The organism is Photobacterium atrarenae, assembly GCF_024380015.1.
GTDB classification, from domain to species: domain Bacteria; phylum Pseudomonadota; class Gammaproteobacteria; order Enterobacterales; family Vibrionaceae; genus Photobacterium; species Photobacterium atrarenae.
Map to the genome: position 1 here is coordinate 1,170,244 of NZ_CP101508.1, position 57,671 is coordinate 1,227,914.

A 57,671-nucleotide genomic window follows, 5' to 3' on the forward strand; every position below is an offset into this window, starting at 1 on the left:
AGGAATAACGTCCCGGTGTTGAGCTGCCGGTGACTCAGATTTTTTAGAGCGCTGATGATTAAAAGAACCATACAACGAGCGGCGATTGCGGTGTCGGTCCTGGCCCTGACGGCCTGTGCCAACTTATCGCCTCAGAATTTATTCAGCCACTATAGTGCGGCCAATACCGAGGCCCGGGATGCCTTAGCGCGGGGGCAGTACCAAAGCGCCCTGGAGAGCCTGCCGGATGCCCCGGCCGGTGTACTGCTTGATGGGATGGAGCGGGGCCGGATCGAGTATCTGGCCGGGCAGTACTCGAAAAGCTATGCCGCGCTGAACCGGGCGGATGAAGCGGTAAAGGACCAGCAACGTGCGGCGCGGATCCAGGTCTCTGAGGGGCTGAACCAGGCTGGCTCGCTGCTAACCAATGATAACCTGATTACATATCAGCCGGCAGACTATGAGCTTGGCTTTTTGCATCTGTACCTGGCCCTGAATTATATCCAGCAGCGCGATCTGTCGGGGGCTCTGGTCGAAGTCAGGCGGGCTAATCAGGTTCAGGAGGCGGCGCGTAAGCAACGTGAAGCAAGCCTGAATCAGGCGGCGCAGGAAGTCGATCGCCAGGGGCTCGGTCGTAATCTGGGCGCGGTGCTGGCCCGTTACCCGGGTGCCGGCGATCAGCTGTCTGCCGTGCAGAACGGATATTTATTTTATCTGTCAGGGGTCTTGTATGAAGCGGACGGCGATCTCAACAGTGCCTATATCGATTACAAAAGAGCACTGGCCGTGGCGCCGGGAAATATGTATGTTGCCAACACGGTGCTCCGGTTGGCGACCCGCTTGCAGATGAAGGCTGATTTGGCGCCGCTTAAAGCCAGATACGGTCGCTATACGCCACCGGCACCGGGCACCGGTCGGGTGGTGATTCTCGATGAACAAGGGGTCGTGCAGGCGCGGGAAGGCTGGCACTTGCCCTTGTGGCTGGCTGACCGTCACGGTAACAGCGTGATTTATAACCTGGCGCTGCCGTATTACCCCCAAGCGCCGGGGCCGGCATTGGGGCCCCTGTTGCTCAATCAGCAGCCGGTGATTGGCAGTGAGCTGGCAGATGTCAATGCGATGGCGCACCAGAGCCTGAATGAACATCTGCCGGTGCTGGTGGCCCGCCAGGCGCTGCGGGTAGTGGCCAAAAATGAGTTCAGAAAAGCGGCAGCCAGCAACGGCAATGATGTCGGTAATTTGCTGGCCAATATTTTTAATACCTTGACCGAGCAGCCGGATACCCGGAGCTGGCAGTCGTTGCCTGCGGCAGTGGATTTATATCTCACTGACTTGCCGGCAGGCATGCATCAGTTGAACCGCAACGGCGAGTCGCTCGAGGTGAAGGTCGTTCCCGGCCGAACCACCCTGGTTTGGGTGTCCCGACAGGGGCCGCATACCCGGTGGTGGTCGGTATTGCTTGGAGAGAATTAACCATGAAATATCTGTCTGTGTTGTTGTTCGCCTTGGCGCTGGCCGGCTGCACGTCGGCGACGTCGGGGATCAGTATCGAAAGCAGCAATCAAAATGTGGTGATTGGCAATGTGTCGCTGGCGCGACTGGTCGATATCGAGAAAGCCATGACCGGGGATGCCAACGGGCTGATGAAGGCAGCCGTGCCGATCACCAGTAAGGCCCATTCCGATCTCAAGTTGCAATACCGTTTTTACTGGTACGACGCGCAGGGGCTGGAGGTGAGCGGCAGTGACAGCCCGTGGCGTCAGTTTGTCCTGCACGGCCAGGACACGGTGACTTTGCAGGGGATTGCCCGCAGACCGGAAGCGAAACAGTACCGCATTTATATCCGCGAAGCGGACGATTAATTTCGCCAGGAATGATGTCTGGCATGCATGACAGCATAAAGAAGAAGGTAAACAGAGCATGAAAAAAAGCGTGATTGCATTACTGGGGGTTGCGGCCCTGATGGGCGGCTGTGCGCAGAAAGTCAGTTACGGTGATGCCCAGGAGGCAGAAACCACCACGATCGAATTCGGCTCGACTGATTTGCAGAAAATCGCCGAAGAGATGACCGACAGCATGCTGGGCTCCGGTTCGGTTGCCTACATCACCGGGAACGGCAAGCGGCCAATCATCATGGTCGACAGTATCAAGAACAAGACCAGCGAGCACATTGATACTGAGTCGATCACCGATTCGGTCAGCACCCGCCTGCTGAACTCCGGCAAGTTCCGCTTTGTCGATATGGCGCGGGTCGAGGATGTTCGCAAACAGCTGAACTTCCAGAACAACGATGAGCTGGTTAACCAGAGCACGGCGATCCAGTTTGGCAAGATGGTCGGTGCCGAGTACATGCTGTATGGCAACCTGGCCAGTATTATGAAACAGGCCGGCAGCGATAAAGACGTCTATTACAAAATGACTATGCGCCTGATGGACTTGGAAACCGGCCTGATCGAGTGGGCGGATGAAACCGAAATTCGCAAACAGGAAGCCAAGCGTCTGCTGGGCTGGTAATGCCTGCTCGGGACTCAATGGCAGTGGGCACTGAGGATAAGATGAGCTTTGACCCTGAAGTGCTGGGCGCTGCACTGCCGGATTATACATTGTTGTCAGCCCGGCCGCTGAGCGGCGGGCTGAGTAACCGTTGCTGGCAGCTGACGATGCGCCATCGCTGCACCGGGATGTCAATTGAAGCCGTCTGGCGGCCGGAGAGTGCTGCGAGCCGGGCTTTCGGTTTATCCCGCGAGCATGAGCACCGTATTTTATCGCAGCTGGCGCCGAGCGGTTTGGCCCCGGCTAGCTTAAGGTGCTTCTCGCCAGCTTCGGCGCAACAAGCTCCGGAGAGGAAAGCGTTCCAGCAATCATTACGTCAAAATGCGCCGCTATCTGGTTTGCTGGTGGCCTGGGTACCCGGACGGGAGGCAGATGCTACATTCTCCGATACGGCCCTGATGCAACTCCTGGCCCGTATTCACCACCAGCCTGCGCCGCAATGGCGGTTGGATGTTCGGGCCAAAGCCGAGCATTACTGGCAGTATATCCACCCGCAGGATAAATCCCCGGCGCTGCAACAACTGTATCACCGGTTTCAGGCGACGGCTCCACAGGCCTGGTTTTCCGACACCTGTTGCCATCATGATTTAGGGCGTTACAACATTATACTCCGGCCTGATGGCGGCGAAACCGTGATCGACTGGGAGTACGCCAGTGCCGGGGATCCGTCGCTGGATCTGGCCCTGACCCTCAACGCCAATGGTATCGATGATACGCGGCAGCGTGCCGGGGCGATCCGTGGCTACTGTCGTGCCCGAGGAGAGCAAAATGTCGCGCGCTGGCAGCAGGCTGTTTCCGCCTGGCAGCCCTGGTGTGACTACCTGGCAATGCTGTGGTTTTACGTCGGTGCCAATCTGTGGCAAACCCCATCGTACCGTACGACTGCAGAGCCGTTGCTGGCGAAGCTGAGCACGAAAAAACAGCCAGATCCCCAAAACTGATTGAACGAAGCACTCCATTAAGTCGTATAGTGTTTATGGCAGTCTCTGACGATGGAGGATCAATGTCCAGACACCTGGCTCGTTACGGCGTGGTTGTGATCGCGCTGGTTGTGCTGTGTAGCTGCGCGGTCCGCCTTGGCTACAACACCCTGAATTTCTGGATCCCTTATTACCTGTCCGATTATGTCACCTTGACCAGCAGCCAGAAGCAGGTGTTCGGCACGGCGCTTGATCAGGCCCTGGCGAATCACCGTCGCCAGGAGCTGCCGAAGATCCACCGCCAGCTCATGGCCTTGCAAACCTCCCTGATAGAGCCGTTGAGCTATGGTGGGGTGCGTTACTACCATGATGTCTTTACCAGATTGGGGCAGGATTCAGCAGCGATGCTGGCCGGGCCGCTGGCTGCGGTGGTGAAAACTTTCTCATCGCAGCAAGCCGGGGAAATGAGCCGTAAGTTTGAAGCCCGGCTGAATGAAATCCTGACCGAGCGCGATCCCCTGAGTGCGGCAGAAAAACAGCGAAAACGGGCTGCACGGCTGGCGGATCGCGCTGAAGACTGGATCGGTCGGTTGTCACCGGAACAACGTAAGTTGTTGGAGGAGCTGGCTGGTTATCAGGTAGAAATGGAGCCGGTGTTTGTCAGTGTCTGGCAGGACTTCCTCCGCAACTGGTCACAACTGCTGGCGACACGCGCGCAGCCGAACTTGGAAGGCAGGATGCGAGCGTTGCTGCAAGATCTGGTCGCCTTTCGTTATCCGGCAAAACAGGCCGAGCTGGATTTCTACCTCAACCGCCGTTTCGAGCTGCTCAGTCGCTTACACCACACGATGACCGAGCGACAACAGCGGCACCTGGATGAAAAGTTAACTAGTCTTCGCAAGGATGTGGCGGTTTTGATCAATGAATCATAAAAACTGACCGTTATTGTTAACAATTCCCACGTTTTCCCCCCACAAAACATGCTAGATTGATGTGCGTGTAGAGAAGAGGGAATACAAGCGAGGGTGGTATGATTATTTATTTGCACGGCTTTGATGCAAGCAGCCCGGGCAATCACGAGAAGGTTTTGCAGCTGCAGTTTATTGATCCGGATGTTCGCTTTGTCAATTACAGCACGCTGCATCCAAAACATGATATGCAGCATTTGCTGCGTGAAGTTCACAAGTTGAAAGAGGAGTCCAGCGACCCTGAACCGCTGATCTGCGGGGTGGGGTTGGGTGGCTATTGGTCAGAGCGGATTGGTTTCCTGTGCGGGGTGAAGCAGGTGATTTTTAACCCGAACCTGAACCCGGCACAGACCATGGAGGGAAAAATTGACCGACCCGAAGAATATGCCGACATTGCGACAAAATGTGTTACAGATTTTCGGAAAAAAAATGCCGGGAACTGCCTCTGTATCCTTTCAACCAATGATGAAGTATTAGATAATCACGCAACAGAACAGCTGCTGGGCGCATATTACGATATCATTTGGGACGAAACGCAATCCCATAAATTTAAAAAGATTTCCCAGCATTTACAAACAATAAAAACGTTTAAGTCAGCACCACAATAACGAAGAAGAAGGTGACCTCCTACCCCAGGGCCTGTTGATGTTTCCTCCATGTAATGTCTTTTCGAAACATCAACACGGCTAACAGACGGTGTCAGCCTGTCTGCACCAATACCAAATTGAACAGTGAACTTTGATGGGCCCGATAATCAGAGCACTGCTCAGTTTGGTATTTCACTATCAGCCAGCGCGCGCTCAGCGCAGGCGGTTGAATGGGTGAGTAAAATTCATACAAAATAAGAGGAAGTTATTGTGACTCGAATTATCGTCGTCGGTGGCGGTGCGGGTGGCCTTGAGCTGGCCACTAAGCTTGGCCGAACCTTGGGACGCAAGCGCCGCGCACAGATCACCCTGGTCGATCGAAAAGCCAGCCATCTATGGAAACCCCTGTTACACGAAGTGGCGACCGGCTCAATGGATGCCGGGGTCGATGCATTGAGCTACCGCGCCCATGCTAAGAATCATTCATTCGACTTCCAGATGGGTGCCCTGCAGTCAATCGACCGGGAGCGCAAGGCCATTCAACTGGCCGCGCTCTATGATGAGCATAACGAGTTATTGTTGCCGGAACGTGAATTGGAATACGATGTGCTGGTGCTGGCAATTGGCTCGACGTCGAATGATTTCCGTACCCCGGGGGTGCGCGAGCATTGCATTTTCCTCGACAGTCCGGAGCAGGCACACCGCTTCCGTACTGAGATGAATAACCAGTTCCTCAAGCTGCACGCCAACAAAGAGCAGAAGAGCGTTGATATTGCGATTGTCGGTGCCGGGGCGACCGGGGTTGAGCTGTCGGCCGAGCTGCACAATGCGGTGAAAGAGCTGCGTAACTACGGTTTTGGTGATCTCGACAGTTCGCGACTGAACGTGAATCTGGTGGAAGCCGGTGAACGTATTCTGCCGGCGCTGCCGCCGCGGATTTCCTCCGCCGCACATAGTGAATTGACCAAGCTGGGAGTGAATGTTCGCACCGCGACCATGGTGACTAAAGCCGATGAAAGCGGCCTGACCACCAAAGATGGTGAGCATATCCCTGCCCAGATCATGGTTTGGGCTGCCGGGATCAAGGCGCCGGACTTTATGAAGGACATCGCAGGTCTGGAAACGAACCGCATCAACCAGCTGATGGTGAAGCCGACACTGCAAACCACCCGCGATGACGATATTTATGTCATTGGTGATCTGGCCTGTTGTACCCAGGAAGACGGCAGCATCGTTCCGCCGCGTGCGCAGGCCGCGCACCAGATGGCCAGCCGTTGTTTCTCAAATATTGTTGCCAAGCTGACCGATCGCCAGCAAAAACCGTTCGTCTATAGCGATCATGGCTCCCTGGTGTCGCTGAGCCGTTTCTCGACGGTGGGTAGCCTGATGGGTAACCTGACCAAAGGCTCGATGATGGTGGAAGGTCGGATTGCTCGGGTGGTGTATATTTCCCTCTACCGGATGCACCAGATTGCGCTGCATGGCTTGGTCAAAACCGGCCTGATGATGCTGGTCGGCCGGATCAATCGGGTGCTGCGTCCGAACCTGAAGCTGCACTAAGTTCAGCCTGTGGTGACTGTCCCTGAGTGGATTCAGGTCTCCTCAAACCACTGAACAGAAAAACAACAGCGCCGCTTTGATAAGAAGCGGCGTTGTTGGTTGAGCCGTCGGCATGGTACCGGAAAAATGGTGCGCTTGCGGTTTTAGTTGATCTTGATCAGCTCAACATCAAAGATCAGCACCGAGCCTGGCGGGATTTTTCCGACGCCGCGGTTGCCGTAGGCCAGCTCAGCCGGAATAAAGAAGCGGGTCTTTTCGCCTTCCACCATCAGCTGCAATCCTTCCGTCCAGCCTTTGATCACTTGCCCTAAGCCAAATTGAATGGTTTTGCCGCGCTCGACCGAGCTGTCAAAGACGGTGCCGTCAATCAGCGTACCGTGATAGTGAACGGTCACTTTATCCGAAGCTTTGGGGTGAACGGTGCCGGTTCCTGCTTGCAACACTAAATACTGTAGTCCGGACGCAGTGGTTTTCACACCGTCTTGTTGCTGGTTTTCGGCCAGGAATGTTTTGCTCGCTTCAATCTGCTCTGCAGCAGCCTGTTTATTGCTGTTTGAGCGCTGAATAAAGAAAATGACGAGTGCGACGATGGCAATGGTGATCAGAATTTTTAGCACGAATAATACCTGTTCGTTGACTGGATAGGGGTCATAGTACCCCAGGCCCGGAGCGCATTCCAATGGCTAAGCGTTTGAAATTGTTTCTGGAGCGATCACGATCGCTTAAGGTGAATATCGTCGGGGATGAGGGAAAATACGATGCCGTCGCAGGGCGTGCCGCTATCATAAATCCGGTTTCTGGCGGTGCATTCAAATCGGGCTTTGCAGGCCAGCGCGGTATGCTGGCTGGCAAGGTTATCGGTATGGGTGACGATTTCCAGCCGGGTCAGGCCCAGAGTATTAAATGCAAAGCGGGTGATGGCCTGGCAGGCTTCGGTCGCGTAACCCTGCTGCTGGGCTGAGGTACGGATCCAGTAGCCCAGCTCGGCTGCATTGAGCACCGGTGAAAGGTGATTGAGCGAAACACTGCCGACGAGTTGGTTGTCCCGACGTTCAAACAGCGCCAGCTCGTAACAAATGTCGTTCTGCCAGTTTTGCCGGCTGGCGTTAATCCAGGCACTGGCGTCGTGCTGATCGTAGGTTTCGTGACACCAGCCGACCCAGGGACTGAGCGCTGCCACTGAGCTTTGGACTGCATCGACCAGGGCAAAGAGATCGACGGATTTATAAGGGCGGCAGCATAAGCGGGCCGTGGAGAGTTCGAAGTCCAGTTTCATTGAGCAGGTATCGGGTCCGGGCGGCGGTATGGAATTTCAAGCATAGGCAGAAATTGCTGTGACAGCAATGTGATAGGCAGTTAGGGGAGCAAGAGAATGCCGCCCAAAGAAAAGGCTGCCGGGTGGCAGCCTTCAAATTGCTCGGTGCGGTGGGGTTATTCGACCCGGCGGATCTGAACCACCATGCCCATCAGCGGGTGATCAAAGTAGTGGGTTTCACCACTACGCATTTTGCGCTGCTGTTCAAAGCGGTAGCTTTTCAGGAACTCTTCGACTTCTACTTTTTTCTCGACCTTTTGTAAATGGCCGACCTGGACATTGCTCTCTTCATTGAGCAATTCGTTTTCCAAATCCAGCGGCTCGGTACCGACAATGATCTCGCGGCGGCTCGGCTCACGCAGATCAAGGTTGGCTTCGGTAAACAGGTAATGTTGCACATAGACCCGGATTTGACCTTCCAGCTCATAGAGCGGCGCTGCCGGCTCTGCTGCAAATGGGGTTTCCGTCGCGCTACTTGCCTGCTCCGCGGTGGCCGGGATACCGGATACCGGCTTGTTAGTCACCGGCGCTTGGGCATCGGTAGCCTGACGGTTTGCGAGCGCGGCTTTAGAGCTGCCATCCGGCAGGTACTGATCGGAGAAATCGCGACCGGCCGTCAGATAGAATTTTGGCGCAGCGGCTTTGCTCAGATCCCCCTGGCGCCAGCCGAAGTGGGCCAGTGGACTAAACCCTGCATGGCTCTTCAGCTTATTGTATTGCGCAGTCAGTTGATACTGGCCGGCAGGCATCACGCTGATCTCCCTGGCTGCCAGTCGCTCGCTGTCATCAAAGGAAATGGTGCCTTTGAGGTTCAGCGGCGGCGGCTGATCCGGCCAGGCTTCACCGGCCTGGGCCGGTTCAATATTGCGCTTGAACAGAATCACTTCAATGTCAAATTGTCGTGCTGCCAGGCTGGGCCAACTGACCGCGAGCAGCAGCAAATAAATCAGATTTTTCAAGATTATACCCCGTACAATAGTGCTTCTATTATAGCGTGTTCTCAGCCAGCTTTGTTAAAAGGCCGTCAACATATTGGATGCGTTTGTCGTTGCCGCTCATCGGCGCCATCATCTTCAGCTTGGTTGGACCTTCCATCCGGTAATGCTGCGGTTGCGATTGTAGCAGACCGACCAGGAAACCCGGATCAATCGATGCATTTTGGGCAAACTCGATATAGCCGCCTTTGTCGCCGGCTTCAATCCGGCGTACCCCGATGTCCGCCGCTTTGAGTTTAAGCTTGTTGAGAGTGAGCAGGTTGCTGGCCGCATCCGGCAACAGGCCGAAGCGGTCGATCAGCTCAACTTTCAACTCGCCTAGCGCGGTATCATTGTCGGCGCTGGCAATCCGCTTGTAGAGCGACAGTCGGGTGTTGATGTCTGGAATGTAATCATCCGGCAGCAGCGCCGGCAAACGCAGCTCCACTTCGGTTTGCTCACGCAGCAGATCATCGAGCGATGGCTCTTTGCCGGCTTTGAGGGCATCGACCGCCTGCTCCAGCATTTCCATGAACAGGGTAAAGCCGACCGACTGGATCTGGCCGCTCTGCTCATCGCCCAACAATTCACCGGCACCGCGAATTTCCAGATCATGGGTCGCCAGGGTAAAGCCGGCCCCAAGATCCTCGAGCGAAGCGATGGCTTCCAGACGCTTGACGGCATCTTTGGTCATCCGCTTCGGATGCGGCGTCAGCATATAGGCGTAAGCCTGGTGGTGCGACCGGCCGACCCGGCCACGTAACTGGTGTAGCTGGGCCAGGCCGAGGTGATCGGCCCGGTTGATGATGATGGTATTGGCCGTCGGCACATCAATCCCGGTTTCAATAATGGTGGTGCAGACCAGCAGGTTGAAGCGCTGATGGTAGAAGTCACTCATGATCTTCTCCAGTTCGCGCTCGCGCATCTGGCCGTGGGCAAAGGTGATCCGCGCTTCGGGGATCAGCTTGGCCAAGTCCTCGGCTGTTTTCTCAATTGAGTCGACGTCATTATGGAGGAAGTAGACCTGGCCGCCGCGCATAATTTCCCGCAGGGCCGCTTCGCGCACCAGCATGTCTTCGTGCTCGCGGACAAAGGTCTTGATTGCCAGGCGGCGCGACGGTGGCGTCGCGATAATCGACAGATCCCGCATCCCGCTCATGGCCATATTCAGGGTCCGCGGGATCGGTGTCGCGGTGAGGGTCAGGATATCGACATCCGCCCGCAGCGATTTTATCTTCTCTTTCTGGCGTACCCCGAAGCGGTGCTCTTCGTCGACAATCAGCAGACCGAGATCCTGGTATTTTACCGAGGCGTTCAGCAGCTTGTGGGTGCCGATCAGAATGTCGATCTTGCCTTCGGCGACATCGGCCAGAATCTGCTTCTGCTCCTTGGCGGTTTTAAAGCGCGACAGCACCTCGACCCGTACCGGGGTGTTGGCAAAACGGTCGCGGAAGTTCTCGAAATGTTGCTGGGCCAGCAGGGTGGTCGGCACCAGCACGGTGACCTGCTTATTGTTGTCGACCGCGACAAATGCCGCCCGCATCGCCACTTCGGTTTTGCCGAAGCCGACATCGCCACACACCAGGCGGTCCATGGCTTTGGCCTGGCACATGTCCGACAGCACAGCGTTGATCGCCAGCGCCTGATCATGGGTTTCTTCGAACGGGAAGCCGGTGCAGAAGTCGGCGTAAGCTTCGCGATCCAGGCTGAACTTAAAGCCCGGTTTCATTTCGCGCTTGGCATAGACGTCGAGCAGTTCTGCCGCAACGTCGCGCACTTTTTCCGCGGCTCTCTTGCGTGCTTTGGCCCAGGTTTCGCCGCCCAGTTTGTGGATCGGCGCCGTCTCTTCAGCACCACCGGAATAGCGGCTGATCAGATGAAGCGAAGCCACAGGAACATACAGTTTGGCGCCTCCCTGGTATTCCAAGGTCACGTATTCTGTTTTCAGGCCGCCGGCTTCCAGGGTTTGCAGGCCCTGGTAGCGGCCGATACCGTGATCCAGGTGAACGACCGGCTGGCCGATTTGCAGCTCGGCAAGGTTGCGGATAATGGTATCGGTATTGACGCTCTTTTTATCTTCCTGACGGCGGCGCTGGACCACACGCTCACCCAGCAGATCGCTTTCACAGATCAGCACCATGGTTGGCTCTTCAAGCATGAAGCCTTGCTCGGCGGCGCCGATCACCAGCGTGAACTTGTCCGGTGCTGCCATGGCGTCATACAGCGAGCGGCATACCAGCGGCCGCAGCTTGATCCGAGCCAGCAAATCGAGCAGGGCTTCACGACGGCCTTCGGAGGCGACCGAGAACACAATTTTGCCGCTGAACTGCTCGGCAAAGCGGCGGAGTTCTGCCAGCGGCTCTTTCAGCTGGTGGTTGATGGTCAGTGCAGGCACCGGCGCGATGGCCGGATTACAGCGCCCGGCTTTCTCCGGCTCCGGCTCACGACGCAGCCGCACTTGCGGCAGTTGCTTGAAGCCGGCGAACATCTCTTCTTTGCTCAGCCATAGCTCGGCGGGGCTGAGCAGCGGGCGCAGTGGGTCGACCCGGCGCTGATCATAACGGTACGCCGCATCGCCGAGGAACTGGTCGATGGCCGGTTCCAGCTCGCCAACCGTCAGCAGCAGGCTGGTACCGGGCAGGTAGTCAAACAGGGTTTCGGTCCGCTCGAAAAACAGTGGCTGCCAGTACTCAATCCCGGCCGGCCAGGTCCGCTTACTAACCTGCTGGTAAATGGATTCCGGCTCGCGGCGGGCTTCGAAGCGCTCACGCCAGCGCATGCGGAAGTTCTCCACCGCCATTTCGTCGGTCGGGAACTCGTGGGCCGGCAGCAGGTGGATCTGCTCGATCTCACCGGTTGAGCGCTGGGTTTCCGGCTCAAACTGGCGAATGGAGTCAACTTCATCATCAAAAAAATCGATCCGGTACGGCTGGTTGCTGCCCATCGGGAACAGATCCAGCAGCGAGCCCCGGCTGGCATACTCGCCGTGTTCCATCACCTGGTCAACATGGCGATAGCCGGCGGCTTCGAGTTGCATCCGCAGTTTTTCCAGCGACAGGCGATCGCCGTTGCTGACCATCAGGGCATGCTGGTGAATGAACTCACGCGGCGTCAGGCGCTGGAGCAGGGTGCTGATCGGGACCAGGATAATCCCGTCGGCTTGCGTCGGCAGCCGGTACAATCGGGCCAGGCGATCAGAAATAATGTCCTGGTGCGGCGAGAAGTTGTCGTAGGGCAGGGTTTCCCAGTCCGGAAAAACGCTGACTTCCTGCGTGGTAAACTGGCTGACTTCCGGCTGAAGGCGCAAGGCGGTTTGGGTATCCGGGACAACGGTCAGCACCGGGCCTGAATGGGCCTCGGCCAGTTCGGCTATCGACAAGGCCAGCGCGGCACCGGAAACATTGCCGACGAATCGGTTATCCCCCGGCTTGCCGGGCAGAGGGAGCGAAAGGAGTAAATCTGGTTTCATGAGCTTATTGATTATCGGTTCGCTGTTGCGCCCGCTGGCGCAGGATTTTTTGCTGAACATACAGGGCTGCGCGGATCAGCAGGTCCTGATCGTCTTCTTGCAAACGAATATATTTCAGGGTGATTTCAAACACATTGTCTTTTTCCCGGCTATCCATCACCTCGGCGTAGCAGTAGACGGCCGCCGACGGCTTGTCTAAAAATAGCCTGACCCGGGCATAGTTGCCGACCGTGAACGGCTGGGTTGCGTCAAAAGTGAGCCGGCTGGCGCCGAATGTTGTGGTGGTATAACGAAAGGCCGGATCGTCCTGCTGTGACAGGATGTAGGAGAGCAACAGGTTGATTTTGCTGTTCTGGGCCTGAAGGTAGTCCAGCAGCAGTTTGTTATCGCTCTGGGCCAGTTTGCCCATTGAGTGCTCAATGCCTTCTTCGAGCCCGGAGCACTCGCTGGCGACACGAAACAGGGGCGGAATTTCCTGGAGGAATGCTGACGCGTCGGGCAGGTGCTCGCCATCGGCAAGCGGCTCGACATTGATGGTCAGCCCGGCATGGACTGAAAAATACTCGTCCTGGTTCATGTCATACTCACGTCATAATCTGGATTGTTCGATTATCACTTACCCACCGTCATCGAGCAAGCGCAGGGCGGTACAGTGCTTATTTTAGCTGCTGTTTTTCCATCAGTTTTACCCCTCTGATGGTAATCCCGTTCGGCAACGGGTATTCTTGCTGGCAGTTTATCACAGGATGGTCTCGACTCGGTTTATGTTTCATCCAGTCTCATTTTTTATTGGCTTGCGGTACCTGCGCGGGCGATCCGGGGATCGCTTCAGCCGCTTTGTCTCTTATATGTCTACGGCAGGGATCACCATTGGGGTATTGGCCCTGGTGACTGTGCTGTCGGTCATGAACGGCTTCGAGCAGCAGCTGAAGTCGCGGATTCTCGGGGTGATGCCGCAAGCTGTGGTTTCCCAGCCCGACGGGCGGATGATCCGCGAGGCAACGCCGCCGCCATCGTTGACCGGCCTGCCGCATGTCTCGATGGTCACCCCGCTGACCCGCAGTGAAACTGTGATCCAGAGTGCAACATCCCTCTCGGCCGGGATGCTGCTGGGTGTCGATCCCAATCTGTTTGAGCCGCTGGGCTATCATATCGTCCAGGGCAAGTTGTCGAACCTGACACCGGGCAGCTACCGGGTGATCATGGGCCAGTCGCTGGCCGGAGAGCTGGGAGTGAAGGTGGGGGATAAAGTCCGCCTGATGGTCACTAGCGCCAGCCAGTATACGCCGATCGGCCGGATCCCGAGCCAGCGTAATTTTGTCGTTGAAGGCGTTTTTAATGCCAGCTCAGATGTCGACAAACAGCTGCTGCTGACCAACATCACTGACGCTGGCCGCTTGCTGCGCTACAAGCCCAATGAAATGACCGGCTGGCGGTTGTTCGTTGATGATCCCTTTATTGTCAGTGAGCTGGCACAGCAACCGCTGGCCAATGACTGGGTATGGTCCGACTGGCGCCAGCAACTGGGCCAGCTGTTCCAGGCGGTGAAGATGGAAAAGAACATGATGGGCCTGATGCTGGGGCTGATCATCGGGGTGGCGGCGTTTAACATCATCTCCGCCCTGATCATGGTGGTAATGGAGAAGCAGGCGGAGGTGGCGATCCTTAAAACCCAGGGGATGACCAGCCGCCAGATTTTGCTGGTGTTTATCGTTCAGGGCGCTAGCAGCGGGGTCATTGGCGCTGTTGCCGGCGGGGTGTTGGGCACCTTGCTGGCACTGAATCTGAATACGGTGTTGTCGGTCCTCGGGGTTCAGCTGCTGATGGTCGGCGGCTCCCTGCCGGTGGTCGTCAAACCGGTACAAATTGTGATTGTTGTTGTTGGCGCCATTGTTCTGAGTCTGCTGGCAACTGTGTTCCCTTCTTATCGTGCAGCATCTGTACGTCCTGCTGAGGCATTACGTTATGAGTAATTCACTATTGGTTTGTCACGCCCTGCGTAAGGTTTATCGCGAGGCCCAGCTCGAGACGGAAGTGCTGAAGGAAGTCGGCTTTTCGATTAATGCCGGTGAACTGGTGGGGATTGTCGGGGCGTCCGGCTCCGGGAAAAGTACTCTGCTGCATCTGCTGGGGGCGTTGGATGAGCCGACCAGCGGCGATGTGTTTTTTAAAGGCCAGAAGCTCAATGCGATGAATGCCGGCAAGCAGGCCAAAATTCGCAATCAGGAGCTGGGGTTTGTGTATCAGTTCCACCATTTGCTGGCAGATTTCAGTGCGGTGGAAAATGTCGCGATGCCGCTGCTGATTGGCGGGCTGGCGGCAGAGAAAGCCCGCTCGAAAGCAGAGAGTATGCTTGAACAGGTCGGGTTGAAACACCGGCTGGAGCACCGCCCGGCTGAACTCAGCGGCGGGGAGCGCCAGCGGGTGGCGATTGCCCGGGCGCTGGTCAATGATCCGGCGATTGTGCTGGCCGATGAGCCGACGGGAAACCTGGATCATAAAACGGCACTCGAGATTTACGATTTGATGCGTAAGCTGAATCAGGAGTCCGGTACCGCATTTCTGGTGGTGACTCATGATAATGAGCTGGCCGGCAAGCTGGATCGCTGTATGAGCATGCAAGATGGCGTGCTGAGCCAAGTTGAGGTGGCCTGATGTTCCGACCGCTTTCTCTGTTTATTGGCAGCCGCTTTAGCCGGGCCAAACAGCGCAACCGGATGGTGTCGTTTATTTCAGTCTCGTCCATGTTGGGAATCGCGGTCGGCGTTGCCGTGATCATTATCGGCTTGTCCGCCATGAATGGCTTTGAGCGAGAGCTGCAAAATCGCGTGCTGTCGGTGATCCCGCACGGGGAGTTGGAGGCGGTGAAGCCGCCGTTTACTGAGTGGCAGCCTATCTTAGACACGGTTCAGTCGCATCCGCGGGTGACAGCCGCCGCACCTTATATCCGTTTCACCGCCTTGCTTGAAAAAGGCACCAACCTGAAAGCGGTGGAAGTACGTGGGGTTAATCCGGCGCAGGAGCGCAAGGTGAGTGCCTTGCCCGGTTATGTGCGCGACGGGGCCTGGGATAAACTGGCCGCCGGAGAGAAGCAGGTGATTCTGGGCCAGGGGATCGCTGATAAGCTGGGGATTGGTGAAGGGGATTGGATCACGGCGATGATCCCGAATTCGGATCCGTCAAAGCAGCTGAAATCACCCCACCGGATCCGGCTCCAGGTGACCGGGCTGCTGGCGTTGGGGGGACAACTTGATCATAACCTGGCGCTGATCCCGCTGGCGGATGCTCAGCAGTATTTGTCGATGGGGCAGGGGATCTCCGGAATTTCGCTTAATGTCGATCAGGTGCTTGACGCCCAGGAGATTGTCCGGGAGGTGGGCTTTACCCTGCCGGTGTATGTCTACCTGAAGAGCTGGAATCAGAAATATGGCTATCTGTACCGGGATATCCAAATGGTCCGGACCATTATGTACCTGGTGATGGTGCTGGTGATTGGTGTCGCCTGCTTCAATATTGTTTCGACCCTGATGATGGCGGTGAAAGATCGTGCCGCGGATATTGCGATTTTAAGAACTATGGGGGCCGGTGACGGGTTGGTGAAGGCGATCTTTATCTGGCACGGCTTGCTCTCCGGGGTGATCGGTAGCTTGCTGGGCTCGTTGTTCGGTGCGGGGGTGGCTGTCAACCTGACCCCCATGCTGAAAGGGCTCGAGCATCTGCTGGGGCATCAGTTCTTGTCCGGGGATATCTATTTTGTCGATTTCCTGCCGACTGAGCTGGCGATGCAGGATGTGGTGATAGTGGCCGTTACAGCGATTGTCCTGAGCTTGCTGGCGACCTGGTATCCGGCCAGACGTGCCAGCCGCTTGCATCCGGCCCAGGTGCTGAGTGCGAAATAGATTTGAGGCGGTATCGCATCGCTGCAGGTGACGCAGCGATGCGAGGTAATTCACGCCCCACCGTGTATCGCGTGCGATGGAGTACCCGGTAAAACGGGATGACTCTCAGTTCAGGGGGCAGAAGCTGAATAACGACTTGTCTGAGATTTCAATCGCGGCAATAAAAAACCTCGCAATGGCGAGGTTTTTTATGTCCGGATAACAAGCTAGCGGAACCGGCGGCGATTCCAGCTGCGCACGACGGAGTAGCGCCATAAACCACGGATGGCAAAGTAGCCAACCAGGGCGCAGGCCACGCCGCTCACCGTACACCCGAGCAGAAACGGAGGCCCGATTTGACTCATTTGGTGCAGCAGAAACTCCCAGGAAAGTTCGAAATGAAAAGGTTGGTGGGGAGCATTCATCAGCCAGGCACCGAGTTTATAGGCACCATAAAACAGCACCGGCATGGTCACCGGGTTACTGACCCAAACCAGGCAGACCGACAGAGGCAGATTGACACTAAACAGAATGGCCAGCCCGGCGGCCATGATCATCTGGCTGGGCAGCGGGACAAATGCCATGAACAGGCCGACAGCAAATGCCCCCGACGCAGAACGCCGGTTGAGGCACCACAGGTTTGGGTTATACAGCACATGACCGAAAATCTTCAGCGCCTTCTGGCGCTTAATCACGTCATGGCTGGGCAAGAAACGTCTTATAACTTGTCTTGGCATTTTACTTCAGTTGTGATTGTGGCAATCCGGTAATGAACCAAGCCTTAGCCGGTATTGCAGCAGGGATACTATCGCTTCATCTTTGGCCACAGCTTCCAGGGTATCTCTGGTTTGTTACAGCCTTAATGATAGGTGGTTTTATTTCATCTTTTGGGCGGTTCAAATGGATAAGCTGGGTGGTTGTCGGTGCGCTGGTCGCGAAAACAGGCGCCACGGCTTATCTTGAAGCTGTCGAGATGATCCCCCTTGAGCGTCAGAATATTACCATAGTTGGCGAAGTTAGCAGTCTTTTAAATCAAAATATCCCCGCTCGGGACGTTGATTTTAAGGTCGGTTCACTTAATCACCAGCCATTGCCGCGCGGGCGCACACTCAAAGTCCGCCTTGACTGGCCGCAAGAAGAAAAGCTGAAACGGGGACAGCGATGGCAGTTGGAGGTGCGACTCAAGCGCCCTTATGGCCGGGTGAACCGGGCTGGTTTCGATGCCGAACGCTACTTTCTCGCCCATGGATACCACGGAAGGGGCAAAGTGCTCCAGGCCCGGCAGTTACCGCCGGCAGCCTTGCCGGATCTGCGCCAGCAACTGTTTGACCAAGTAGTCAGGCTGACCCAGCCCCTGTCACGCCAGCCGTACTTGCTGGCTTTGGGCTTCGGGTTTCGTGACGGGCTGGAACATCACGACTGGCTGGTCCTGCGTGACAGCGGTCTGGCGCATCTGATGGCGATATCCGGGCTGCATATCGGCCTGGCGGTTGGATGTGGCTGGTGGCTGGGACGGATGATTCGGGGGCTGAGCCCGGAACATCCCCGCTTGCTCTGGCTGCCGGTGTGGCTGGCCGGGGTGTTTGCCTGTTGCTATGCCTGGCTGGCCGGATTTAGCCTGCCGACCCAGCGGGCGCTGTTGATGAGTGCGCTGGTGTTGGTTTTGATCCGCCTGCGGATCCAGTGGCCGGGGTGGCAGGTGATGCTGGTGGCCTTGGTGTTGTGCCTGTTGGTTAATCCTTTAGGCACTTATGGTGCCGGGTTCTGGCTTTCTTTTGCTGCCGTGCTGATCCTTTATATCGCCAATCTCAGCGGTTTGCAGCCCCGTGTTGTAGATAGTCCGACCTTGCCGCAAACCCTGCTCGGCCGGCTGAAAGCCCTGGCCCTGATGCAGTTGGCCCTGATGCTGTTGATGCTGCCGGTGCAATGGCAGTGGTTCGGCGGGATCTCGCTCGTCGCGCCGGTGGTGAATTTGCTCGCTGTACCCTGGGTCAGCCTGGTGACCGTGCCTTTGGTTCTGGCCGCGCTGGCAACGGTATGGCTGCCGACGATTTCCGGCGGGCTGTGGTGGCTGGCCGATTGTTCCCTGATCCCGGTACTGGCATTGGCAAACCAGGCGGAGGGTGCCTGGTGGGATATCCCGGCCCGGGGCATGGTGTACCTGCTGGGGGGGATCCTCGCGCTGGTGGTGATGTGGTTCCTGCCGGTGCGCCGCTATAAAGCCTGGTTTTTGGTGATGGGCATGGTGCTGGGTAGCTGGTACGGCTGGCCGGGCAGGGATGACAGTCTGCGACCGTCGGCGTCAACGGCGGGCTGGCAGTTGGATATGCTGGATGTTGGTCATGGGTTGGCAGTACTGATCCGCCGCCATGGCCGGGCCGTCCTCTATGATACCGGGAATGCCTGGGAGCAGGGCAGTATCGCCAACATGGTGATCGAGCCGGTTCTGCGGCGTGACGGGATCACCCGGCTTGACGGGTTGATCCTCAGCCATGCCGACAGTGATCACGCCGGTGGGCTCAACGATGTGCTGGCGCGGCTCCGCCCGCAGTGGCGGCGCAGCAGTGATCACCGGGCGGGCTTTGCGCCGTGCGTGCGGGGCGAGACATGGCTGTGGCAGCAGCTGAACTTCCGGGTGCTTTGGCCACCGAAGCGAGTTACGAGGGCGGCCAACCCCCATTCGTGTGTGATTGAAATTCAGGACTCGGCACGCGCTTCCGGACGGCCAGTGTCCGTATTGCTGACCGGCGATATTGACGCCATCTCCGAACTCTTGCTGGCCCGGCTCGAGCCAGGACTCAATCCCGATATCCTGCTGGTGCCGCATCACGGCAGCAAGACTTCTTCAACGGCGACCTGGCTGGCGACGATGAAACCGGATTTTGCCCTGGTCTCCACTGCGCGCTACAGCCCCTGGCGGCTCCCGGCGCCGGAAGTGCAACAGCGCTACCTCAATAAGGGAGCGCAGTGGCTCAATACCGCAGAGCACGGGCAGGTGACGGTATACATTGATCAGGGGAAGGTCACCCTTGCTCGCTATCGTCAGGATGTCCGCGGGGGTTGGTTTCGGGAAGTCTCCAGGTAGCATTAGCGTGCTAACGCGGGATTGATAGTCGCAACAGGTGCTTAAAAACTAAGCGGCGCTGTTCAAGGGCATCGGAACTTATTTGGTGCATCGCCGCGAAGCGAGTAGAATGTGGCGAATTGACTTTAATACAAACCGGTTTTCATGACACAACCAACAGATCAATCCACTTGGGATACGTTTAAACGGCTTTGGCCATCGATTAGCTTATACAAGTCCGGGCTTGCCGTGGCCGTTGTGGCCCTGATCATCAGTGCCGCCAGTGATGCCCTGATGCTCTCGATGATTAAGCCGCTGATGGATGAAAGTTTTGGTGGTTTAGATGCCATCGAATCCAATTTCCTGGCCATGATGCCTTTCTATCTGCTGGGACTGATGATCCTGCGCGGGCTCAGTGGCTTTGTTTCGACTTACTGCCTGTCCTGGGTGTCGGGAAATGTGGTGATGACCCTGCGTCGCCAGATGTTCAACCACTTTATGAAAATGCCGGTTGGTTTTTTTGACAAAGAGTCGTCGGGCAAGCTGCTGTCGCGGATCACTTATGATTCTGAGCAGGTGGCGTCGGCCACCAGTGGCGCGCTGGTCAGCCTGGTGCGGGAAGGGGCGATGATCGTTGCCCTGATGGGGCTGATGTTCTGGAACAGCTGGCAGCTGTCGGCGATTTTGTTGGTCATTGCCCCGGTTGTGGCGGTCAGTATCCGGGTGGTGTCGAAACGCTTTCGCAAGATTTCCAAAAACATGCAGGATGCAATGGGCTCGGTGACCTCGTCGGCGGAGCAGATGCTCAAAGGCCACAAAGTGGTCCTGAGCTACGGCGGCCAGCAGGTCGAAAAAGAGCGGTTTGAGAAAGTGAGTAACGGGATGCGCCAGCAGACCATGAAGCTGGTTTCGGCCCAGGCGATTGCCAACCCGGTGATCCAGGTGATTGCCTCCATGGCTCTGGTGGTGGTGCTGGTACTGGCCAACACGGAGTCGCTGCGCGCTGAGTTGACCCCGGGCACCTTTGCCCTGGTGTTTGGCTCCATGTTCGGCCTGATGCGCCCGCTCAAAGCCCTGACCAATGTCACCTCCCAGTTCCAGCGCGGCATGGCGGCTTGCCAGACTTTGTTTGGCCTGATGGAGCTGGAGACGGAAAAAGATCACGGGACCTACGCTCCGGCGCGGGTCAAAGGCGATATTGAGGTTAAAGATGTCACTTTCACCTATCCGACCAAAGATACCCCGGCGCTGCGCCATGTCAGTTTTTCGCTGCCAGCTGGTCAGACCCTGGCGCTGGTTGGGCGTTCGGGCTCGGGCAAGAGTACCATTGCCAACCTGCTGACTCGCTTCTATGACATCGATTCTGGGCAAATCACTATTGATGGTCGCGAATTGCAGGACTATAAGCTGTCCAACCTGCGCGAGCAGGTTGCCGTGGTGTCACAGAATGTTCACCTGTTTAACGACACCATCGCCAATAACATTGCCTATGCCAGTGGTGATCAATACAGCCGCGAAGAAATTGAGAAAGCGGCTGAGCTCGCTTACGCGATGGACTTTATTCAGGGTATGGCGCATGGCCTGGATACAGTGATCGGTGAAAACGGGGTGAGCCTGTCCGGCGGCCAGCGGCAGCGGATCGCGATTGCCCGTGCCCTGCTGCGCAATGCCCCGGTTCTGATCCTGGATGAGGCGACTTCGGCGCTGGATACCGAGTCTGAGCGCGCCATTCAGGCGGCGTTGGATGAGCTGCAAAAAGATCGCACGGTGCTGGTGATTGCCCATCGCCTGTCAACAATTGAAAACGCGGATCAGATCCTGGTGGTCGATGAAGGCGAAATCATCGAGCGCGGCGTGCATGCCGAGCTGCTGGCCAAAGACGGTGCCTACGCTCAGTTGCACCGGATCCAGTTTGGTGAATAATGGCGAATTGGGTTGAAAAAATCTGGTTTGAGCAGCACCCGGTCGGTGTTGCGCTCAAACCTTTGCTATGGCCGCTGAGCCGCTTGTTCGGCTGGATCAGCGTGCGCCGTCGCCGCCAGTATCAAATTGGTCAAAAAGCGGTGTATCGCGCGCCGGTGCCGGTGGTGGTGGTCGGCAATATCACCGCCGGCGGCAATGGCAAGACCCCTGTGGTGGTGTGGCTGGTAGAGCAGCTCAAGGCCAGAGGGCTCAAGCCCGGCGTGGTCTCGCGCGGCTATGGTGCCAAGGCGCCGTATTATCCGTATCCGGTCACTGCCGAGACGCCGACGGCAGAAGCCGGCGATGAGCCGGTGCTGATCCACCGTCGTACCGGGGTGCCGGTGGCGGTGTCGCCCAAGCGGGCAGATGCGGTCAAGTTGCTGCTGGCGCAGGATGTGGATGTCATTATTACCGATGATGGCTTGCAGCATTATGCTCTGGCGCGGGATATTGAAATTGTGGTGATTGACGGCCAGCGCCGGTTCGGCAATCGCCAGCTGATCCCGATGGGGCCGCTGCGTGAGCCCTGTGAACGGTTGGCTGAAGTGGACTTTCTGATTTGCAACGGCGGTCAGGCGCAGTCTGGAGAAGTGCAGATGATCCTGCAGCCGGGCGAGCTGATCAACCTGAAAACCGGTGAGCGTTGCCCGGTATCCGCCCTGCAAGATGTGGTTGCCATGGCCGGGATCGGACATCCGCCGCGATTTTTTCATACACTGAAGATGCTGGGAGTCACGCCGGTGGTGAGTCAGCCATTTGCTGATCATCAGGCTTTCTCCGAGCAAGAATTAACACAGCTGTCCCAGCGGGGACAGCATCTTATCATGACAGAGAAAGATGCGGTGAAATGCCACACCTTCGCTCAGTCAAACTGGTGGTACCTGCCGGTGGATGCCGAACTCCCGGCATCCGAGGTAGATGCCATCATGACCCGGATTATTGAGGTAAAGGAAGAATATGGATCATCGTCTGCTTGAAATCGTCGCCTGCCCGGTCTGTAAAGGTAAGCTGAACTACGATAAAGACAAGAATGAACTGGTATGCAAGTTTGATCGTCTGGCCTATCCGATCAACGACGGGATCCCGGTGTTGCTTGAACCTGAAGCGCGTACTTTAAGCTCTGATGAGGTGAAGTAATGGCGTTCACGGTGATTATCCCGGCACGTTACCAGTCCTCCCGCCTGCCGGGCAAGCCGCTGGCGGATATCGGCGGCAAGCCGATGATCCAGTGGGTTTATGAGCAGGCGAGCAAAGCCGGTGCCGAGCAGGTGATCGTCGCCACCGATGATCAGCGCATTGTCGATGTCGTCAAAGGCTTCGGCGGTGAGGTTTGCTTGACCCGTGCCGATCACGAATCCGGCACCGAGCGTCTGGCCGAGGTGGTCGAGCAATACCAACTGGCTGATGATCAGATTGTGGTGAATGTTCAGGGCGATGAGCCGCTGATCCCGGAATCCATTATCCGCCAGGTGGCAGATAATCTGGCCCGTAGCGATGCGCCGATGGCGACGCTGGCGGTGGAAATTGATCAGGCCGATGAAGTGTTCAATCCCAATGCGGTGAAAGTGGTCACCAACCAGGACGGCTACGCGATGTATTTCAGCCGGGCCTCGATCCCCTGGGACCGTGATAACTTTGCCAAGCGCCCGCAGGAGATCCATCATAACCTGATGCGCCATATCGGGATCTATGCCTATCGCGCCGGGTTTATCAATACTTACATCAACTGGGAGCCGAGCGCGCTGGAGAAAATCGAAGCGCTGGAGCAGCTGCGGGTGCTGTGGTACGGCGAGAAAATCCATGTTGAAGTCGCGATTGATGCGCCGCCTGCGGGCGTTGATACGCCGGAAGATCTGGAAAAGGTCCGTCAGCTGATTGGCTGATGCTCGTGCGTGGGACATTACATGAAGAAGGGCTGCTTGGGATAAGCAGCCCTTTTTATATTGATGGATTTGAGTGAGGCCTGAAGTATTGCCGCATTAATACGACGAGTAATAAAAAGGCCACCCGGAGGTGGCCTTGGTTATCTGTACTTGTGTGATGCGATGATTAGGCATTCACCGGCTTGCTGTCGGCTTCTTGATCGGCTTCGAACACCGCGTGGTCAGCCTGACCCAGCAAACGGGATGTGATGGTCCCGGCAGTCATGGAGCCGCTGACGTTGACCGCGGTACGACCCATGTCGATCAGCGGCTCAATCGAGATCAGCAGGCCCGCCAGGGCAACCGGCATATCCAGTGCTGATAAGACAATCAGAGCGGCAAAGGTCGCGCCACCGCCAACCCCGGCAATCCCGAAGGAGCTGATGGTGATGATCGCGATCAGGGTCAGCATGAAGCCCGGATCCAGCGGGTTAATCCCGATGGTTGGGGCAATCATCACTGCCAGCATCGCTGGGTACAGGCCGGCACAGCCGTTCTGGCCCATGGTGGCACCGAACGAAGCCGAGAAGTTCGACACGCCTTCACCGTTGCCTAGTTTCTTCACCTGCGTATCGATGTTAAATGGCAGCGTTCCGGCACTGGAGCGTGAGGTAAACGCGAAGGTCAGGACTGGCAGGATCTTCTTCAGAAAGCGGATTGGGTTGACGCCAACCAGCGACACCAGCACCAGGTGCATCACCAGGATCAGGCCGAGACCGACGTATGAAGCCACGACAAAGTTCGCCAGGCTCAGAATATCGTCGTAGTTCGAACCGGCAACCACTTTGGTCATCAGCGCCAGCACACCATATGGCGTCAGGCTCAGCACCATGCGAACCAGGGTACGAACAATTTCCTGTGCCACTTGCATGAATTTCTCAAAGCTGGCGCCCAGCTCAGGCTGGGTGCGGATCACGGTCAGGCCGGCCACACCGATAAAGGCTGAGAAAATCACCACTGCAATGGTCGAGGTCGGGCGGCTGCCGGCCAGGTCGGCAAACGGGTTGCCCGGGAAGAATGAAATCACCATGTCGGCGAAAGACAGCGCTTCCACAGTACCCAAACGGTTTTCCAGCACTTCACCCCGGGCGATTTCACGTGCGCCTTGCACTATGCCTTCAGCAGACAGGCCGAACAGGTTGCTGATCAGGATCCCGATCAGGGCTGAAGCCGCCGTGGTTGCCAGCAGAATACCGATGCTCAGGCCGGAGATTTTACCCAGCGAGCCGGAATCTTTGACTTTAATGATGGCACCGATAATTGAGACCATGATCAGCGGCATGATGATCATTTTCAGCAGGCTGACGTAGCCGGCACCAACGATGTTGATGTACTCGAGGGTATTGGCAATCACGTCGCTACCGCCACCATAGAGCAGTTGCAGGGCGGCACCAAACAGTACCCCCAGTCCCAGGCTGGTAAAGACGCGTTTGGAAAGCGTCTGCTCACTGCGTTGTTGTTTCACCAGGAACGCAACCAGCAGCGCAAAAATTGCGATATTCAGTATCAGAAATGGCATGGTGTTGAGCCTTAAAAGGTTATAATCGCCTGAAAAGTCCCTGTGCAGGCTGATGTATAAGAATGAATGACGCGCAATCTTATGATCCACATCCTGAAAGCGAAATGGTTTTTAATATCTTTTTATATGAAAAAATCGAACAATTTAAAACATTCTGGAATATGGCGTTGTCTTTGCGCAACCTGCCGATCATTTGTCCTGAAATGGTATCGCAGGGCAGGGGATTCCCCGGCCGGTGAGAAAGCCGGGGAAGCTGGGGATGGTGATCAGGCCGGTTGGCCAGATTGCTTTGTGTCTGGATTCGCTTCTGCTGGTTGCTCGGGCGCTGCAGGTTGGTCCAGGCGTTCTGGCGGTGGTGCGGCCAGTTGATCCCGCAGGGTTTGCCACCATTGCCCCATGGTTTCGTGCCAGTAGCGCTCAGTTTGCTCCAGGTATTTGGCTTGCGGCTGGTACCGCTCCCAGGGCTGCTTTATTTTATTGCTGGCCAGGAAGTTGGTCGGCGCCGGCGTGGGCTTCAGGCCTGCCTGGTTAAACTCGTACAGCGCGCGGGTCATATGGCTGGCCGAGGTGACCAAGACTAACTTTCGATCGCCGACCACAGAAGCGGCCTGAAAGGCTTCTTCCCAGGTATCGCGTGCGGTTTCAAGCAGTAGAATGTCATTTTTCTTGGTCCCGAGTGCCAGGGCAACTTTGGCCATCATCCGGGCCTGGCTGACATCGGAGCCGCCGCCGTAACCGGAGAGGATGAGTTTGGACTCGGGGTAAAGCCGGTGGATCCGCAGTCCTTCCGCCAGCCGCATCAGGGAAGTTCTGGAAAGCTCGGATGTGATTGGCATGGCGTGGTCAATCACATGGCCGCTGCCCAGCACCATAACGTAGTCAACGGTTTCTGCCGAGGGGATAAAAGGTTCGTTCTCACGCTCCAACGGACGCAGCAGACTGGTCGCGATCGGTTGGAAGGAGACCAGGAAAATGCCGAGGAAAGCAAAGGCGATACACGCCGACGCCAGTCCCTTGCGGCGAGTAAACCAGAGCAGCATGAGACCGAAACACCCGAGCAGCAGTAGGGCGGGCAACGGCATCAGGAGCGCAGAAAATATTTTTTTTAGTTCAAACATGAAATGTCGTCCGAAAATTCAGCAGTTGAGCTCGAAAAATCATCACAAGCCTTTATTCCTTGCTGGCTTGTGCCAAAATGAGCTCTATTTTTCCAATCGCTATCATATCGTAAAGCTGACGTGATCAAAGATCGAAATTTTGACGACCTGGCGCAAAAATTTGCCAAAAGTATTTATGGCACGGCGAAAGGTGAAATCCGCCAGTCGGTAGTCTGGCAGGATCTTGAGCAGATCCTCACCGTTCTTGACACCGAACAACCGTTGCATATCCTCGATGCCGGCGGCGGGCTGGGTCAGTTGTCACAGAAGCTGGCGGCACAGGGGCACCAGGTCACGTTATGTGATCTTTCTGGTGAAATGCTCAAGCTAGCCGAGCGGGACATTGCCAACAACGGCCTGCTTGCGCAATATCGCCTGGTCCACAGTCCGGTGCAAGCGATTGGCGAGCATCTGGACTGCCCGGCCGACCTGATTCTGTTCCATGCAGTGATGGAATGGTTGGCCGATCCCAAAGCGGCGCTGGACTACTTAATGCAGCAAGTGCGCCCCGGCGGCGTGGTCTCCGTAATGTTCTACAACTATAACGGCCTGCTGTTCAAGAACCTGATCTGTGGCAACCTGACCCACATCGAGCAGGGGATGCCGCATCGCAAGCGGTTTAAGCTTCAGCCCCAGCAGGCGTTGGCGCCGGAAGAGGTATATCAGTGGCTGACGGATGCCGGGTGGACCATTTTGGGGAAAACCGGTGTACGCACCTTCCATGACTATATGCAGACCCATATGGTGGGTGATTACAGCCTGGAACAAGTTATCGAGATGGAGCAGAAGCTCTGTCGACAGGAGCCTTATTTGTCTTTGGGCCGGTACATTCATGTATACGCGCAAAAGCCGTTGACAGACGGTACATCCCCGGAGCAAGAGGCGTATCAAAGTAACAGCAATAAGGACAACGGATGAGTGATGTATCCCAGACCGTTCCGGAGTTGGTCAGTTGGGTTCGGCAGCATGAGTTTGCCCTGAACCTGCCAACCGAGCGGCTGGCGTTCTTGTTGGCGATTGCTGTCTTGAGCGGCGATCGCTTTGATGAAGAATTAGGGGAAGGGGAGCTGATCGATGCGTTTCGCATTGTCAGCGAGATGTTCGAGCAATCCCAGGAGACCCTGGCCTTTCGTGCCAACAACGCCATCAATGAATTGGTTCGGCAACGGTTGATCACCCGGTTTACCAGTGAACTGACCGAGGGCGCCAGTATTTACCGCCTCAGCCCGTTGGCGCTGGGGATCACGGACTATTATGCTCGCCATCGTGAATATTCATCCCTCAAGCTGTCGATCCAGCTGGCGATGGTGGCCGATGAGATCACCAAAGCGGTCGATGCCGCCGAAGAAGGCGGTGACGAGAAGCACTGGCGCCAGGAAGTTTACGCGGTGCTGAAGTATTCGGTAGCGGAAATCTTCGATCGGATCGATCTCAACCAGCGCACCATGGACGAGCAGCAGCAGCAGGTCAAAGAAGATATCGCAGCGCTGCTGAATCAGGACTGGCGGGCGGCGATCACCAACTGTGAAAGCCTGCTCAATGAAACCTCCAGCACCCTGCGTGAGCTGCAAGATACCCTGCAGGCCGCCGGTGATCAGCTGCAAACCCAGCTGCTGACGATTCAGGAAGCGATCCAGGGCAACCCGGATCTGGATTTCGTTGATGGGATGATCTACATCCTCCAGGCCAAGCTGGACCGGATTATCAACTGGGGCCAGCAGGCAATTGATCTGTGGATCGGCTATGACCGCCACGTCCACAAGTTCATCCGGACGGCCATTGATATGGACAAGAACCGTGCCTTCAGCCAGCGCCTGCGCCAATCGGTGAAAGATTACTTCGACGCGCCGTGGATGCTGACCTATGCCGATGCTGATCGCCTGCTGGATATGCGGGACGAAGCCCTGGTGCTGCGGGACGACGAAGTCACCGGTATCGTGCCGGAAGAGATGGAATTTGAAGCACTGGATCGGGTCAGCGATCAGCTGGCCGAGCAGGTTGCAGCCATGTTGCAGGCCCATAAAAAAACCGGGGCTGCCATTAACCTCAGTATGCTCCTGAAAGATTATTTGGCTCAGCATCCCCAGGCACAGCATTTTGATATGGCACGCCTGGTGATCGATCAGGCGGTCCGGCTCGGTTACTCCGAGTCCGACTTCAACGCCATCCAGCCGGACTGGGAAGCCATCAACGACTACGGAGCCAAGGTACAAGCGAATGTCATCGATAAATATTGAAGAATTTATGCCTGAAAAGCTGGCCAAGGCAATTGCAAACCCGCTTTTCCCGGCACTGGATAACGATCTGCGCTCAGGTCGCCACATCGGCAGCGAAGATTTAGATAAGCACGCCCTGCTGATTGAATTCGAGCAGGCGCTGGCCCTGTTTTATAAGCGTTATAACGCCGAACTGGTGCGCGCACCAGAAGGCTTTTTCTATCTGCGCCCGCGTTCGACCTCGCTGATCAGCCGCTCGGTCTTGTCCGAGATCGACATGCTGGTGGGCAAGGTACTGTGTTTCCTTTACCTGAGCCCGGAGCGTCTGGCCCAGGAAGGGATCTTCAGCAACCAGGAGCTGTTTGACGAGCTGATGTCTCTGGCCGATGAGCAGAAGCTGATGAAGTTGGTCACCCACCGGGCCAGCGGTTCGGATCTGGACCGGGAAAAACTGTTCGACAAAGTGAAAACCTCGCTGCGACGCCTGCGCCGGATCGGGATGGTGATCCCGGTCGGTGAAAACGGCAAATTCCGGATCAGCGAAGCGGTGTTCCGTTTCGGTGCCGATGTACGCACCGGCGATGATGTCCGTGAAGCCCAGCTGCGCCTGATCCGTGATGGTGAAGCGGTGGTGGTGCATCAGCAGGAGCCGAGCCAGTCCAGTCTGCTGGATATGGCTGAAGATCAAGTGGTCGAAGAACAACTGGAGCTGGCCACCGAGCCAGCCGGACAGGAGGATGAAGCCTGATGGAACGCGGTAAGTATCAATCGCTGACAATGGTCAACTGGAACGGCTTTTTTGCCCGGACCTTTGACATTGATAACCTGGTCACCACGCTGTCGGGCGGCAACGGCGCCGGGAAATCAACCACCATGGCGGCCTTCATTACCTCGCTGATCCCGGATCAGAGCCTGCTGCATTTCCGCAATACCACGGAAGCGGGCAGCTCCAACGCCTCTCGCGATAAAGGTCTGCACGGTAAACTCAAGCCGGGTGCCTGTTACGCCGCGCTGGATGTGGTGAACTCGAAAAACCAGCGTATTATGTTTGCGGTCAAGCTGCAGCAGGTCGCGGGCCGGGACAAAAAAGTCGATATCAAGCCGTTTATCATCCAAGGCTTGCCGTCGCAGGTGAAACCGACGGAAGTCCTGGTGGAAACCCTGTCTGAAAATCAGGCCCGGGTGCGCCAGATCAACGAAGTCAAAGATGTCGTCACTGAGATGGAAGGGGTGCAGTTTAAAGCCTTTAATTCCGTCACCGATTATCATGCGCAGATGTTTGAATTCGGCGTGCTGCCGAAGAAGCTGCGTAACAGCAGCGATCGCTCCAAATTCTACCGCCTGATCGAAGCCTCGCTGTACGGTGGGATCTCGAGCGCCATTACCCGCTCGCTGCGAGACTACCTGCTGCCGCAAAACACCGGGGTGAAAAAGGCTTTCCAGGATATGGAAGCGGCGCTGCGCGAAAACCGCATGACGCTGGAAGCGATCAAGCTGACTCAGAACGATCGGGATCTGTTTAAACATCTGATCACCGAGGCAACGAACTATGTTGCCGCCGACTATATGCGCCACGCCAATGAGCGGCGCAAAAAGCTGGAAATGACCCTGAGCCTGCGCGGCGAGCTGACCGGCTCGCGCCAGCAGCTTGAGGATCAGCAGCGCGCACTGACAAACATGACCGGTGAGCTTGATGAGCTGACCGAGCTGGAAGGGGCGCTGGAGCAGGATCATCAGGCGGCGTCGGATCACCTGCAACTGGTGCAGACGGCGGTTCGCCAGCAAGAGAAAATCGAGCGCTATCGTGAAGATCTCGAAGCGCTGACCGAGCGCCTGGAAGAGCAGGTGGTGGTGGTTGAAGAAGCCGCCGAGCAGCTGGCGATGGCCGAAGAGCAGGCGCTGCTGTCTGAAGAAGAAGTCGACAGCCTGAAAACTCAGCTCGCTGATTACCAGCAGGCGCTGGATATGCAGCAGACCCGTGCCCTGCAATACCAGCAGGCGGTACAGGCGCTGGAAAAAGCGCGTGAACTGGCCAATGACCATCAGCTGCTGCCGGATCAGGCGGTGCCGTATCTGGCCCAGCTGAAAAAAGAGCAGGATACCCAGACCACGGCTTTGCTGGCCCTTAAGCACAAGCTGGATATGTCTTCTGCGGCAGCCCGCCAGTTTGAGAAAGGATTGGCGATTGTCACCACCATCGCCGGCACGGTCGAGCGCTCAGGTGCGGCAGACAAAGCGCGTGAGCTGATTGCCCATGCCCGTCAATTGCGTGGTATTGCCGATCGTGGCGAGCAGCTGAAATCTCAGTACCGCGATCTGGAGCGCAGCATGCGTAGCCAGCGCCAGGCACTGGAGATGGCCGAGCAGTATGCCAAACGCTTTGCGATGACCATCGATGGCGAGCTGGCGTTGGCCGAAGAGCAGGCCCGTCATGAGGCCACGCTGGAAAGTCTGGAACAACAGCAGGCAGATTTGGTTGAGCAACGCAGCGAGTTGCGTCGCCAGGAACAGCAGCTGGGCACTCAAATCAGCACCCTGGAAGCTGCCGCGCCGGCCTGGATCGCCGCGTCGGAATCTCTGGACAAGCTGGCCGAGCAGTCCGGGCAAGAGCTGCACGACAGTCAAAGCGTGATGGCGGCCATGCAGCAGACGCTGGATAAAGAGCGTGAGGCATCGACGGCCCGGGATCAGCTGGCCGCGCGTAAAGTGCAGCTGGAGCTGGATATCGAACGTCTTGCGCAGCCGGGCGGCAGCGATGACTCGCGTCTGCGTGCGCTGGCCGACACTTTGGGCGGTTGTCTGCTGTCTGAAATCTATGACGATATCACCATTGATGACGCGCCGTATTTCAGCGCCATGTACGGTCCGGCCCGTCACGCGATTGTGGTTCCGGATCTGAAAGGCATTAAGGAAAAGCTGGTTGATCTGGACGACTGTCCGGACGATTTGTACATCATCGAAGGCGATGCCGATTCGTTTGATGACAGTGGCTTTGATGTGGATGAGCTGGATCAGGCGGTGTGCGTCCATCTTAATGACCGTCAGCTACGTTACTCCCGATTCCCGAAAGTGCCGCTGTTTGGCCGCGCGGCCCGTGAGCAGCGTTTAGAACAGCTGCGCGACGAGCGCGAGCAGGTGGTGGAAGAGCACGCGAAAGCGGCGTTCGATGCCCAGAAACTGCAGCGTCTGTACCAGAGTTTTAACAGCTTTGTGGCCACCCATATGGGCGTGGTTTTCAATGCTGACCCGGAAGCGGCGCTGAAAATTGCCCGCGATCAGCGCAGCCAGATCCAGCGTCAGCTGTCAGAGACGGCCGCGCAGGAGCAGCAGCAGCGTAGTCAGCTTGCTGCTGCCCGTGAAGGCCTGGCGTTGCTGGGTAAACTGAGCCCGCTGGTTAGCCTGCTGGAAGATGACACCCTGGCGGCGCGATTTGAAGAAGTCGAGCAACAGTTGTCGCAACTGGATGAAGCATGCAGTTACCTGGACCGTCACGGTAAGGCAATTGCCGAACTGGAAGGGCTGGTCTCCGCCCTGGATGCCGATCCGGAGCAGTTTGATGCGATGCAGGCCGATTATGAGCAGGCTGACCGCCAGCTTCAGGCGCTGAAGACCAAAATTTTCACCGTGGCCGATTTGGTCGAGCGTCGCCATCATTTCAGTTACGCCGATTCGGTCGAGTTGCTGAACAAGAGCTCGGAGCTCAATGAGCAGCTCAAAGCCAAACTGGTGGCCGCCGAGCGAGAGCGTAACCGCAACCGTGAAGCACTGAAGCAGAGCCGGGCTCAAACCAACCAGTATAACCAGTTGCTGGCCTCGCTGAAAAGTTCGCATCAGGCCAAGCTGGAAACCGTGCAGGAGTTTGAACGCGAGTTACAGGAGCTGGGTGTCCGTGCCGATGTGGAAGCAGAAGAGCGTGCCCGCCTGCGCCGTGATGAGTTGAGCGAGCGTTTGCACAGCTCCCGTAGCCGTCGCAGCCAGCTGGAAAAAGCGATCACTTCCGTCGAGCTGGAAATGAAAGGCCTAGTGAAGCGACTGCGCAAGGTCGGAAAAGAGTATCAGGAAATTCGTAAACTGGTGGTGGCCGCCAAAGCCGGCTGGTGCGCCGTGCTGCGCCTGGCGCGCGAGAGCGATGTTGAACGTCGTCTGCACCGCCGTGAAATGGCGTATATGTCAGCTGACGAGCTGCGTTCGCTGTCGGATAAATCCCTCGGTGCGTTGCGCTTGGCGGTGGCCGATAACGACGATCTGCGCGATGCACTTCGCGCTTCGGAAGATGTCTCCCGGCCAGAGCGCAAGGTTCTGTTCTACATTGCGGTGTACCAGCACCTGCGGGAGCGGATCCGTCATGACATCATCCGCACCGATGATCCGGTCGAAGCGATCGAAGAGATGGAAGTGGAGCTGGCTCGCCTGAGCGATGAGCTGTCTGCCCGCGAGCAGCGTCTGGCGATCAGCTCGGACTCGGTAGCCAACATTATCCGCAAGACCATCCAGCGTGAGCAGAACCGGATCCGGATGCTGAACCAGGGGCTGCAAAACATCGGCTTTGGTCAGGTCAAAGGGGTTCGCCTGAATGTGAAAGTGCGCGATACCCACGAATCCTTGCTCAGTGGTCTGGCAGAGCAGCAGGAGCAGCATCAGGATCTGTTCGGTAACCAGCGGTTGTCGTTCTCTGAAGCCATGGCTAAGCTGTTCCAGCGTCTGAACCCGCATATCGATATGGGTCAGCGCTCGCCTCAGGTGATGGGCGAAGAGCTGCTGGATTATCGTAACTACCTGGAGCTGAGCATTGAGGTTAACCGTGGCACCGATGGTTGGTTACAGGCGGAATCTGGCGCGCTGTCGACCGGTGAGGCGATTGGTACCGGCCAGGCGATCCTGCTGATGGTGGTCCAGAGCTGGGAAGAAGAGTCTCGCCGCTTGCGCGGTAAAGACATTATTCCGTGTCGTTTACTATTCCTGGATGAGGCAGCGCGTCTGGATGCCAAGTCGATTGCTACGCTGTTTGAGTTGTGTGAGCGGTTGGATATGCAGTTGCTGATTGCCGCGCCGGAGAATATCAGTCCGGAGAAAGGAACCACTTATAAGCTGGTGCGGAAGATCTTCAAAGATCGCGAGCATGTACATGTGGTCGGCCTGCGTGGTTTCGGCCAGGAGCCGAAAGTCACGGCATCGCTTCAGGAAGCGCTGACACTGGCACCAGAGCCGGCCTAACGCCGTCAAAACAGTGATTATTTTATGATGAAGGTCGGGTTTTCCCGGCCTTTTTTGTGCGCGTTTCTTATCATTCCTGACCGAATGTCTTGTTCCTAAGATCCTTATCTCATTACTTAATTGCGCTACCGATAAATAATTTGCCCAGCCATAACCCTCTAAAATTTGAACTGTTGGATTCGGTCATTCAAAACTACAAGCCAAGTACAGCGGCGGCCAGAGCAGCGGCTTGGTAACGACCAATTTACACGTTGTCGTAGGGGTGTAGAGATGAAAAATATAATACTAACGATGCTTGCCACTTTGGTGGTGGCTGGGTGTGGCGGATCAGATGGCGATAATACCATCGTCTCAGATGTGGGCAGTGGGGCAGATTCAGTGCCGATTTCTGTCGATGTGTCTAAGCCGCCAACAGAGGTTCCGCCAAGTGATGATGATTTACAGGCCTGTATGGCGATCGAGTCGGTTAAGCTGACAGACCTGGCCGGGAATATTGTGGAGTGGACCACACGCAGTATGACCAACCCGGAAGAAATGAGCTCTCAGCAGTGTATTCCACAGGATTCGTCCATTCCGGTCGATAGTGACGGCTATCCGAAATTTATCGTGATTGACCTTTATGATATTACCGGGGTTGATTTGGTGCACCTGATTTCCGAGCAGTTGGTGCCGGTGGGTGAGTATGTCAGTATGAGCCTGTCGATTCTACAGGGCGAATACGGCGACTTCCTTGATACACCCTATTCCTATGTCGGCAGTCTGGTTGATAAGCAGAAAATGGAAATTGTCGATGAGCTGACGTTCGACGGCCTGAACATCAATATTGATGTCCCGGAAACCTTTACCATGGCCTTCGATTTCCGCAGTATGATCCAAATGGTCGAAGGGGCGTATTACCTGAAAAATGAAGGGCTGCGCCTGGTGAAAAACGCCTTGTCCGGCGGTATTTTCGGGGACATTAATACCGGCTCCTGCCCGTCAAATGACGATGCTTATGTCTATTTGTATGAATCGGACAGTGAGCAATACGGCGATCTGGGATCAGAGTATACCCCGGTGATGACGGCCAAAGTGACCGAAGACAATCAGTACACCATGTCTTACGTGCCGGAGGGCCACTACGATGTGGTGCTGGTGTGTGACGGCCTGAAAGACGCACCGGATCAGATTGACCTTGACATCGATCTTGACGGCGATGCGGCGAAGTACACTGATCAGCATGTCGAGAGTGGTGAGCAAAAATACCTGCCGCTCTAGCGGCGGGATTGCAACAAGCTTCGCGATGCGAAGTGATGAGAGTAAATAGAGCACACCCAAACCGCCAGCGGAGTCTGGCGGGGCGGGCAGACGCCGCAGGTGATACGACAGGGATACACAGCCAACAAATGCAGCGTCATTCAGCGCCGATTCAGTAGAGAACGTTAGAATGTTAACCGTTTTAAGATGATCAACCTCTCAAAATTCTGATCTCAGACTAAAAAATTGCAATCTTTCCTCCTTATCTAACTTGCTGACCCAAAGGCAAATCCCATGGGATGTCCGTAAACCTGGTCATTTCTGCCTGACTAAATCCGGTTGTTTTTTAATCATCAGTTCTATAGATTTCTTTCCTACGCGATTTTGGATTGATGGAAAGAGAACCTTTTATGCCTGCAGTAATGACCCTAAAGAAAGTTGTTTTTGGTGCCATGCTTGGCCTTGCGGTTACTGGCTATGGAACGGCCCAGGCTTCAAATACCACATCTCCGACAAACCACCTGCTTTCAACCCTGAACTATGTTGAGCTGGAAGCGGAGCAGGGGGACAAGAATATGCAGTTGTTCTTGGGACGTGCATATCTTGAAGGGACCAATGGTTTGCAAGCCGATCCGATGAAAGGTATGTACTGGCTGGAAAAAGCTGCGGTTGATATGCCGGAAGTGAAAACCATGATTGGTGATCTGTTTAAAGCGGGTCGACTGCTGCCGAAGAACAATGATCTGGCGGTTCGCTGGTACACTGCAGCAGCGAAAGAAGGGGATGTTCCTGCGATGGTCGAACTGGGCGCTTACTATGCTTCGGGCGCCACCGGCAAAGTGGACTGCGGGAATGCGATCAAATGGTTCAATGAAGCGGCGAACGGTGGCTCACTGGACTCCAAGCGTAACCTGGTGTGGCTGTATGCTACCTGTGCCGATGAGCGGATGCGAGATGGTGAGCGGGCATTAAAGCTGGCCAAGCAGGTTCTGAAGCGTGACGGCACCGGCGATGCGGGTGATTACGATAACCTAGCGGCTGCGTATGCTGCCTGTGGAGAGTTCCGTCGTGCGGTCGAAGCGCAGGAAGTTGCGATGGATAAACTGGAAGATACCCAGGGCCAGCGCTACGCCAAGTTTGAAAAACGTCTGGAACTGTATCGTCAGAATCAAACGATCTTCACTGCGTCTCTGTAATCTTATCATTTTTCAAAAGCCGGCTCCCATCTGCATTCTGGGAGCCGGCTTCTTCTGTATCTGCCATCTTGCAGACTTTTTCTGTTGGTGCGATGCGGTATTGCGACTGGTGATCGCCAGCCATCGCGTGTGCACCCAGCCTTATGGGTATCATTAACTATAATGAGGTTGGGTGAAATCAAGCCTTTGTGAGTTCGGCACAGGTTCATCCGCGCAGAGTCAGGTAAACTCGCGCGTTGATGAGCCGGCCTGATGTGGCCGGCAGCGAAAATGGGATGAAGCTGGAACACCATGAAACGAGAGCAACAACAAGTGAGTGAAGATGTAAAACCGACGGCACCGGTCTATGGGGTCGGAGACAGTACGTTGCGGGCTGCCGGTGGTGAAACCGGAGTCAGAGCGCTGGTCGATGCGTTTTATGACTATATGGACACTTTGCCGGAGGCTGCGGGGATCCGTGCCATGCATGATGCCGATTTGTCGGAGTCCCGTGACAAACTGACGACATTTTTGATTGGCTGGATGGGCGGGCCGTCCAACTATGCCGAGAAGTACGGCAGTATCAATATTCCGGGGGCTCACCGTCACCTGGCAATTGGCCTGGCGGAAAAAGAGGCCTGGTTGCTGTGTATGCAAAAAGCCCTGGACGATCAGGACTACGAAGAGGTCTTTAAGCGTTATGTGATGGTTCAGCTCTCTTTTCCGGCGGAAATGTGCCGCAATCGCTAGCCGCTTGCTTGATCGCCTCACCGAAATCACAGCGACCCGCACGGCAGCTACTGCCTGCGGGTCGCTGTTCGTTTTAAATCACTTTCAAAGCTTTCATTCAGAAGTCCCAATGCTGGCGAAAGAATTCGTCAATCGCTTCCAGGGCTTTTTCTAAATACTCTTTCCAGTCACGGTCCGGGATGGGTCTTGCTGACGTTGGAAAAACCATTGCTCTTTGAGCCTCCGCCTGAAGGGATTTGGTATTACTTCGTCCTTTAAGTATATCAAAGCGGATGGCCGCCACAGGTGAGGAGTGGGGGTATCGTCCGGGGACTGCGTTGGAAAACTATTCACCCGTTCCTGCTCAAGTTTATTCGGGAATTCATTCAAGAATCATTTGGGCAATGATTTAAAAGTCCGCATGGACGCGGCAATAAAGCACGTAATCTATCGACTCAGATAAATTATTCTATTTCTAAGATATGGGCGAATTAACTTGCTGTTCTTCATTGTTTTTATTTATTCCAAAACGGAATGAATTACCATCCAACCTTTCGCTGTTCAGCAAGTTGGCCGCAATGATACTGTCAGCGTCCACACAGTTTCAGAGCAAAGACGAAATGGATATTTCTTTAGATATTCTGGCCATGTTATTTCTGGTTGCGGGCCTGGCCGGGTTTATTGATGCAATTGCCGGCGGTGGCGGCCTGTTGACGGTGCCAGCACTGTTGGCAGCCGGGATCCCGCCAGCCCAGACTCTGGCGACCAATAAACTGCAAAGCTCTTTCGGCAGCTTTTCCGCAACGCTGTACTTTGTCCGGAGTGGCCTGGTGCGACTGAGTGACATGCGCAATGCGATCATCTGTACCTTTATTGGCTCCATGCTTGGAGCGGAACTGGTTCAGCGAATTGATGCCGGGATCTTAACCAGCTTGATCCCAGGCTTGCTGGTGGCGATTTCGCTTTACTTTCTGCTGGCACCTCAGGTCGGCCAGGGCGGCGGTACACCGAAACTGTCGGACAATGCGTTTGCGTTAACCATCGGCACCAGTGTTGGCTTTTATGATGGCTTTTTCGGTCCGGGCACCGGTTCACTGTTTACCGTCGGTTTTGTTGCAATTGCTCAGCTAGGGCTGGTCGAGGCCACGGCACGCACCAAGGTCCTCAACTTCACGTCCAACATAGCAGCCTTGCTGTTTTTTATTCTGGCCGGTCTGCCAGTATGGGAAGTCGGTCTGATTATGGCCGTGGGCGGATTCCTAGGCGCTCGGGTAGGTGCGAAAGTGGCAGTGACCAAAGGGCGAAAACTGATCCGCCCGATGGTGGTAAGCATCTCTATGCTGATGGCGCTCAAGCTTCTGTGGGAACAGCATCCGCAATGGTTTCAATGAGTCGCTGAACCCGCGTTGAACGGTAGGTTTTGTGCCGGTAGCACAAGTGAACCGGGCGGGTGAGGTGGTCCAAGAAATCGAAGTGGTGGCAGTGCACCGGATCAATCTTGAGTGCTTTGACAATCGACTGCGGGATCAGAGCCGGCGCTACGCCGCCGAGCGCGAGCTGGGCTGAAGCGGTGTAGGAGTCCATCTCCATCAGTGGCAGGATCCCCGCCTGCTGGAGCAGGCTGGCCTGGTATGCGTTGGCCGGGTTTTTCAGGTCGTTGACCAGGATAGCATCCGGCTGACGGCCAAGCGGCTGGTGACTGACAATGGAAAACGGCTCATCCAGCAAGTGTCGGGTGGCCAGCCCGTGGTGCGGCGGCAGGTGTCCGGCACAGAAGCCCAGGGTGGCATCACCGGATTGGACCCGCTCAATAATGACCGGGGTGTGATGGGTTGAGATCGAGATATAGGGATCGATATGCAGGTACTCGCCCAGCCGCTGGCCGAGATATCCGGCGACCAGGGTTTCTGAGCAGGCGAGGGAGATCAGGGTCTGATCCTGGACGTGTTGCTGCTCGTAAATCAGTCCCTTCAGCTCGCGATAGCTCGGACCGACGTTGCGGATCAGGGCATCTGCATCCGCAGTCAGCTTAATTCGCCGTCCGTCCGGCTCTATCAGCTTTTTCCCCAGCCGCTTCTCCAGCCCGGCGATGCGCTTACTGACCGCACTCTGGCTGATATACAGGGTACTGCCTGCTTTACTCATGGTGCCTTCTCTGGCCAGAACCAGCAAAGTCTCAATCCCTTCTAACAGCACGCAATACTCCTTGTCGCTTGTAATACTCAACGCTCGTGTGATGTCGGGTGATTATACCCTGATAGCGTGCCGTGGGGCAGTGCTGGTGGAGTCCGGGGGTGTATGCGAAGCGGTGTGAGCTGGATGGGAAAAGGGGGCCTAAATAGCCGGCAGACCGGCTATCTATGCTGTGACCGGGTTACTCACCGGTTGGGGTTTCTTGCTGGGTAATACTACCCACTTCCAGCACTGCGGCGACATCCAGATGCTCTGCATTCATCATGGATGAGATACGCTGAACCGAAGACAGCAGCAGAGACTGCTCCCAGTCCTCCAGTTGCTGAAAACGAGAAATGAAACTCTCCTGGAGTAACATCGGAGCCTGAGCCAGGGCTTCTTTACCCTGCTCGGTCAGGTACGCATGGACTTTACGTTTATCCAGCTTACTGCGCTCGCGGATCACCAGACCGCGTTTCTCCAGGCGATCGAGAATGGTTGTCGCTGTCGCCTGACTCATATTGGTGTTGTTTGACAATTGACGAATAGTGACCTCGCCCGAGTCACGAATCGCTCGCATCAAAACTAACTGAGGCCCTGTTAACCCTGCAACCTTATTGAGTTTTCTCGAATGCAAATCGATAGCTCTAATAATCTGTCGAAGGGCAATGAGGACTTCTTCGTGCTTGTCCATTTTACTCTCCCAAATCAGTTGCCGCGAAGGTACATGAATATCAATAAACATGAAAGACTTAGTTGCAACAAAGTCGATAAAACTGCGATACCTAACAGGAATTATCGTCGTGTTGGGAAAGTAACACAATTTTCAGTCCATGTTCGAGGATGAATCTGCATTAATGAAGTAAGCAGTCACTTTTCTCTAGCGCATAGTCGTGTTTATTGCCAGCTGACTCACTATAGCAGGAAAAAGGTGTGACGGATTGCACATGATGGTGTTTTTTTGATTACCCTTTTATTTATTGAGTGATTGGCTATTTCAAATTGTAAGAAAGTTGGATAAAATCTACGAATAATAATGATTCTCACTAACATGTCTGTTGATGTGAGGGACTTTGGGTATAGCAGCTATAAAAAGGATGATAACCAGAATGAACACCAAATTTACCCGCAACCTGATTGCTGCGTCGCTGTTGACGTTGCCTGTATTTGCACAAGCAGCGCCAACCAAAGCTGACGTTGTAGAACACTATGCTGATATTGCTCACAGCGTGTTCAGTGATGCGTTGACGACCGCACAATCGCTGGATAAGGCGCTTGATGCGCTGATTGCCAATCCGTCGGAAGCCAACCTGAACAAAGCCCGTGAAGCCTGGAAGGCAGCTCGTGTTCCTTACCAGCAATCAGAAGTTTTTCGTTTTGGTAATGCCGTGGTTGATGACTGGGAAGGCCAACTCAATGCCTGGCCGCTGGATGAAGGCCTGATTGACTATGTCGCCGGTGAGTACCATTACGAGCTGGGTAATGAAGGTGCCAAGGCCAATATTATCGCCAACCAGAGCCTGCAGATTGGTAACAGCGAAATTGATGTTTCCCAAATCACCCCTGAGTTGCTGGCTGACCTCAATGAGCTGGGCGGCTCGGAAGCCAATGTTGCGACGGGTTATCATGCGATTGAATTCCTGCTGTGGGGCCAGGATCTGAACGGGACAGAGCGCGGTGCAGGTGAGCGTCAGTACACCGACTTTGCGTATGGGGAAGCGTGTACCAATGACAACTGCGATCGTCGTCGCGCGTACCTGAAAGCGGCATCTGAGTTGCTGCAATCTGATCTGACCTGGATGACCCAGCAATGGGCCGCAAACGTGAAAGGCAACTACCGTGCTGAGCTGCTGGCAGACTCGCCGGAGAACGGTTTGCGCAAGATGCTATTCGGGATGGGTTCTCTGTCTCTGGGTGAACTGGCCGGTGAGCGAATGAAAGTCGCGCTGGAAGCCAACTCAACTGAAGATGAACACGATTGTTTCTCTGATAACACCCACTACTCTCATTACTATAACGAGCAGGGAATTTACAACGTTTACACCGGGACTTACATGCGTGTGAACGGAACGCTGGTGTCCGGCCCGGGTATCCATGCCCTGGTAGAGCAAAAAGACAAGCAAGCAGCGAAACAAATCCAGGCAGAGTTTGACCGTGCCCGTAGCCAGGTCTACACCCTGGTTCAGTCTGCCGAGAAGCAAAATCAGCACTTTGATCAGCTGATTGCGGCTGGCAATAAAGCGGGGAATGCAATGGTCAATGATGCGATCTTCGCCCTGGTGAAGCAGACGGCTGAAATCGAGCGTGCAGCGAACATCATTGGGATCAGCAACCTGAACCCGGATACGGCTGATCACCAGTTTTAAGCAACTGTTCAGCACCCAAACTGACTCAAGGGCTCACACGAGCCCTTTTTACCTTTACAATCAGCAGAGTATGTAACATGAAGTTGTACCTTACGGCAGCATGGATTTCTATGGCTGCATGCTCCATTACGACCTCCGCTCAAGCGACTGGCTCTGAGTCCAAACCTGCATCCAGCATCACCCTGAAGTCCGGTGGTGGCACCACTGTCAATAAATCTGGCCCAAACGCTTTTTCTCTCCCGGCGGCCAATTTACCGTTGTCGAAACGCCTGGATTTTAGTGTCGGCAATAGCTTCTTTCGTAACCCTTGGGTTCAGGCGCCGGCAACCACGGATGCCCGTGACGGCCTGGGGCCGATTTTCAACACCAATGGCTGTCAGAACTGCCATATCAAAGATGGCCGGGGCCATCCGCCGGAGCCGGGAGACAGTAATGCGGTCTCTATGCTGGTACGCCTGAGCATTCCGGCCACGACGGCTGAGCAGCAGCGAGCTTTGATCACTGGCGGGGTGATCCCGGATCCGATTTACGGCGATCAGCTGCAGGATTTCTCCAACCCGGGCGCCGAACCGGAGGGGCAGGTGGCGGTCACTTACCGTGATGTGCCGGTGACTTTCGCGGATGGCGAGGTGATTACGCTGCGAGAGCCAACCGTGACCATTACCGATTTGAACTATGGTGCCTTGCATCCGGAAGTGATGTTGTCGGCCCGGATTGCGCCGCCGATGATTGGCCTGGGGCTGCTGGAACAAATTCCTGAAGCGACTCTCGAAGCGATTGCCCGCGAGCAGCGTGAGGGCCAGCAAGGGATCTCCGGCAAGCTGAATAAAGTGTGGGACGTTCAGTTGCAGCAAACCGTGACCGGACGATTTGGCTGGAAGGCCGGTCAGCCGACCGTGATGCAGCAAAATGCCGCGGCGTTTAACGGCGATGTTGGTCTGACGAGCAAGCTGTTCCCGCAGGAAAACTGTACTGCGGCACAGACGGTATGTGCGGAGCTACCGAGTGGCGGTGAGCCGGAAGTTAGCGATAACGTACTGACATTTGTTGAGTTTTATGCCCGCCACCTGGCAGTGCCGGCGCGTCGTAACATCAACGATCCGCAGGTCAAACAAGGTGAAGCCCTGTTTAAGTCGACGGGCTGTGAAAGTTGCCACCGCACGGCAATTCAAACTGCGAAGAATGATCAACTCCCTGCGCTGTCAGAGCAGATCATCCACCCGTATTCCGATTTGCTGCTGCACGATATGGGAGAAGGTCTGGCTGATCACCGCGGTGAATTCCTGGCCAGCGGCCGTGAGTGGCGAACCGCGCCGCTGTGGGGCATCGGTTATACCGAAGAAGTTAATGGCCATACCTACTTCCTCCATGACGGCCGGGCACGGAACCTGATGGAAGCGATTCTCTGGCATGGCGGCGAAGCACAGCAAAGCCGTGATAAAGTATTGATGTTAAATAAGAATGAACGCGATGCATTGATTGCTTTCTTGCAGTCGCTCTAGGGAGAAAGTATGAGAAGTTCCGTATTTTCAGTGGCTGTTGCGGCGCTAATGATGAGCGGCTGTCAGGAGCAGCAAACGATGAGTGAGTCTGTTCACCAGCTGCATGTCTCATCGGCTGAAAACTTTGCGACCGCTGCTGTGGAACTGAATCAGGATTTGGCAGCTGTGTGTGAGGACTACAGCCCGGCGACGCTGGACACAGCGCAGCAGTCCTGGCAACAGGTGATGGAGCGCTGGATGGTGTTTCAAGGCCGGGAGAAGGGCAGTGAATCGGCGTTAGCGCTGAGCTGGCAGATCCAGTTCTGGCCGGATAAGAAGAACATTACCGGGATCAAGCTCAGTCAGTTGCTGAAGCAGGATAAAGCCTGGACGGTGGATGATATTGCTGAGCAGAGCGTGGCAGTTCAAGGCCTCGGTGCGATCGAGTGGTTCCTGTTTGAGCGCGCTGATCAGCTGGAAAACGGTCAGGGCTGCCGGTTGGCTGGGGCGATTGGCGATCGTCTGGCCCAGAGTGGCGAGCAACTGGTTTTGGCCTGGCAGGACAATCCATGGCAGCAGATGACGCCACAGCTGGCGCTGGGCGAGTATCTGGGCGCGCTCAATAACCAGCTGGATTATAGTATGAAAAAGCTTGGCCGGCCGATGGGCAAGCCGGGCTCGCCAAAGCCTTATCAGGCAGAAGCGTGGCGCTCGCAAACTTCGTTGAGCCACCTCAAGGCCAGCGTGGCAGCGATGCAGCAGCTCTACCTGGCTGGCGGCAATGGCCTGGATGCGATGCTCCGTCAGCAGGGGTATTCAGATATTGCCGATCGGATCAGCCATCAGTTTGCTGCCCTGCTGGAAGGCTGGCCGCCGTCTGATGCCATGGTACCGATGCTCAAAACTGTCGCGGGGTATCGCGAACTGTTGAAGATTTATAACAGCCTGGAGTATATCCGGATTGCGCTGCATGATGAGGTGGCGCCGGAGTTAGGGATCGTGGTGGGGTTCAATGCAACCGATGGTGACTGATACAACACGACGCAAGCTATTGCGTGCCGCCCTGGGAGCCGCTGCGCTGGCCCCGATGACTTCTGCCCTGACGGCTTGTAGCAGTACGACGTCGGCAACCCGGGCGACGCCGCGAATTATCGGCTGTAGCCGTACGGCCAAGGGCGGTTATGCGGTGGTTGTGGCAGCGCAAGATGGTCAACCTATCTACCGGGTGGCGCTGCCGGGTCGTGGCCACGGGGTTGCCCTACAACCGGGCGGGACGCTGGCAGCGGCATTCAGCCGTCGTCCGGGCCAGTACCTGCAGGTGATGGATTACCAGAGCGGCGAGGCCTGGCCGATCCGCGTCGCTGATCCGGGCCGGCATTTCTACGGTCACGGGGTGTTTTCCGCTGACGGTCAGTACCTGTACGTGACCGAAGGGATCAGCACCACCAGCGAAGGCGTAATTGGCGTCTATCAGGTGGTTCCGGGTCTGCCGAAGGTTGCTGAATATACAGGATTTGGTATCGGCCCCCATGAAGCCGTGCTGGTCGATGCCCAGACGCTGGCCATTGGCGTAGGCGGGGTTCACACCCAGGGGCGGACGCCGCTGAACCTGGAGACGATGCAGCCGGCGTTGGTTTACCTCGATGCCCGGACTGGCGCGTTGCTGGAGCAGGTCACGCTGGCCGATAAACGGCTCAGTATCCGTCACCTGAGTGTGACCGATACCGGCGAAGTGGCGTGTGGTCAGCAGTACCGTGGTGAGCCGGAGCAGGCGGCACCGCTGGTTGCACTGCATCGCCGCGGGGAGCCGCTCCGCCAGCTGCTGGCAAATGACGAGCAGTGGCTGCGGTTCAATCATTACATTGCCAGCATCGCCAGTGTCGACGGGTATTTACTGGCCACGTCGCCACGGGGCAACTGTTACGGGATTTGGCATGAAGCCAGTCGCGAGCTGGTTGATATCCGTCCGCTGGTGGATGCCTCCGGGGTTGGGATCTTCCAGGGCGAATGGCTGGTCGGCTCCGGCTCCGGGAAAGTGCTGACTGTGGCACCGCCCGCTCAGGTGACCGGGTCTCAGAGTCCGGTGATGTGGGATAACCACTGGAATGTCTTGCCGGTCTAACCGGTCCCCGAGCATTAGAAAACCCTGTGTGCTGTGCACACTCTGCGGTAACGCCTGATCATCTTTTTGGGACACCAGTGTCCGCCGCAGAGTCTGCTCCTCCCCTTTATTGAGCATCTATCTCTCTGAAAGGCAACTTTATCGTGGGTTTCAACCTGCCGATTTCAAGAATTGAAACATTTCTGCTGTTGCCCACCGTCTAAATTTAAGTCCGTCAGGCTGCGAATTTGCCATACTTATACTGTTGTAAACGGGGAACTCCCATGGCTATATCTAAGCTTTGTAGTATCGGGCTTGCTGTGATGGTCACGGCTCAGGTGGTGTCGGCTGAGACACCGTTGCCTGCTCAGTCCCCAGTCGCGGCATTGACCGCAGCTGAGCCGGCGGCTGTAGCGCGTGCGCCGCAGGCTGATGCTGAGCAATGGGTTCGTCAGGCAACGCGCAACCTTTCGAGCGTGCAATACATCCAGCCACTGGCTGAGCTGTATCTGGCCAACGGTTATGCGCCGCTATGGCAGGACGCTTTCGCTGCCGATGAGCTGGAAGCGCAGCTCCGATCCCTCGCCCTGTCCGCGGTGAGTACTGATTTCTCGCATCGTTTCACGCAACTCAAGCTGCTAAAACAATCCAATGACTGGCGCCAGTATGACTTGCTGGCGACCGATACCCTGCTGGCTTATATGAGCTATCTGGAAAGTTTGCCCGAATACGGGCGGGGCTGGTTGTTTGGGGCCGGGGTTGAGCCCCGCCTGCCGCCGCCGTCTGCGATGGGATTGAGCCAGCTGCATCGCGCAATTGAGACCGGGCGGTTACGCCAGTTTGTGGGGGCGCTGAAACCCCAAGATCGGCGTTATGCCGAGCTACAGCGGGCCATTGATGCGTTGGTACAAACGATGCGTGAGCCGTGGCCCGGTTTTTATCAGCCGGGGTATATCCGGCTGGGCACCCGATTGAAAAGGCCGGAGGCCCTGATCACCCGGTTGGCGATGCTGGGTGATTTAACGGCCGATCAGGCGGAACAGCTCAAAGCAGCGCATGTGCGGACTTATAACATCGACCTGGCCAATGCGGTGAAGCGCTTTCAGCAACGGCACGGGCTGAAAGTCGACGGGGTGATAGGCCCGCAAACCCGGTACTGGTTGGCGATGCCGGTGCAGGAGCGGATCCGGATCCTGGCGCTGAATGCCCAGCGGTTACGCCTGTGGCCGGCAGATGTACCGTCGATGTTGGTGGTGAATATTCCGGCTTATGACCTGAGCCTGTGGCTGGATAATGAACATGTGCTCGATAGCAAAGTGATTGTCGGGCGTCCCAGCCGTCCGACGCCATTGATGACCTCAACGGTTGCGTCCGTGGTGTTCAATCCGTACTGGAATGTGCCGAACTCCATTATGCGCAAAGATATTTTGCCGAAGGCCCGGTACGATCGCGGTTATCTTTATCGCAATGGCTTTCGGGTGATCCGAAGCTGGAACAGCTCAGAACAGATCCCGATCCACACCATTGACTGGCGTATCGTCAATGCAAAAGCATTTCCGTATCGGCTGCGCCAGCAACCGGGAAAGAGAAACGCACTGGGGCGGTTTAAATTCAATATCCCCAACAATAATGCAATCTACTTGCATGATACGCCGGCCAAAAGCCTGTTCAACAAAACCACCCGGGCATTCAGCTCCGGCTGTATCCGGGTCGAGCATGCCGACGACTTGGCCCGGATCCTGTTAACCGATTCCGGGGTTTCACCACAGCGGGTCGATGAGCTCAAGGCCCGGAGCAAAACCCGAACTGTCGGGCTTAATAACCAGGTGAAGGTACATCTGATTTATCAGACAGCCTGGGTGGATGGCGACGGGCGGGTGAACTTCCGCAACGATGTCTACAGCTATGATCAAAACAACCAGGTCCCGCAAAAGATAGAAAAATTTACATTTCTTTTTTCAGGTGAAAAACCTTACTAGTCAACCATTAGTCAAAAATCAACCACCACACTGTCGGGTTTTTGTCATTTTGGGGTTTGACTGAATAAAAACCGAACGTTATCTTGCTATTCGTTTTGCCGTAACTGGCTCGATTAATGCAAGAAATGGTTTAGGTTAGGATGTCTGAGATTGATTACACGCGTCGCCGGTTGTTGGCTGCCGGAGGAGTGGCTGTCGGCGCATGTTTACTGCCTGGAGTGGCACTTTCAAGTCCGTATAAAGCCTCCAGTCCGAATGAAGTTTCTAATCCGAATGAAGTGACCAGCGCTCGAACGCTGTCACTGTGTAATATCCACACCCGCGAGGATCTCGAAACCCAGTATTTTGACGGGAAAAGTTATATCCGACAGGAGCTGCAGCGGATCAATCATATCTGCCGTGACTTTCGACGCAATGAGGTAGCGCATATGGATCGACGCCTGTTTGATGCGATCGCCGAGATCCAGCAAGGTTTGGGCCATAAAGGCCAGGTGCGCATTATTTCGGGATATCGATCACCGGATACAAATCGCGCGCTGCAAAAAAATGGTGGTGTGGCGAAAAAAAGCTATCATATGAAAGGTCAGGCGATCGACTTCAACCTTGAAGGAGTCCCGTTGTCGAAAGTGCGTAACGCCGCACTGGAACTTCGCCTTGGTGGCGTCGGCTATTACCCGAAGAGCGGGTTTGTCCACATTGATACAGGTCCGGTACGTCGCTGGTAACTGGGTCGCTGCCGCTACATACGAATAATTCCAAAGCCGGTTTCTGTCTCCCTCTCTTGGCAGTCACCGGCTTTGTTGTCTGTGGCTTTTTCAAGTTTTGACATTGGTCGCCGGCCTGCTCCTCATGTTATCCTGCGGCCAGTTGATTGATGTTGAGGAGAGGGCGATGAGTCTTCAGTATACAATTGTTCCGGTCACCCCGTTTCAGCAAAACTGCTCTATTATCTGGTGTGATGAAACCCATGAAGCCGCAATGGTGGATCCGGGGGGCGATATTGAGCAGCTCAAGGCTAAGGTGCAGACACTGGGGCTGAAGATCACCAAGTTGATCCTGACTCATGGTCACCTGGACCATGTTGGCGGCACTGCGCCGCTGGCCGCTGAGCTGGCAGTGCCGGTTATCGGTCCGCACCGGGACGATGCGTTCTGGTTGCAGGGGCTACCCGAGCAGAGCCAGATGTTTGGTTTTCCGCGCACCGAAGCCTTTGAGCCGGATCAGTGGCTGGCAGAAGGTGATGTGATCACGGTCGGTAACCAATCGCTCCTGGTCTATCATACGCCGGGCCATACACCGGGCCATGTGGTGTTGTTCAGTGAGACCGCCAAGCTGGCGTTTGTCGGTGATGTGCTGTTTAAGGGCGGTATTGGCCGCACGGATTTCCCGAAAGGGGACTACCAAACCTTGATTGATTCCATCAAAGGGAAATTGTGGCTGCTGGGCAATGATGTCACCTTTATTCCGGGGCACGGGCCGCAATCAACGTTTGGTCAGGAGCGCGCCTCAAATCCGTTTGTCGCGGACGAAATGCCGCTTTACTGAGGCAGTTCAACGATCCCGTTACCAGTGCAGCGCTTCACCCCGGAAGCGCTGCTGTTCGGCGGCCATCAGCACGCCGCGAGATATCGCCGGGTCAGCCCAACGAAGTCATCCGTTGGGCGATCCAGTAGATCTTCGGAAATAAAGAAGTCATACCCCAACAGCTCGCGATTGTACTTCATCCGGTTGGCCAGCATCGCGAGCAGCCCTTTCAGCGTTTTGCCGCTTCGGGTGATGTAGTGCCGGTCATCAAACAGCATATCCTCAATGTGGTGAGGCGGATGCTCGGCCCGGCGGTAAGCCATGATCAGCAGCGCCCGCTGCTCCATCAGAATTTTGCTGGCGATCCGCGGGCAAATCGATTCCAAAAATTCGTCATACTCCTTCAGTCGGACGCCGACCCAGGGAATGGGTTGATGCCAGCCCTGATAGGCCACCGTTGCCGGTCCGATCTCCGCAATATTAGTCCAGCGGGCCAGCCAGCCGCCATACGGGCTGTGGAACTGCAGATGCATGAAGGTCAGGGTGAAAGACACTTCCGGATCCTGGGTTTGTTTGATGCCGATAATCAGTAAGGTGACTGCTGCGAGCAGCAGCAGCGCGACAGCTGCCGAGTTGATTTGCGGAAACCAGAAGACGAGTAAGCCCAATGCGAGAAATGCACTCAGACTCAAGAGCAGCAAGATGCCACGGGGTTTGGCGGTTAGGGGTTTGATATAGCGGGTTTTCAAGTAGCGCTCCTTCTGATTGTCATTGTCAGTGGTTCCATGCGTCCCCCTGAATCTGCCGTGCAGGGGCGCGGCCGTAGAACTGAAGATCACGCTGATGTGTTAATTATGGACGATCTTCGTGAGGGCTGGCTTGAACAATCAGACGCTTGGCGCATGATAAGCCTACTTTTTCATATTCCGTACAGTTTACCGCAGTTGGCCACCGAATTTAAAATATTACCCGAAAGTTACAACCTTTTTCCTGCCGGGAAACTTGTCAGAAATGGGAAGTTATCTCATATTTTTGTCTAAAATCACGTTTTGTTGTTGGTTAAATAGTCGTTTGCTGGCATTTCTCTGACATCCTTGGTATAACACGCGCTTACTTTTTCCCGCTGGCGATATCAATTCAGCAAGTAACTGATTGGTATATGGTGGTGACTGAAAGTAGTGCAACGGAGTAGGAAATTTAATGAGAATCTCTCACAAACGTAAAGTACAGCTGAAGCTGCAAAAGCGCGTGAAAGCAACTGTAGCAGTAGCAAAACCGGCGGCAGCGAAACCTGCTGTGAAAAAAGCACCAACTGCAGAAACAGTAAAAGCTGCCCCAGCGGCAAAACCTGTTGAAAAGCAACAGCCAGCTGAAGCGGCGCCGGTGGCGACGCAAGTGTCACTGACACCAAAACAGCAAGCTGTGCTGGACATTGTTGTAACCCATGCTGAAGGGATCAACCCGAAAGGTATCGGTCTGCAGGCAGGTCAGGAAGATGCGAAAGCGGCATCCTGGGCCACGGGCGCGCTGAAGAAACTGGCCGAGGAAGGTCTGGTTGAGCGCATCCAGCTGGCAGGTAACAAAGTACTGTACAAAGCGGTATAAGCCTGTTGAACCCGTTCCTGCCAGACAGGAGCGGGTGCCTTTCCTGAGCGTCGCGCCTTTCTGCATTCTGATGACGCTGTCGATTTTTTAAGACACCCCCGAATCACTGCGGTTTTTTCCGCTCACTCCACAAATCCGTCTTTTTTCTGAGACTTGCATCTGTGTCGCTTGGCTGTTGATTTTTACCGTGAAAATATCGCAGTGTCTGGCCGTAGCCGGATTGACGCAGATTATTGCTCAGATTTCTGTAAGCTCTGCTATAACTTACATAACAAGGTACCTGTGGCTGAGAAATTGAGAATCGGAGGCAGTTTTATGACGATGATCAGTGCGAGAGAGTTTGCCGGCTGGCTCCGCAACCGCTTTGCTGATGAAGAGCAGGGTGTGTGCCTGACCCGTGACGATATTAATCAACTGACCGGCAGACAAGGATTTTCACTCGACTTTGCCCACGATATTCACTATGAACTGATGCAGCATGGGATGGCGTTTGTGACAGATACGTCGCGGGAAACCTTCTACCTGATGCCGGTTTCGAAAAAGTCCTGGCGAGAGCAGCTGGAAAGCCAGTATGAAAGAGAACTTTTTTATAATGTGCTGCCGCTGGATAAGTCCGGTTAGGGGGCGACAGCGAACGGTTTTTGGGGAAACCACGGCGAATCAAGTGGATCAACAAAGGGCGCAACGCGCCCTTTGTTGTGACTCTGTCCAGTTAAAGAACGGCCGCGATGCCTTTGCACAATGGTTGCATGTTGGCTTTGGTCATCCCGGCGACACTGATGCGACCTGAGCCGACAATATAAATGGCGAACTCTTCTTTCAGGCGCTGAACCTGGGCTTTGTTCAGGCCGGAGAAAGAGAACATGCCGTTCTGGCGCTCAATGAAACTGAAGTCTGCCTCGACGCCCAGATCTTTCAGAGTCTGGACAAACAGGGTCCGCATTTCCTGGATGCGATCGCGCATATCCGCTACTTCCTGCTCCCACTCCGCACGCAGCGCGGCATCGTTGAGGATCTCGGTGACAACGGCGGCGCCGTGCGCTGGTGGGTTGGAGTAGATCACCCGGGCAATTGATTTAACCTGGCTGAAGGCAGTTTCTGCTTGCGCTGCGGTTTCTGCAACTAAGGTAAAGGCACCCACACGCTCGTTGTACAAGCCGAAGTTCTTCGAGAAAGAGCTGGCAACCAGCAGTTCTTTACACTGGCCGGCGAAAATACGCAGGCCTTCGGCATCTTCTTCCACGCCTTTGGCAAAACCCTGGTAAGCAAAATCAAACATTGGCAGCAGTTGTTTTTCAACGCATAGTTCGGCCAGTTTTTGCCACTGGGCAGCATCCGGGTCGATCCCGGTTGGGTTATGGCAGCAGCCGTGCAGCAGCACGATGTCACCCGGGGCAGCATTGGCCAGATCGGCCAGGGCTGCCTCGAAGTCCATATCTTTGGTGTCGGCGTTGTAGTAGCTGTACTGGACAGTCTCCAGGCCGGCGGCGGTGAAGACACCGTTGTGGTTCGCCCAGGTCGGGTTGCTGATCCATACTTTGGCCTCACCCAGCTGACGTTTGATAAACTCTGCCGCCAGGCGAAGCGCACCGGTACCGCCCGGTGCTTGGGCTGTTTTCGCGCGTTTGGATGAAATGATCGTCGAATCTGCGCCGAACAGCAGTTGCTGTACCGCCAGGCCGTATTCGGCAGTTCCCGGAATGCTCAGGTAAGACTTGGTGGTTTCTTTTTCCAGCAAAATGGCTTCGGCTTTCTTGACTGTGCTCAGGACCGGGGTATTGCCAGACTCGTCTTTGTAGATCCCGACACCCAGGTTGATTTTTTCTGAACGGGTATCGTTTTTAAACTCTTCAGTCAGGCCAAGAATCGGGTCAGCGGGAGCGGCAGTGATCTTTTCAAACATTATGGTCATCCATGCTAATTAAACAAAGGGCGATGGCCCTATTTATACCTTGTGTGCGTCACCCTTGACAACAACAGCTTACACTTTCATTAAAGTTTTCGCGCTGTGCTGTAAACGATTGCGCAATTTAAAGACGGGCAAACAAAAAGGCTACCTGTTCAGGTAGCCTTTGGCGGTGTCGTGATACGAATCAGAAGTTCGCAGAGCGCGGCGTACGAGGGAATGGGATCACATCACGGACGTTCCCCATACCGGTCACGTAAGAGACCAGACGCTCGAAGCCCAGACCGAAGCCTGCGTGCGGCACGGTGCCATAGCGACGCAGGTCGCGGTACCAGTTCATATGCTCCGGATCGATATCCATCGCTTTCATGCGCTCGTCCAGGATGTCCAGACGCTCTTCACGCTGAGAGCCACCAATGATTTCACCAATACCCGGTGCCAGTACGTCCATCGCGGCAACAGTTTTCCCGTCGTCGTTCATGCGCATGTAGAAGGCTTTAATGTCTTTCGGGTAGTTCTTCACGATCACTGGTGCTTTGAAGTGCTCTTCAGCCAGGTAACGCTCATGCTCAGAAGACATGTCGATACCCCACTCAACGTCAAACTCAAAGTCGCGGCCTGAGTCTTTCAGGATCTGGATCGCATCGGTGTAATCGACCTGGGCAAAATCAGAGTCCACGAATTGCTCCAGACGGGTAATCGCTTCTTTGTCGATACGCTGAGCAAAGAATTCCAGGTCGTCGCGACGCTCTTCCAGCACGGCTTTGAAGACATACTTCAGCATGTCTTCTGCCAGCTTGGCAACATCGTCCAGATCCGCGAAAGCGACTTCCGGCTCAACCATCCAGAATTCCGCCAGGTGGCGGCTGGTGTTGGAGTTCTCGGCACGGAACGTCGGGCCAAAGGTGTAGACCTTGCTCAGGGCGCAGGCATAGGCTTCGGCGTTCAGCTGGCCGGATACGGTCAGGAAGGTTTCTTTGCCAAAGAAGTCTTCGTTGTAATCCACGTCGCCTTTGTCTGTGCGTGGCAGGTTCGCCATGTCCAGGGTCGATACGCGGAACATTTCGCCGGCACCTTCACAGTCAGAGGCGGTGATCAGCGGTGCAGACATCCAGAAGTAGCCTTGCTCGTGGTAGAAGCGGTGGATCGCCTGAGACAGGCAGTTGCGAACACGGGCCACGGCGCCGATCACGTTGGTACGTGGACGCAGGTGCGCGACTTCACGCAGGTACTCAATTGAGTGGCGTGTTTTCGCCATCGGGTAAGTCTCGGCATCTTCAACCCAGCCAACAACTTTCACACCGGTCGCTGCCAGTTCGAAATCTTGGCCTTTGGCCGGAGATTCAACGATTTTACCGGTGACCTCAACAGAGCAACCAGTGGTCAGCTTCAGCACTTCTTCCTGGTAATTATTTAACTCATTAGGGACCACGGCCTGAATCGGGTCGAAACAAGAGCCGTCATAAATGGCAAGGAAAGAGATTCCGGCTTTGGAATCACGACGTGAGCGGATCCAACCGCGGACAGTGACTTCAGTGTCTACTGCCAGCTTTCCGCTGAGTACGTCTGTTACAGGCGCGTAAGTCATGTTTAAATTATTCTCCGTTAAGGCACTTTATACGTCTATGTTTAGGGTGTGTCGGTGTTTCGAGGTCAAAGTGAGTCCGCGTTCAAAGCGTTTTCACCAAGAAACATCAACATGCCCGAAAGACAGAGTCCGAACAAGCAATATTACCTGTCTGACGACAGGCATCAAGCCTTGTTATCCCCCGAAAGGGTAAATTGACGCAGTAAATGTTCTAACTGTTCAACCAACTGTTCAAGATTTACACTGATCTCCCGTGATTGTAGCGCACGGCTGGAGGTATCGTCGGCATGACTGGTGATGGTTTCGACTTTGGTGCGGATTGAATCAACCATGCTGGCCTGGGCACTACTCTGTTGCTGGATGTCGTTGGCGTGGTGGTTGACCACCTGGATCCCGTTACCGATTTCCGACAGCGCCTTGGAGAGCTGCTCGATTGTGGCCATCTTGCTGTATGCGGTCTGGCAGGTCTCTTCTACGGCACTGGCAGAAGCCTCGCAGTCGGCACACAGCGCCTGGATAATGGACTGTATATCACCGGTTGCCTGGTGGGTTCGGTTGGCCAGATTGCGTACCTCTTCGGCCACCACGGCAAAGCCGCGTCCCTGCTCGCCGGCACGGGCTGCTTCGATGGCGGCGTTGAGCGCCAGTAGGTTGGTCTGCTCGGCAATCCCTCGGATCACATCCAGGATGCTGGTCACTTGCTGGCTTTGCTCGTTGAGATTGTCGATACGCACTTTGACGTTTTCGATATCGGTGACCAAGTGCTTGATATCTGCCCCGGCGTCGTCGGCCAGACGGGTGCCCTCCAGTGCAGCGTTTGATGCATTCTCGCTGAGACTGGCCGCTTCAGTGGTGCGGCGTTCAACGTCGTGCTGCTGGTGTTGCATCTCGTCGATGGCCGTGAGCATCTCAGACGTTTCAAGCCGCTGACTGTCGGCGGCGCTGGTGGTATCTGCCGAAACACTGATCAACTGATTGGCCTGCTGGGTCAGCGATTCTGAGGTATTCTGGACCTGCTGCAGGCTGGCGGTGAAATTATCCAGCATTTGATCATAGCTTCGGCACAGTTCGCCGATTTCATCAGAGCGATTTTCGTTGAGCCGGCCGCTGAGATCCTGATGTAGGCTGGTCTGTTTCATATAGCTTGAGACCCGGCGCAGTGGGCGAACAATCATCCGGCGGATCAGGGTCAGGGCGAACAAAAATCCGGTAGCGGCGATGGCGGCCATGATCCCGCCGGTGATTAGCAGTTGTTCATCAACGCGCTGGTATAGCGGCCCCAGATTGTACTCCAGCCGGACAACCCCCAATACTTCACCTTCTTCGGCCATATGGCACTGGACACAGTTGGTGCCGCGGTAATTGCTGCTGGCTTTCATTGGCAGGGCGACGAGCAGGGTTTTGCCGCTGTCGGTGGTGATGGTTTCACTAATGAGCTCACCTTTTAGTGCTCGCTGGTCAAAGTCATCAACCGGTGCCTGATTGTCGAACCCCGGTCCATAGAGCTTGGTGACTGCCGGTGCCCGGATGACACGGACATTTTCGATCCCTTTGTGAGACAGCACTTTTTCCCGCAGCGTTTCTCGCTGCGACATGGTGCCGGTCAGCATCATCATGTTCAGGCTGTCGAAATAATTGCCGGCTTTGTCTAAGGTTTGTTCACTGATCACTGATTCCAGTAGGGCTTTTTGTTGGCGGGATTCATAAGCCAGCGAGGTAAACAGCACAATGGCAAAGACAACAAACAGCGTCAGGAGGAGCTTATGAGCAATCGTTAACCGCATCTTCCATGGTCTCTTGTATAGGGCTTTTTGTAATAATTCTTACATATATTTTATGGACATAGTGTAGTGTTTACGTTTGTTAAAAAATAGTGCCGCAGTAGTTATTGTGATGTCGAGCACGCCGGCGACTTCACATTTTTTATACAGCTGACCATCTGCTGCTTTAGGTACTTGATGCAAAGAAAAGCTCGCAGTGCGAGCTTTTCTTCAGCGGGTGGTTCTGTCAGGGTGCGCTTTCACGCGATGGCCTACTGAGCCTCGGTAAAGCCGCATGTTTGCCCGTCGTTAAGAATTGTGCCGGGAACTGGGCCTTGTGGCTCACCATCAGCGGGCGGCTCAGCAGGGGGATTGATCGGCTCGGTGATCGGCACCACGTTCGGCACTGCGGCGGCGTCAATCAGGGTGATCAGATCGCTCCAAATCTCCCCATCAGTGGCGGTGTACTGCAGGTCCGGGTCGTCCTGCCAGCGGGCCTGGTGGTTGAACGCCTTGATGGCAAAGCCCAAACCGTCAGTGTCGGTCATGGCAATACGCTCGTTCATTGACCCATCCACGGCTTCGTAATAGAGGGTCCCGTCTTCTTCCAGTTGCCAGCGGATTGGGAAGTTGAAACCGCAGCCATCGGAATCGACATAGTTGCCGAGGAAGAAATCGCCCTGGAAGTTATCGCTCAGCTGCAAAAAGCGTGAGCTGTCGCCGATGAACCGCAGCGCCCGGTCGTCACTATTGTCACCGCTCTGGCCAATTAACAGCGCTTGGGTAAAGCGGGGATTGCGCTGCTCCCAGATCTGTTTACACAGGGCAGCCTGATCCTGGTATTGGGTCAGGGTTTTGCGGGTGACCGGGGCCGTGGTGGCACTATCCCAGCCTGAGTCCTGGGTGGAACAGGCCGCCAGCGAGCCGGGGCTGTATTCTTTGCTGATCAGGGTGAAGATCAGATCGGCCTCGGGCTGTGCCCCGTAAGCTTTTACCGCCAGCAAACTGCGGTTGTAGTCGACGCTGGTGAGCGCCCAGTATTCAAACTCATCCGGGTTAGCAGTATCGGGGATCAGTTTGAGATAGCCCTGCTCGGTCAGGGACCAGCTGCGACTGCCGCCCTGGTTCAAGCCATGGATATAGTGCTCCCAGCTGTTATTGCTGCGCAAAATCGTGGTTGAAATGACGCCCTCTTCGTCGATCTGCACTAAGTGCTGGTCGATTAAATCGTTGATGGTCTGCTGGGTAAAGCGCTCATCGCCACCACACTCAGTAACTGCATTGAGGTACAGGTCAGGGTTGGCCCCCACGCCATTGCCGAAGTTACAGACGCCAAAAGCCGGCAGGTTGTCGCGGCTGGCGGCAGCAAAAATCTGTTGTTTGGCATTGTTATCGAACCCGCTGTAATTGAACGGCTGGTTTTCCAGCAAGGTTTCACCGATATGGACGAAGCTGCGATCTTCAACCAGAAACAGGTTTTCATGTTCGAACTTGTATTGATCAGCCAACTGCCGGATCACGCTGGGGACATCAAACCGGATCATGGATTTACCGGCGACGGTCGTCGGTGCCCAGACGCTGTTTTCCTGGATGCTCCAGTTATTGGCTGCGATGTTGACCCAATAGCGGGCGGTGAAGCCGTTGTCGTTGATGAGCTCGACCACCACGTTGTCGGCGATGGCAAAGCCGTTGATCCCGTTGATTGAGATCGCCGCATCAGCCAGTTCGGTCAGCACCCCGTTGAGCTCGGTATAGGGGCTGTTGGGCGAGCCGAAAGGGGCCACCTGACAGTCGGTGTTGCCGTTGCGGTTATCACATAACAGGTAGGTTTCGCTTTCCGGACGCCAGGTAAAGTAGAACCCGAATGCGCCTTCACTGAACGTTTCATCAGCCTTGATGTAGCGGGTGATGTGGTGATTGTGCTCGCTGGAGAGAAAATCATGCATTTTCTTCTCGGCCAGCGAATAGACCTTGGCATCCATGGTGATCCCGACTTTGTCGTCACGAGACAGCGCGGCATCGGTCAGTAGCAGGGTTTTATCGGTCGCCAGCTCAACCTTGAGATAATCGAACAGGCCGACCCAGCCCTCGCTGGTCAGGATCTGGCGGGTGATGTCCTCATTGGTAAATTCCGTGGAGCCGCTGAGGTAAGTAAAGACTTCGCTCAGGGCGATATCCTCGGCGCCGTTTTTATCCCAGCGTAATTCGCGGATGGTGGTTTCTCCGGTCGTGGTGTTCTCGTCATTGTATGTCATCTGCTCAGTCAGGATCCCGCTGCCACTGTTATCGTTGAACGTACTGACTTCCCAGTAGCCATCGTTCAGGATCGCCTGGATATTGGCTTGTGCTGCAGCTTGTTCAGTCACAAAACGCTCCATGCGGCCCTGGGTCATGGTCTTGACGATCGACAGCGACAGTAAATCACTCAGCTTCATCCCTTGCAGCCCGACTTTGGGCAGTAGGGTGGCTTCGAGATCATCGGCGATCCGGTTCAGGTCTTCCTGAAAGAAAAAGACTCGGCTGCGGACCGGCTCATCATAGAGTGCTTCGAAGATCCCCCAGCTTTCATCCTGGATCACCCGCTCGATCAGGGCATGGTAGGCGAGGGTTGTTTTCAGGCTCACGGTCAGCCGCTCTTCGGTCAGCGGGGCCAGATACACATGGTTGGGAATTGGTTCGCCGGGGGCGATGGGGATATCCGGGTTGCTCGATAGGTCAATCAGCATCACCGCGTTAATCCGGGTGCGGGTGCCGACGGATATATCGTAGGTCCCATTGCTTTGCTCTTGCCA

At 55.5% G+C, this 57,671-nt stretch carries 49 protein-coding genes (1 of these 49 running past the window's edge); 33 read left to right on the top strand and 16 right to left on the bottom strand.

Going from position 1 to position 57,671, the window contains the following annotated elements:
* Positions 1-54: 54 nt before the first annotated feature.
* From NNL38_RS05575 to NNL38_RS05605, 7 genes are all read left to right on the top strand, one after another.
* Positions 55-1,452: a COG3014 family protein gene (locus NNL38_RS05575; protein ID WP_255390034.1), complete on the top strand. Its 1,398-nt coding sequence runs from the start codon at positions 55-57 to the stop codon at positions 1,450-1,452.
* A 2-nt stretch (positions 1,453-1,454) separates the two neighbouring features.
* Positions 1,455-1,841, top strand: a complete 387-nt coding sequence (locus tag NNL38_RS05580) for a YcfL family putative periplasmic lipoprotein (protein ID WP_255390035.1) — start codon at positions 1,455-1,457, stop codon at positions 1,839-1,841.
* Positions 1,842-1,899: 58 nt separating this feature from the next.
* A complete protein-coding gene (gene lpoB / locus NNL38_RS05585) occupies positions 1,900-2,493 on the top strand; it encodes a penicillin-binding protein activator LpoB (RefSeq protein ID WP_255390036.1) in 594 nt (197 codons plus the stop codon).
* A 41-nt stretch (positions 2,494-2,534) separates the two neighbouring features.
* Positions 2,535-3,473, top strand: coding sequence for a phosphotransferase (locus tag NNL38_RS05590; protein WP_255390037.1), 939 nt, complete (start codon positions 2,535-2,537; stop codon positions 3,471-3,473).
* Between the two features lie 62 nt (positions 3,474-3,535).
* Positions 3,536-4,384 carry a DUF6279 family lipoprotein gene (locus NNL38_RS05595; protein WP_255390038.1) on the top strand — a complete coding sequence of 283 codons (849 nt, stop codon included), beginning with the start codon at positions 3,536-3,538 and terminating at the stop codon, positions 4,382-4,384.
* 98 nt (positions 4,385-4,482) lie between these two features.
* Entirely contained in the window at positions 4,483-5,028 is a 546-nt protein-coding gene (ycfP, locus tag NNL38_RS05600; protein WP_255390039.1) for an alpha/beta hydrolase YcfP, read from the top strand.
* Positions 5,029-5,277: 249 nt separating this feature from the next.
* Entirely contained in the window at positions 5,278-6,567 is a 1,290-nt protein-coding gene (locus NNL38_RS05605; protein ID WP_255390040.1) for an NAD(P)/FAD-dependent oxidoreductase, read from the top strand.
* A gap of 143 nt (positions 6,568-6,710) precedes the next feature.
* Here NNL38_RS05605 and bamJ read toward each other — a convergent pair whose 3' ends face one another.
* From bamJ to NNL38_RS05630, 5 genes are all read right to left on the bottom strand, one after another.
* The gene (bamJ, locus tag NNL38_RS05610; RefSeq protein WP_255390041.1) at positions 6,711-7,184 is read right to left on the bottom strand and encodes a BamJ family beta-barrel-assembly machinery protein; all 474 of its coding nucleotides are present in this window, start codon (positions 7,182-7,184) and stop codon (positions 6,711-6,713) included.
* 95 nt (positions 7,185-7,279) lie between these two features.
* On the bottom strand, positions 7,280-7,843 hold the full coding sequence (locus NNL38_RS05615; RefSeq protein ID WP_255390042.1) for a GNAT family N-acetyltransferase: 564 nt from the start codon (positions 7,841-7,843) through the stop codon (positions 7,280-7,282).
* A gap of 155 nt (positions 7,844-7,998) precedes the next feature.
* A complete protein-coding gene (locus tag NNL38_RS05620) occupies positions 7,999-8,841 on the bottom strand; it encodes a peptidoglycan binding protein CsiV (protein WP_255390043.1) in 843 nt (280 codons plus the stop codon).
* A gap of 28 nt (positions 8,842-8,869) precedes the next feature.
* Positions 8,870-12,325 (bottom strand): transcription-repair coupling factor, encoded by a 3,456-nt coding sequence (mfd, locus tag NNL38_RS05625; RefSeq protein ID WP_255390044.1) that lies wholly within the window; start codon positions 12,323-12,325, stop codon positions 8,870-8,872.
* A gap of 4 nt (positions 12,326-12,329) precedes the next feature.
* Positions 12,330-12,902 carry a PilZ domain-containing protein gene (locus tag NNL38_RS05630; protein ID WP_255390045.1) on the bottom strand — a complete coding sequence of 191 codons (573 nt, stop codon included), beginning with the start codon at positions 12,900-12,902 and terminating at the stop codon, positions 12,330-12,332.
* A gap of 187 nt (positions 12,903-13,089) precedes the next feature.
* Here NNL38_RS05630 and lolC point away from each other — a divergent pair, with 187 nt between their 5' ends.
* From lolC to lolE, 3 genes are read left to right on the top strand one after another with little or no spacing between them, the layout of a single operon-like run.
* Entirely contained in the window at positions 13,090-14,298 is a 1,209-nt protein-coding gene (gene lolC / locus NNL38_RS05635) for a lipoprotein-releasing ABC transporter permease subunit LolC (RefSeq protein WP_255390046.1), read from the top strand.
* Positions 14,291-14,980, top strand: a complete 690-nt coding sequence (lolD, locus tag NNL38_RS05640; RefSeq protein WP_255390047.1) for a lipoprotein-releasing ABC transporter ATP-binding protein LolD — start codon at positions 14,291-14,293, stop codon at positions 14,978-14,980. The genes lolC and lolD overlap by 8 nt, the downstream gene beginning before the upstream one ends.
* On the top strand, positions 14,980-16,224 hold the full coding sequence (gene lolE, locus NNL38_RS05645) for a lipoprotein-releasing ABC transporter permease subunit LolE (protein ID WP_255390048.1): 1,245 nt from the start codon (positions 14,980-14,982) through the stop codon (positions 16,222-16,224). Before lolD ends, lolE begins: the two co-directional genes overlap by 1 nt.
* A 206-nt stretch (positions 16,225-16,430) precedes the next feature.
* Here lolE and NNL38_RS05650 read toward each other — a convergent pair whose 3' ends face one another.
* Positions 16,431-16,940, bottom strand: a complete 510-nt coding sequence (locus tag NNL38_RS05650) for a DUF2062 domain-containing protein (RefSeq protein ID WP_255390049.1) — start codon at positions 16,938-16,940, stop codon at positions 16,431-16,433.
* A 32-nt stretch (positions 16,941-16,972) separates the two neighbouring features.
* On the opposite strand from NNL38_RS05650, the gene NNL38_RS05655 reads away from it, so the two are divergent.
* The 5 genes from NNL38_RS05655 to kdsB all read left to right on the top strand — a co-directional run bounded on the left by NNL38_RS05655 (position 16,973) and on the right by kdsB (position 23,112).
* Complete coding sequence (locus NNL38_RS05655) at positions 16,973-19,288, top strand: DNA internalization-related competence protein ComEC/Rec2 (protein WP_255390050.1); 2,316 nt, start codon at positions 16,973-16,975, stop codon at positions 19,286-19,288.
* Between the two features lie 144 nt (positions 19,289-19,432).
* Positions 19,433-21,190: a lipid A ABC transporter ATP-binding protein/permease MsbA gene (gene msbA / locus NNL38_RS05660; protein ID WP_255390051.1), complete on the top strand. Its 1,758-nt coding sequence runs from the start codon at positions 19,433-19,435 to the stop codon at positions 21,188-21,190.
* Positions 21,190-22,206, top strand: a complete 1,017-nt coding sequence (gene lpxK, locus NNL38_RS05665; protein ID WP_255390052.1) for a tetraacyldisaccharide 4'-kinase — start codon at positions 21,190-21,192, stop codon at positions 22,204-22,206. Before msbA ends, lpxK begins: the two co-directional genes overlap by 1 nt.
* Entirely contained in the window at positions 22,187-22,366 is a 180-nt protein-coding gene (locus tag NNL38_RS05670; protein ID WP_255390053.1) for a Trm112 family protein, read from the top strand. The genes lpxK and NNL38_RS05670 overlap by 20 nt, the downstream gene beginning before the upstream one ends.
* A complete protein-coding gene (kdsB, locus tag NNL38_RS05675; protein WP_255390054.1) occupies positions 22,366-23,112 on the top strand; it encodes a 3-deoxy-manno-octulosonate cytidylyltransferase in 747 nt (248 codons plus the stop codon). The genes NNL38_RS05670 and kdsB overlap by 1 nt, the downstream gene beginning before the upstream one ends.
* A gap of 166 nt (positions 23,113-23,278) precedes the next feature.
* Here the strand turns inward: kdsB and NNL38_RS05680 are convergent, their stop codons facing one another.
* Positions 23,279-24,670 (bottom strand): L-cystine transporter, encoded by a 1,392-nt coding sequence (locus NNL38_RS05680; protein ID WP_255390055.1) that lies wholly within the window; start codon positions 24,668-24,670, stop codon positions 23,279-23,281.
* Between the two features lie 62 nt (positions 24,671-24,732).
* Between NNL38_RS05680 and NNL38_RS05685 the strand changes: the two genes are divergently transcribed.
* The gene (locus tag NNL38_RS05685; RefSeq protein ID WP_255390056.1) at positions 24,733-24,909 is read left to right on the top strand and encodes a hypothetical protein; all 177 of its coding nucleotides are present in this window, start codon (positions 24,733-24,735) and stop codon (positions 24,907-24,909) included.
* Between the two features lie 27 nt (positions 24,910-24,936).
* On the opposite strand, the gene elyC is transcribed toward NNL38_RS05685, so the two are convergent.
* Positions 24,937-25,788 carry an envelope biogenesis factor ElyC gene (gene elyC, locus NNL38_RS05690; RefSeq protein WP_255390057.1) on the bottom strand — a complete coding sequence of 284 codons (852 nt, stop codon included), beginning with the start codon at positions 25,786-25,788 and terminating at the stop codon, positions 24,937-24,939.
* A 120-nt stretch (positions 25,789-25,908) separates the two neighbouring features.
* Here elyC and cmoM point away from each other — a divergent pair, with 120 nt between their 5' ends.
* The 7 genes from cmoM to NNL38_RS05725 all read left to right on the top strand — a co-directional run bounded on the left by cmoM (position 25,909) and on the right by NNL38_RS05725 (position 36,418).
* Positions 25,909-26,745 carry a tRNA uridine 5-oxyacetic acid(34) methyltransferase CmoM gene (gene cmoM, locus NNL38_RS05695; protein ID WP_255390058.1) on the top strand — a complete coding sequence of 279 codons (837 nt, stop codon included), beginning with the start codon at positions 25,909-25,911 and terminating at the stop codon, positions 26,743-26,745.
* Positions 26,742-28,064, top strand: a complete 1,323-nt coding sequence (mukF, locus tag NNL38_RS05700; RefSeq protein ID WP_255390059.1) for a chromosome partition protein MukF — start codon at positions 26,742-26,744, stop codon at positions 28,062-28,064. The genes cmoM and mukF overlap by 4 nt, the downstream gene beginning before the upstream one ends.
* Positions 28,045-28,791 carry a chromosome partition protein MukE gene (gene mukE / locus NNL38_RS05705; protein WP_255390060.1) on the top strand — a complete coding sequence of 249 codons (747 nt, stop codon included), beginning with the start codon at positions 28,045-28,047 and terminating at the stop codon, positions 28,789-28,791. The genes mukF and mukE overlap by 20 nt, the downstream gene beginning before the upstream one ends.
* Positions 28,788-33,257: a chromosome partition protein MukB gene (mukB, locus tag NNL38_RS05710; protein ID WP_439651386.1), complete on the top strand. Its 4,470-nt coding sequence runs from the start codon at positions 28,788-28,790 to the stop codon at positions 33,255-33,257. Before mukE ends, mukB begins: the two co-directional genes overlap by 4 nt.
* 270 nt (positions 33,258-33,527) lie before the next feature.
* Complete coding sequence (locus NNL38_RS05715; protein ID WP_255390062.1) at positions 33,528-34,514, top strand: hypothetical protein; 987 nt, start codon at positions 33,528-33,530, stop codon at positions 34,512-34,514.
* Positions 34,515-34,903: 389 nt separating this feature from the next.
* A complete protein-coding gene (locus tag NNL38_RS05720) occupies positions 34,904-35,689 on the top strand; it encodes a tetratricopeptide repeat protein (protein WP_255390063.1) in 786 nt (261 codons plus the stop codon).
* Positions 35,690-35,980: 291 nt separating this feature from the next.
* Complete coding sequence (locus NNL38_RS05725) at positions 35,981-36,418, top strand: group II truncated hemoglobin (protein ID WP_255390064.1); 438 nt, start codon at positions 35,981-35,983, stop codon at positions 36,416-36,418.
* A gap of 97 nt (positions 36,419-36,515) precedes the next feature.
* On the opposite strand, the gene NNL38_RS05730 is transcribed toward NNL38_RS05725, so the two are convergent.
* Complete coding sequence (locus tag NNL38_RS05730; protein WP_255390065.1) at positions 36,516-36,626, bottom strand: RteC domain-containing protein; 111 nt, start codon at positions 36,624-36,626, stop codon at positions 36,516-36,518.
* Positions 36,627-37,017: 391 nt separating this feature from the next.
* Here NNL38_RS05730 and NNL38_RS05735 point away from each other — a divergent pair, with 391 nt between their 5' ends.
* A complete protein-coding gene (locus tag NNL38_RS05735; RefSeq protein WP_255390066.1) occupies positions 37,018-37,788 on the top strand; it encodes a TSUP family transporter in 771 nt (256 codons plus the stop codon).
* On the opposite strand, the gene NNL38_RS05740 is transcribed toward NNL38_RS05735, so the two are convergent.
* On the bottom strand, positions 37,748-38,593 hold the full coding sequence (locus tag NNL38_RS05740) for a LysR family transcriptional regulator (RefSeq protein WP_255390067.1): 846 nt from the start codon (positions 38,591-38,593) through the stop codon (positions 37,748-37,750). The genes NNL38_RS05735 and NNL38_RS05740 overlap by 41 nt on opposite strands.
* A gap of 178 nt (positions 38,594-38,771) precedes the next feature.
* Entirely contained in the window at positions 38,772-39,263 is a 492-nt protein-coding gene (locus NNL38_RS05745) for a MarR family winged helix-turn-helix transcriptional regulator (RefSeq protein WP_255390068.1), read from the bottom strand.
* A gap of 415 nt (positions 39,264-39,678) precedes the next feature.
* Here NNL38_RS05745 and NNL38_RS05750 point away from each other — a divergent pair, with 415 nt between their 5' ends.
* From NNL38_RS05750 to NNL38_RS05780, 7 genes are all read left to right on the top strand, one after another.
* On the top strand, positions 39,679-40,935 hold the full coding sequence (locus tag NNL38_RS05750) for an imelysin family protein (RefSeq protein WP_255390069.1): 1,257 nt from the start codon (positions 39,679-39,681) through the stop codon (positions 40,933-40,935).
* 77 nt (positions 40,936-41,012) lie between these two features.
* Entirely contained in the window at positions 41,013-42,437 is a 1,425-nt protein-coding gene (locus tag NNL38_RS05755; RefSeq protein WP_255390070.1) for a di-heme oxidoreductase family protein, read from the top strand.
* 9 nt (positions 42,438-42,446) lie between these two features.
* Positions 42,447-43,448 carry an imelysin family protein gene (locus tag NNL38_RS05760; protein WP_255390071.1) on the top strand — a complete coding sequence of 334 codons (1,002 nt, stop codon included), beginning with the start codon at positions 42,447-42,449 and terminating at the stop codon, positions 43,446-43,448.
* Complete coding sequence (locus NNL38_RS05765) at positions 43,438-44,538, top strand: DUF1513 domain-containing protein (RefSeq protein ID WP_255390569.1); 1,101 nt, start codon at positions 43,438-43,440, stop codon at positions 44,536-44,538. Before NNL38_RS05760 ends, NNL38_RS05765 begins: the two co-directional genes overlap by 11 nt.
* A 263-nt stretch (positions 44,539-44,801) precedes the next feature.
* A complete protein-coding gene (locus NNL38_RS05770; protein WP_255390072.1) occupies positions 44,802-46,496 on the top strand; it encodes a L,D-transpeptidase family protein in 1,695 nt (564 codons plus the stop codon).
* 149 nt (positions 46,497-46,645) lie between these two features.
* Entirely contained in the window at positions 46,646-47,221 is a 576-nt protein-coding gene (mepK, locus tag NNL38_RS05775; protein WP_439651387.1) for a peptidoglycan L,D-endopeptidase MepK, read from the top strand.
* 166 nt (positions 47,222-47,387) lie between these two features.
* Positions 47,388-48,041, top strand: coding sequence for an MBL fold metallo-hydrolase (locus NNL38_RS05780; RefSeq protein WP_255390074.1), 654 nt, complete (start codon positions 47,388-47,390; stop codon positions 48,039-48,041).
* A 65-nt stretch (positions 48,042-48,106) separates the two neighbouring features.
* On the opposite strand, the gene NNL38_RS05785 is transcribed toward NNL38_RS05780, so the two are convergent.
* The gene (locus NNL38_RS05785) at positions 48,107-48,769 is read right to left on the bottom strand and encodes a DUF2982 domain-containing protein (protein ID WP_255390075.1); all 663 of its coding nucleotides are present in this window, start codon (positions 48,767-48,769) and stop codon (positions 48,107-48,109) included.
* A gap of 451 nt (positions 48,770-49,220) precedes the next feature.
* On the opposite strand from NNL38_RS05785, the gene NNL38_RS05790 reads away from it, so the two are divergent.
* A complete protein-coding gene (locus NNL38_RS05790) occupies positions 49,221-49,625 on the top strand; it encodes a MarR family transcriptional regulator (protein WP_255390076.1) in 405 nt (134 codons plus the stop codon).
* Positions 49,626-49,940: 315 nt separating this feature from the next.
* Positions 49,941-50,246: a hypothetical protein gene (locus NNL38_RS05795; RefSeq protein ID WP_255390077.1), complete on the top strand. Its 306-nt coding sequence runs from the start codon at positions 49,941-49,943 to the stop codon at positions 50,244-50,246.
* A gap of 91 nt (positions 50,247-50,337) precedes the next feature.
* Here the strand turns inward: NNL38_RS05795 and NNL38_RS05800 are convergent, their stop codons facing one another.
* From NNL38_RS05800 to NNL38_RS05815, 4 genes are all read right to left on the bottom strand, one after another.
* A complete protein-coding gene (locus tag NNL38_RS05800) occupies positions 50,338-51,528 on the bottom strand; it encodes an amino acid aminotransferase (protein WP_255390078.1) in 1,191 nt (396 codons plus the stop codon).
* A gap of 190 nt (positions 51,529-51,718) precedes the next feature.
* Positions 51,719-53,119 (bottom strand): asparagine--tRNA ligase, encoded by a 1,401-nt coding sequence (gene asnS / locus NNL38_RS05805; protein ID WP_255390079.1) that lies wholly within the window; start codon positions 53,117-53,119, stop codon positions 51,719-51,721.
* 164 nt (positions 53,120-53,283) lie between these two features.
* On the bottom strand, positions 53,284-54,903 hold the full coding sequence (locus tag NNL38_RS05810; protein WP_255390080.1) for a methyl-accepting chemotaxis protein: 1,620 nt from the start codon (positions 54,901-54,903) through the stop codon (positions 53,284-53,286).
* Positions 54,904-55,151: 248 nt separating this feature from the next.
* Positions 55,152-57,671: the 3' portion of a hydrogenase expression protein HypA gene (locus tag NNL38_RS05815; RefSeq protein ID WP_255390081.1), read on the bottom strand. Its footprint extends 297 nt past the window's final position; 2,520 of the gene's 2,817 nt are visible here — the last part of the coding sequence; its start codon lies beyond the right edge, outside the window; the stop codon is at positions 55,152-55,154.

Bases quoted from the DNA above. Each gene is read 5' to 3' on its own strand.
- NNL38_RS05575 (WP_255390034.1), top strand. From the start codon at position 55: ATGATTAAAAGAACCATACAACGAGCGGCGATTGCGGTGTCGGTCCTG.
- NNL38_RS05580 (WP_255390035.1), top strand. From the start codon at position 1,455: ATGAAATATCTGTCTGTGTTGTTGTTCGCCTTGGCGCTGGCCGGCTGC.
- lpoB (WP_255390036.1), top strand. From the start codon at position 1,900: ATGAAAAAAAGCGTGATTGCATTACTGGGGGTTGCGGCCCTGATGGGC.
- NNL38_RS05590 (WP_255390037.1), top strand. From the start codon at position 2,535: ATGAGCTTTGACCCTGAAGTGCTGGGCGCTGCACTGCCGGATTATACA.
- NNL38_RS05595 (WP_255390038.1), top strand. From the start codon at position 3,536: ATGTCCAGACACCTGGCTCGTTACGGCGTGGTTGTGATCGCGCTGGTT.
- ycfP (WP_255390039.1), top strand. From the start codon at position 4,483: ATGATTATTTATTTGCACGGCTTTGATGCAAGCAGCCCGGGCAATCAC.
- NNL38_RS05615 (WP_255390042.1), bottom strand. From the start codon at position 7,843: ATGAAACTGGACTTCGAACTCTCCACGGCCCGCTTATGCTGCCGCCCT.
- mfd (WP_255390044.1), bottom strand. From the start codon at position 12,325: ATGAAACCAGATTTACTCCTTTCGCTCCCTCTGCCCGGCAAGCCGGGG.
- NNL38_RS05630 (WP_255390045.1), bottom strand. From the start codon at position 12,902: ATGAACCAGGACGAGTATTTTTCAGTCCATGCCGGGCTGACCATCAAT.
- lolC (WP_255390046.1), top strand. From the start codon at position 13,090: ATGTTTCATCCAGTCTCATTTTTTATTGGCTTGCGGTACCTGCGCGGG.
- lolD (WP_255390047.1), top strand. From the start codon at position 14,291: ATGAGTAATTCACTATTGGTTTGTCACGCCCTGCGTAAGGTTTATCGC.
- lolE (WP_255390048.1), top strand. From the start codon at position 14,980: ATGTTCCGACCGCTTTCTCTGTTTATTGGCAGCCGCTTTAGCCGGGCC.
- NNL38_RS05650 (WP_255390049.1), bottom strand. From the start codon at position 16,940: ATGCCAAGACAAGTTATAAGACGTTTCTTGCCCAGCCATGACGTGATT.
- NNL38_RS05655 (WP_255390050.1), top strand. From the start codon at position 16,973: ATGAACCAAGCCTTAGCCGGTATTGCAGCAGGGATACTATCGCTTCAT.
- msbA (WP_255390051.1), top strand. From the start codon at position 19,433: ATGACACAACCAACAGATCAATCCACTTGGGATACGTTTAAACGGCTT.
- lpxK (WP_255390052.1), top strand. From the start codon at position 21,190: ATGGCGAATTGGGTTGAAAAAATCTGGTTTGAGCAGCACCCGGTCGGT.
- NNL38_RS05670 (WP_255390053.1), top strand. From the start codon at position 22,187: ATGGATCATCGTCTGCTTGAAATCGTCGCCTGCCCGGTCTGTAAAGGT.
- kdsB (WP_255390054.1), top strand. From the start codon at position 22,366: ATGGCGTTCACGGTGATTATCCCGGCACGTTACCAGTCCTCCCGCCTG.
- NNL38_RS05680 (WP_255390055.1), bottom strand. From the start codon at position 24,670: ATGCCATTTCTGATACTGAATATCGCAATTTTTGCGCTGCTGGTTGCG.
- NNL38_RS05685 (WP_255390056.1), top strand. From the start codon at position 24,733: ATGAATGACGCGCAATCTTATGATCCACATCCTGAAAGCGAAATGGTT.
- elyC (WP_255390057.1), bottom strand. From the start codon at position 25,788: ATGTTTGAACTAAAAAAAATATTTTCTGCGCTCCTGATGCCGTTGCCC.
- mukF (WP_255390059.1), top strand. From the start codon at position 26,742: ATGAGTGATGTATCCCAGACCGTTCCGGAGTTGGTCAGTTGGGTTCGG.
- mukE (WP_255390060.1), top strand. From the start codon at position 28,045: ATGTCATCGATAAATATTGAAGAATTTATGCCTGAAAAGCTGGCCAAG.
- NNL38_RS05715 (WP_255390062.1), top strand. From the start codon at position 33,528: ATGAAAAATATAATACTAACGATGCTTGCCACTTTGGTGGTGGCTGGG.
- NNL38_RS05720 (WP_255390063.1), top strand. From the start codon at position 34,904: ATGCCTGCAGTAATGACCCTAAAGAAAGTTGTTTTTGGTGCCATGCTT.
- NNL38_RS05725 (WP_255390064.1), top strand. From the start codon at position 35,981: ATGAAACGAGAGCAACAACAAGTGAGTGAAGATGTAAAACCGACGGCA.
- NNL38_RS05730 (WP_255390065.1), bottom strand. From the start codon at position 36,626: ATGGTTTTTCCAACGTCAGCAAGACCCATCCCGGACCGTGACTGGAAA.
- NNL38_RS05735 (WP_255390066.1), top strand. From the start codon at position 37,018: ATGGATATTTCTTTAGATATTCTGGCCATGTTATTTCTGGTTGCGGGC.
- NNL38_RS05745 (WP_255390068.1), bottom strand. From the start codon at position 39,263: ATGGACAAGCACGAAGAAGTCCTCATTGCCCTTCGACAGATTATTAGA.
- NNL38_RS05750 (WP_255390069.1), top strand. From the start codon at position 39,679: ATGAACACCAAATTTACCCGCAACCTGATTGCTGCGTCGCTGTTGACG.
- NNL38_RS05755 (WP_255390070.1), top strand. From the start codon at position 41,013: ATGAAGTTGTACCTTACGGCAGCATGGATTTCTATGGCTGCATGCTCC.
- NNL38_RS05760 (WP_255390071.1), top strand. From the start codon at position 42,447: ATGAGAAGTTCCGTATTTTCAGTGGCTGTTGCGGCGCTAATGATGAGC.
- NNL38_RS05765 (WP_255390569.1), top strand. From the start codon at position 43,438: ATGGTGACTGATACAACACGACGCAAGCTATTGCGTGCCGCCCTGGGA.
- NNL38_RS05770 (WP_255390072.1), top strand. From the start codon at position 44,802: ATGGCTATATCTAAGCTTTGTAGTATCGGGCTTGCTGTGATGGTCACG.
- NNL38_RS05780 (WP_255390074.1), top strand. From the start codon at position 47,388: ATGAGTCTTCAGTATACAATTGTTCCGGTCACCCCGTTTCAGCAAAAC.
- NNL38_RS05790 (WP_255390076.1), top strand. From the start codon at position 49,221: ATGAGAATCTCTCACAAACGTAAAGTACAGCTGAAGCTGCAAAAGCGC.
- NNL38_RS05795 (WP_255390077.1), top strand. From the start codon at position 49,941: ATGACGATGATCAGTGCGAGAGAGTTTGCCGGCTGGCTCCGCAACCGC.
- NNL38_RS05800 (WP_255390078.1), bottom strand. From the start codon at position 51,528: ATGTTTGAAAAGATCACTGCCGCTCCCGCTGACCCGATTCTTGGCCTG.
- asnS (WP_255390079.1), bottom strand. From the start codon at position 53,119: ATGACTTACGCGCCTGTAACAGACGTACTCAGCGGAAAGCTGGCAGTA.
- NNL38_RS05810 (WP_255390080.1), bottom strand. From the start codon at position 54,903: ATGCGGTTAACGATTGCTCATAAGCTCCTCCTGACGCTGTTTGTTGTC.